Annotated in this window: 50 protein-coding genes (1 of these 50 running past the window's edge); 13 read left to right on the top strand and 37 right to left on the bottom strand. The window is 53.7% G+C overall.

Annotated elements, in window-relative coordinates; translation table 11 throughout:
* Positions 1 to 45: 45 nt before the first annotated feature.
* Positions 46 to 2,136: a 4-alpha-glucanotransferase gene (gene malQ / locus FDX19_RS05620; protein ID WP_137381946.1), complete on the bottom strand. Its 2,091-nt coding sequence runs from the start codon at positions 2,134 to 2,136 to the stop codon at positions 46 to 48.
* Positions 2,137 to 2,145: 9 nt separating this feature from the next.
* Positions 2,146 to 4,539, bottom strand: coding sequence for a maltodextrin phosphorylase (gene malP / locus FDX19_RS05625; RefSeq protein ID WP_137381947.1), 2,394 nt, complete (start codon positions 4,537 to 4,539; stop codon positions 2,146 to 2,148).
* Between the two features lie 627 nt (positions 4,540 to 5,166).
* Here malP and malT point away from each other — a divergent pair.
* Positions 5,167 to 7,872, top strand: coding sequence for an HTH-type transcriptional regulator MalT (gene malT / locus FDX19_RS05630; protein ID WP_137381948.1), 2,706 nt, complete (start codon positions 5,167 to 5,169; stop codon positions 7,870 to 7,872).
* A 41-nt stretch (positions 7,873 to 7,913) separates the two neighbouring features.
* Here the strand turns inward: malT and FDX19_RS05635 are convergent, their stop codons facing one another.
* From FDX19_RS05635 to glpE, 3 genes are all read right to left on the bottom strand, one after another.
* On the bottom strand, positions 7,914 to 8,672 hold the full coding sequence (locus tag FDX19_RS05635; RefSeq protein ID WP_003023499.1) for a DeoR/GlpR family transcriptional regulator: 759 nt from the start codon (positions 8,670 to 8,672) through the stop codon (positions 7,914 to 7,916).
* A gap of 15 nt (positions 8,673 to 8,687) precedes the next feature.
* Positions 8,688 to 9,518, bottom strand: coding sequence for a rhomboid family intramembrane serine protease GlpG (glpG, locus tag FDX19_RS05640; RefSeq protein ID WP_137381949.1), 831 nt, complete (start codon positions 9,516 to 9,518; stop codon positions 8,688 to 8,690).
* Positions 9,519 to 9,621: 103 nt separating this feature from the next.
* Positions 9,622 to 9,948: a thiosulfate sulfurtransferase GlpE gene (gene glpE / locus FDX19_RS05645; RefSeq protein ID WP_005121614.1), complete on the bottom strand. Its 327-nt coding sequence runs from the start codon at positions 9,946 to 9,948 to the stop codon at positions 9,622 to 9,624.
* Positions 9,949 to 10,150: 202 nt separating this feature from the next.
* On the opposite strand from glpE, the gene glpD reads away from it, so the two are divergent.
* The gene (gene glpD / locus FDX19_RS05650) at positions 10,151 to 11,659 is read left to right on the top strand and encodes a glycerol-3-phosphate dehydrogenase (protein ID WP_137381950.1); all 1,509 of its coding nucleotides are present in this window, start codon (positions 10,151 to 10,153) and stop codon (positions 11,657 to 11,659) included.
* 91 nt (positions 11,660 to 11,750) lie between these two features.
* Here the strand turns inward: glpD and glgP are convergent, their stop codons facing one another.
* The 6 genes from glgP to asd all read right to left on the bottom strand — a co-directional run bounded on the left by glgP (position 11,751) and on the right by asd (position 22,498).
* A complete protein-coding gene (glgP, locus tag FDX19_RS05655) occupies positions 11,751 to 14,198 on the bottom strand; it encodes a glycogen phosphorylase (protein ID WP_137381951.1) in 2,448 nt (815 codons plus the stop codon).
* 19 nt (positions 14,199 to 14,217) lie between these two features.
* A complete protein-coding gene (gene glgA, locus FDX19_RS05660; protein ID WP_137381952.1) occupies positions 14,218 to 15,651 on the bottom strand; it encodes a glycogen synthase GlgA in 1,434 nt (477 codons plus the stop codon).
* A complete protein-coding gene (gene glgC, locus FDX19_RS05665; protein ID WP_057067161.1) occupies positions 15,651 to 16,946 on the bottom strand; it encodes a glucose-1-phosphate adenylyltransferase in 1,296 nt (431 codons plus the stop codon). The genes glgA and glgC overlap by 1 nt, the downstream gene beginning before the upstream one ends.
* Before the next feature lie 14 nt (positions 16,947 to 16,960).
* The gene (glgX, locus tag FDX19_RS05670; protein WP_137381953.1) at positions 16,961 to 18,937 is read right to left on the bottom strand and encodes a glycogen debranching protein GlgX; all 1,977 of its coding nucleotides are present in this window, start codon (positions 18,935 to 18,937) and stop codon (positions 16,961 to 16,963) included.
* Entirely contained in the window at positions 18,937 to 21,120 is a 2,184-nt protein-coding gene (gene glgB / locus FDX19_RS05675; RefSeq protein ID WP_137381954.1) for a 1,4-alpha-glucan branching enzyme, read from the bottom strand. Before glgB ends, glgX begins: the two co-directional genes overlap by 1 nt.
* 271 nt (positions 21,121 to 21,391) lie before the next feature.
* Complete coding sequence (gene asd / locus FDX19_RS05680) at positions 21,392 to 22,498, bottom strand: aspartate-semialdehyde dehydrogenase (protein WP_137381955.1); 1,107 nt, start codon at positions 22,496 to 22,498, stop codon at positions 21,392 to 21,394.
* Between the two features lie 191 nt (positions 22,499 to 22,689).
* Between asd and yhgN the strand changes: the two genes are divergently transcribed.
* Entirely contained in the window at positions 22,690 to 23,283 is a 594-nt protein-coding gene (gene yhgN, locus FDX19_RS05685) for an NAAT family transporter YhgN (protein ID WP_006687438.1), read from the top strand.
* A 58-nt stretch (positions 23,284 to 23,341) separates the two neighbouring features.
* Here the strand turns inward: yhgN and gntU are convergent, their stop codons facing one another.
* The 5 genes from gntU to FDX19_RS05710 form a co-directional block, all read right to left on the bottom strand.
* Positions 23,342 to 24,682, bottom strand: coding sequence for a gluconate transporter (gene gntU, locus FDX19_RS05690; RefSeq protein WP_137381956.1), 1,341 nt, complete (start codon positions 24,680 to 24,682; stop codon positions 23,342 to 23,344).
* Positions 24,682 to 25,212, bottom strand: a complete 531-nt coding sequence (gntK, locus tag FDX19_RS05695) for a gluconokinase (RefSeq protein WP_137381957.1) — start codon at positions 25,210 to 25,212, stop codon at positions 24,682 to 24,684. Before gntK ends, gntU begins: the two co-directional genes overlap by 1 nt.
* A gap of 141 nt (positions 25,213 to 25,353) precedes the next feature.
* The gene (gene gntR, locus FDX19_RS05700; RefSeq protein WP_137381958.1) at positions 25,354 to 26,349 is read right to left on the bottom strand and encodes a gluconate operon transcriptional repressor GntR; all 996 of its coding nucleotides are present in this window, start codon (positions 26,347 to 26,349) and stop codon (positions 25,354 to 25,356) included.
* Positions 26,350 to 26,514: 165 nt separating this feature from the next.
* Entirely contained in the window at positions 26,515 to 27,210 is a 696-nt protein-coding gene (yhhW, locus tag FDX19_RS05705; RefSeq protein ID WP_016151113.1) for a quercetin 2,3-dioxygenase, read from the bottom strand.
* Between the two features lie 123 nt (positions 27,211 to 27,333).
* Positions 27,334 to 28,371, bottom strand: coding sequence for an oxidoreductase (locus tag FDX19_RS05710; protein ID WP_137381959.1), 1,038 nt, complete (start codon positions 28,369 to 28,371; stop codon positions 27,334 to 27,336).
* 470 nt (positions 28,372 to 28,841) lie between these two features.
* Here FDX19_RS05710 and yhhY point away from each other — a divergent pair, with 470 nt between their 5' ends.
* Complete coding sequence (yhhY, locus tag FDX19_RS05715) at positions 28,842 to 29,330, top strand: N-acetyltransferase (protein WP_137381960.1); 489 nt, start codon at positions 28,842 to 28,844, stop codon at positions 29,328 to 29,330.
* A 63-nt stretch (positions 29,331 to 29,393) separates the two neighbouring features.
* Here the strand turns inward: yhhY and ggt are convergent, their stop codons facing one another.
* Positions 29,394 to 31,139, bottom strand: coding sequence for a gamma-glutamyltransferase (ggt, locus tag FDX19_RS05720; RefSeq protein ID WP_170974353.1), 1,746 nt, complete (start codon positions 31,137 to 31,139; stop codon positions 29,394 to 29,396).
* A gap of 117 nt (positions 31,140 to 31,256) precedes the next feature.
* Between ggt and FDX19_RS05725 the strand changes: the two genes are divergently transcribed.
* A complete protein-coding gene (locus FDX19_RS05725; protein ID WP_137381961.1) occupies positions 31,257 to 31,700 on the top strand; it encodes a DUF2756 family protein in 444 nt (147 codons plus the stop codon).
* Here FDX19_RS05725 and ugpQ read toward each other — a convergent pair.
* From ugpQ to livK, 12 genes are all read right to left on the bottom strand, one after another.
* Positions 31,697 to 32,440: a glycerophosphodiester phosphodiesterase gene (gene ugpQ, locus FDX19_RS05730; protein WP_137381962.1), complete on the bottom strand. Its 744-nt coding sequence runs from the start codon at positions 32,438 to 32,440 to the stop codon at positions 31,697 to 31,699. The two genes, FDX19_RS05725 and ugpQ, sit on opposite strands and share 4 nt — an antisense overlap.
* On the bottom strand, positions 32,437 to 33,507 hold the full coding sequence (locus tag FDX19_RS05735) for a sn-glycerol-3-phosphate import ATP-binding protein UgpC (RefSeq protein WP_137381963.1): 1,071 nt from the start codon (positions 33,505 to 33,507) through the stop codon (positions 32,437 to 32,439). Before FDX19_RS05735 ends, ugpQ begins: the two co-directional genes overlap by 4 nt.
* A 1-nt stretch (position 33,508) precedes the next feature.
* The gene (gene ugpE, locus FDX19_RS05740) at positions 33,509 to 34,354 is read right to left on the bottom strand and encodes a sn-glycerol-3-phosphate ABC transporter permease UgpE (RefSeq protein ID WP_137381964.1); all 846 of its coding nucleotides are present in this window, start codon (positions 34,352 to 34,354) and stop codon (positions 33,509 to 33,511) included.
* Positions 34,351 to 35,238: a sn-glycerol-3-phosphate ABC transporter permease UgpA gene (ugpA, locus tag FDX19_RS05745; RefSeq protein WP_137365820.1), complete on the bottom strand. Its 888-nt coding sequence runs from the start codon at positions 35,236 to 35,238 to the stop codon at positions 34,351 to 34,353. Before ugpA ends, ugpE begins: the two co-directional genes overlap by 4 nt.
* A 114-nt stretch (positions 35,239 to 35,352) precedes the next feature.
* Positions 35,353 to 36,669, bottom strand: a complete 1,317-nt coding sequence (ugpB, locus tag FDX19_RS05750) for a sn-glycerol-3-phosphate ABC transporter substrate-binding protein UgpB (RefSeq protein WP_137381965.1) — start codon at positions 36,667 to 36,669, stop codon at positions 35,353 to 35,355.
* Positions 36,670 to 36,906: 237 nt separating this feature from the next.
* Positions 36,907 to 37,314, bottom strand: a complete 408-nt coding sequence (locus tag FDX19_RS05755) for a dTDP-glucose pyrophosphorylase (RefSeq protein ID WP_137381966.1) — start codon at positions 37,312 to 37,314, stop codon at positions 36,907 to 36,909.
* Between the two features lie 115 nt (positions 37,315 to 37,429).
* The gene (locus tag FDX19_RS05760) at positions 37,430 to 37,711 is read right to left on the bottom strand and encodes a hypothetical protein (protein ID WP_137381967.1); all 282 of its coding nucleotides are present in this window, start codon (positions 37,709 to 37,711) and stop codon (positions 37,430 to 37,432) included.
* Positions 37,712 to 37,812: 101 nt separating this feature from the next.
* A complete protein-coding gene (gene livF / locus FDX19_RS05765) occupies positions 37,813 to 38,526 on the bottom strand; it encodes a high-affinity branched-chain amino acid ABC transporter ATP-binding protein LivF (protein WP_137381968.1) in 714 nt (237 codons plus the stop codon).
* Between the two features lie 17 nt (positions 38,527 to 38,543).
* On the bottom strand, positions 38,544 to 39,311 hold the full coding sequence (gene livG, locus FDX19_RS05770) for a high-affinity branched-chain amino acid ABC transporter ATP-binding protein LivG (RefSeq protein ID WP_048213581.1): 768 nt from the start codon (positions 39,309 to 39,311) through the stop codon (positions 38,544 to 38,546).
* On the bottom strand, positions 39,308 to 40,585 hold the full coding sequence (livM, locus tag FDX19_RS05775; RefSeq protein WP_137381969.1) for a branched chain amino acid ABC transporter permease LivM: 1,278 nt from the start codon (positions 40,583 to 40,585) through the stop codon (positions 39,308 to 39,310). The genes livG and livM overlap by 4 nt, the downstream gene beginning before the upstream one ends.
* The gene (livH, locus tag FDX19_RS05780; protein WP_003023435.1) at positions 40,582 to 41,508 is read right to left on the bottom strand and encodes a high-affinity branched-chain amino acid ABC transporter permease LivH; all 927 of its coding nucleotides are present in this window, start codon (positions 41,506 to 41,508) and stop codon (positions 40,582 to 40,584) included. The genes livM and livH overlap by 4 nt, the downstream gene beginning before the upstream one ends.
* Before the next feature lie 61 nt (positions 41,509 to 41,569).
* Complete coding sequence (livK, locus tag FDX19_RS05785) at positions 41,570 to 42,679, bottom strand: high-affinity branched-chain amino acid ABC transporter substrate-binding protein LivK (RefSeq protein WP_137381970.1); 1,110 nt, start codon at positions 42,677 to 42,679, stop codon at positions 41,570 to 41,572.
* A gap of 423 nt (positions 42,680 to 43,102) precedes the next feature.
* On the opposite strand from livK, the gene panM reads away from it, so the two are divergent.
* Positions 43,103 to 43,486: an aspartate 1-decarboxylase autocleavage activator PanM gene (gene panM / locus FDX19_RS05790; protein ID WP_137382196.1), complete on the top strand. Its 384-nt coding sequence runs from the start codon at positions 43,103 to 43,105 to the stop codon at positions 43,484 to 43,486.
* 195 nt (positions 43,487 to 43,681) lie between these two features.
* On the opposite strand, the gene livJ is transcribed toward panM, so the two are convergent.
* The 5 genes from livJ to ftsY form a co-directional block, all read right to left on the bottom strand.
* Positions 43,682 to 44,785: a branched chain amino acid ABC transporter substrate-binding protein LivJ gene (gene livJ / locus FDX19_RS05795; protein WP_170974354.1), complete on the bottom strand. Its 1,104-nt coding sequence runs from the start codon at positions 44,783 to 44,785 to the stop codon at positions 43,682 to 43,684.
* Between the two features lie 269 nt (positions 44,786 to 45,054).
* Positions 45,055 to 45,909: an RNA polymerase sigma factor RpoH gene (gene rpoH, locus FDX19_RS05800; protein WP_003023425.1), complete on the bottom strand. Its 855-nt coding sequence runs from the start codon at positions 45,907 to 45,909 to the stop codon at positions 45,055 to 45,057.
* A gap of 255 nt (positions 45,910 to 46,164) precedes the next feature.
* A complete protein-coding gene (gene ftsX, locus FDX19_RS05805) occupies positions 46,165 to 47,223 on the bottom strand; it encodes a permease-like cell division protein FtsX (protein WP_137381972.1) in 1,059 nt (352 codons plus the stop codon).
* On the bottom strand, positions 47,216 to 47,884 hold the full coding sequence (gene ftsE, locus FDX19_RS05810; RefSeq protein WP_137381973.1) for a cell division ATP-binding protein FtsE: 669 nt from the start codon (positions 47,882 to 47,884) through the stop codon (positions 47,216 to 47,218). Before ftsE ends, ftsX begins: the two co-directional genes overlap by 8 nt.
* A gap of 2 nt (positions 47,885 to 47,886) precedes the next feature.
* A complete protein-coding gene (gene ftsY, locus FDX19_RS05815) occupies positions 47,887 to 49,419 on the bottom strand; it encodes a signal recognition particle-docking protein FtsY (RefSeq protein ID WP_137381974.1) in 1,533 nt (510 codons plus the stop codon).
* Between the two features lie 151 nt (positions 49,420 to 49,570).
* On the opposite strand from ftsY, the gene rsmD reads away from it, so the two are divergent.
* Together rsmD and FDX19_RS05825 are read left to right on the top strand one after the other, a co-directional pair.
* Positions 49,571 to 50,167 carry a 16S rRNA (guanine(966)-N(2))-methyltransferase gene (gene rsmD / locus FDX19_RS05820; RefSeq protein WP_137381975.1) on the top strand — a complete coding sequence of 199 codons (597 nt, stop codon included), beginning with the start codon at positions 49,571 to 49,573 and terminating at the stop codon, positions 50,165 to 50,167.
* Positions 50,157 to 50,432: a DUF1145 family protein gene (locus FDX19_RS05825; RefSeq protein WP_137381976.1), complete on the top strand. Its 276-nt coding sequence runs from the start codon at positions 50,157 to 50,159 to the stop codon at positions 50,430 to 50,432. The genes rsmD and FDX19_RS05825 overlap by 11 nt, the downstream gene beginning before the upstream one ends.
* A gap of 100 nt (positions 50,433 to 50,532) precedes the next feature.
* Here the strand turns inward: FDX19_RS05825 and FDX19_RS05830 are convergent, their stop codons facing one another.
* Positions 50,533 to 50,892 carry a DUF2500 domain-containing protein gene (locus FDX19_RS05830; RefSeq protein ID WP_137381977.1) on the bottom strand — a complete coding sequence of 120 codons (360 nt, stop codon included), beginning with the start codon at positions 50,890 to 50,892 and terminating at the stop codon, positions 50,533 to 50,535.
* A 141-nt stretch (positions 50,893 to 51,033) separates the two neighbouring features.
* Here FDX19_RS05830 and FDX19_RS05835 point away from each other — a divergent pair, with 141 nt between their 5' ends.
* On the top strand, positions 51,034 to 51,660 hold the full coding sequence (locus tag FDX19_RS05835) for a lysoplasmalogenase (protein WP_137381978.1): 627 nt from the start codon (positions 51,034 to 51,036) through the stop codon (positions 51,658 to 51,660).
* Positions 51,661 to 51,735: 75 nt separating this feature from the next.
* Positions 51,736 to 53,934, top strand: coding sequence for a Zn(II)/Cd(II)/Pb(II) translocating P-type ATPase ZntA (gene zntA, locus FDX19_RS05840; RefSeq protein ID WP_137381979.1), 2,199 nt, complete (start codon positions 51,736 to 51,738; stop codon positions 53,932 to 53,934).
* 79 nt (positions 53,935 to 54,013) lie between these two features.
* Here the strand turns inward: zntA and tusA are convergent, their stop codons facing one another.
* Positions 54,014 to 54,259, bottom strand: coding sequence for a sulfurtransferase TusA (gene tusA / locus FDX19_RS05845; protein ID WP_005121576.1), 246 nt, complete (start codon positions 54,257 to 54,259; stop codon positions 54,014 to 54,016).
* Positions 54,260 to 54,427: 168 nt separating this feature from the next.
* Between tusA and FDX19_RS05850 the strand changes: the two genes are divergently transcribed.
* Together FDX19_RS05850 and FDX19_RS05855 are read left to right on the top strand one after the other, a co-directional pair.
* Positions 54,428 to 55,093: a 7-cyano-7-deazaguanine/7-aminomethyl-7-deazaguanine transporter gene (locus FDX19_RS05850; protein ID WP_137381980.1), complete on the top strand. Its 666-nt coding sequence runs from the start codon at positions 54,428 to 54,430 to the stop codon at positions 55,091 to 55,093.
* Positions 55,094 to 55,165: 72 nt separating this feature from the next.
* Entirely contained in the window at positions 55,166 to 55,723 is a 558-nt protein-coding gene (locus tag FDX19_RS05855) for a DcrB family lipoprotein (protein WP_005121574.1), read from the top strand.
* A gap of 3 nt (positions 55,724 to 55,726) precedes the next feature.
* Here FDX19_RS05855 and FDX19_RS05860 read toward each other — a convergent pair whose 3' ends face one another.
* Positions 55,727 to 56,944: an MFS transporter gene (locus FDX19_RS05860; protein ID WP_137381981.1), complete on the bottom strand. Its 1,218-nt coding sequence runs from the start codon at positions 56,942 to 56,944 to the stop codon at positions 55,727 to 55,729.
* A gap of 133 nt (positions 56,945 to 57,077) precedes the next feature.
* Here FDX19_RS05860 and FDX19_RS05865 point away from each other — a divergent pair, with 133 nt between their 5' ends.
* A protein-coding gene (locus tag FDX19_RS05865; RefSeq protein ID WP_137381982.1) for an AI-2E family transporter crosses the window boundary here: on the top strand, positions 57,078 to 57,671 show its 5' portion. It continues 453 nt past the right edge of the window; only the first 594 of its 1,047 coding nucleotides appear in the window; it begins with the start codon at positions 57,078 to 57,080; its stop codon lies beyond the right edge, outside the window.

The following is a 57,671-nucleotide window of genomic DNA, read 5'->3' on the forward strand; positions in this document are numbered from 1 at the left end:
AAACTGTCCAACATTATGGGGTCAGTTCAGAAATCCCCGGCTTTTTTACTTCTTCTTCGCGGCGGCCGCTTTTCGGCGCTTGTCCAAATCCTTGATCAGTTTATTCACGCCCTCATCGGCAAACATCTGCTCCAGCGTGGCGGTAAGCTTACGTCGCCAGTTTTTGTACTGGTCGCTGGTCCCCGGAATGTTGACCGGTTCCGCCATATCCAGCCAGTCTTCCGGCTGCAGGCCCAGCAGTGCACTGTTGCTGTCGGCGATATAACGCTGCATCCCGCGATTGAGGATCGGCGTCATCGACATCAGCGATGCCTTATGCCCGGCACGTTTTGGCAGACAGCCGTACTTGTGCAACGCATCCAGCAGCCCCTGCTTGGCCAGTTCCCGGTCCTGATACAACCCTCGCAGCACAACCTCATCCGGGTACAGCCCCAGCGCTTTACCCAACGTCAGATCGCCGCTGTCCCAATAGCCTTTAAGCGTAGGAAGGTCATGCGTCGCCGCGACTGCCATTGATTGTTCCGGGTACGCTTTTGGCGCGCGGAAATTCTTCTCATGGTCGTTCTCAAAATAGAGCACCTTGTAGGAATAGACGCCGCTATCACGCAGCATGCTGACGATCTCTACCGGCACAGTCCCCAAATCTTCCCCAATCACCATACAGTGATGGCGTTGACTTTCCAGCGCCAGAATGGAGAGCAGGTCATCAACCGGATAATGGACGTAGGCGCCGTGATCGGCTGTTTCTCCGTAGGGGATCCACCACAGGCGCAGCATCGACATCACATGATCGATGCGTAACGCGCCGCAGTTCTGCATATTGGCACGCAGCAGTTCGATAAACGGTTCGTAGGCCCGTGCCGCGATGATGTGCGGATCCATCGGCGGCAGCCCCCAGTTTTGCCCAAGCGGCCCAAGAATATCCGGCGGTGCGCCAACGGAGGCTTTCAGACAATACAGTTCACGGTCACACCAGGTCTCTGACCCACCTTCGGCCACACCAACCGCCAGATCACGATACAACCCAATCGGCATGGCAAAGCCCTGGCTGGTTTCCCAGCAATCCGCAAATTGGGTATACGCCAGCCACTGCAGCCACAGGTAGAAATCCACCTCATCACGATGCTCTGCACAGAACTGTTTGACCTCCGGCGAATCTACCGACTGGAAAGCTTCCGGCCATACCGGCCATCCCCAGCGCAACGCATCCTCTTTCACCTGATGCGCATGCAGCGCATCAAAGGCTGCCTGCCAGTACAGGCTGTCGCCTTCCTGAGTCACAAACTGGCGAAATGCCGCCATCTGCTCATCATCACGAGCGGAGAAGCCTTTCCACGCCATGCGCAGCGCGGTCATCTTCAGTGCGGTAACGGCAGAATAATCAACCCATTCGGCATCCCGCGCACGTTGCAGGGCTTGCTGCGTTGTGGGCTTCAGCCACCAGCTTTGCGCCTCTTTGCTTAGATGAAAATCCTCCACTGCGTTGACGTCGATATAAATGACGTTTAACCAGCGGCGCGAAGACGGACTGTACGGACTGGCGCTCTCCGGGTTCGCCGGATACAACGCATGAATCGGATTAAGACCGATAAACGCCCCACCGCGTTTCGCCACGTCCACCAGCATGGTACGGAGATCGCCAAAGTCGCCAATCCCCCAGTTTTTCTCTGAACGCAGGGTGTAGAGCTGAACGCACGCGCCCCACAGTTTTTGCCCCTCCAGCAGCGCCTGCGGTTCATAACAGCGTTTTGGCGCCACAATGACGCGACAGTGGGTGCGCAGCTCGCCCTGCGTCAATGTTAGCGTGTGATAGCCCTCCGGCAGTTTCGCCGGAAGGTGAAAAGATTTGCCGCCGGTGGCATGCCCTTTGTGCTGTACGCCATCTTCAGTGGTCAGCAGCCAGCTAAACTCCCCGCTACCTTCAACCGCCAGCGGCATTTTCTTACCCGCGGTATACACCATGACATTGGGCACTGGCGTCACCGCCACCTGCGTGGCGGCGGTGGTGCGATGCATGGCGTCAAGCAAACGCCGCTTGGTTTCGGCGCCAATAGACTGCGGTTTACCGTGAGCGTTAATGTAATTGGGGCTGATCCCCGCCGCCAGCGCGGCATTATCCAGACGTTTGCTTTCCATCGCGATTCCTTAGCGTTTCGCCTGCCAGATACGAGCCTGATAATCGCGGATTGAGCGGTCTGAACTGAACATGCCGCAGCGCGCAGTATTCAGGATCGCCGCCCGCGTCCAGGCATCCTGGTCACGGTACAACACATCAACTTGCTTCTGGGCTTCAACGTAGGCCGCGAAGTCCGCCATCACCAGATACGGGTCACCACCCTGCTTGCCAATACTGTGCAGCATCTGGTCAAAAGCATGCTTGTCGCCATCGCTGTATTTACCGCTTTCAAGCTCCTTCAGAATCGCATCCAGCACTTTGTCTTTCTTACGCCATTTCACCGGGTCATAGCCTTTGGCTTTGAGCGCCTTCACCTCTTCCACGGTATGTCCAAAGATAAAGATATTCTCGTCACCCACCTTCTCGGCGATTTCGACGTTAGCGCCATCCAGCGTACCCACCGTTAACGCGCCGTTCAGCGCCAGTTTCATGTTACCGGTGCCAGAGGCCTCTTTGCCCGCGGTCGAGATCTGCTCGGAGATATCCGCCGCCGGGATCAGCATTTCCGCCGCCGAGACGCAGTAATCCGGCAGGAACACGACCTTTAACTTATCGCCAACTTTTGGGTCGTTATTGATGGCTTCCGCTACCTTGTTAATGGCGAAAATGATGTTCTTCGCCAGGTAGTAACCCGGTGCCGCTTTTGCGCCAAACAGGAATACGCGCGGTACGCGATCCGCCTGCGGGTTTTCACGGATTTCTTTGTACAATGCCAGAATATGCAACAGGTTCAGGTGCTGGCGTTTGTACTCATGCAGGCGCTTGATCTGAATATCAAAAATCGCGTTAGTCGTTATCTCAATACCGGTACGCGCTTTAATAAACTTCACCAGCCGCGCTTTGTTCGCCAGCTTGATATCGCGGTACTGCTGACGGAACTTCGCATCGTCGGCGTATTTTTCCAGGTTAATCAGTTGGTCTAAATCGTTGGCCCACTCTTTTTTCAGCGACTTATCCAGCAGCGCGGCCAGCGCTGGGTTGCACTGCTTAATCCAACGACGCGGGGTAATCCCGTTAGTCACATTATGGAATTTGTTCGGCCACAGCTGGTGGTATTCCGGGAACAGATCTTTCACCACCAGATCAGAGTGCAGCGCCGCCACGCCGTTAACCGCAAAGCCGCTGACCACGCACATGTTGGCCATACGTACCTGTTTGTTGTGCACCACCGCCAGTTTCGCCCAGACTTCAGCATCACCCGGCCAGGTTTTATCGACCAGTTTCTTGAAGCGGTCATTAATTTCTTTGATGATTTGCATATGGCGCGGCAGCAGCGTTTTTACCAACTTCTCATCCCAGCACTCAAGCGCTTCGGGCATCAGAGTATGGTTGGTGTAAGCAAACGTCTTGCTGGTGATCGCCCACGCATCGTCCCAGCTCATCTGGTGCTCATCAATCAGCACGCGCAGCAGTTCAGGGATCGCGATGGTCGGGTGAGTATCGTTAAGCTGAATCACTTCGTAATCAGCCAGCTCATGCAGTTTACGTCCCGCCAGATGATGACGGCGCAGAATGTCAGCTACGGAGCAGGCGCACTGGAAGTACTGCTGCATCAGGCGCAGCTTTTTACCCGCGGTGTGGTTATCGTTCGGGTACAGCACTTTCGTCAGTTTTTCAGCGTCGATGCCCTGCTGCTCTGCACGCAGGAAATCGCCGTCATTAAATTTGGTCAGGTTAAACGGGTGCGCGTGGCTGGCCTGCCACAGACGAAGCGGTTGGGCTACGCCGTTACGGTAACCGAGAACCGGCAGATCCCAGGCTTGCCCGGTGATAGTAAACCCTGGCACCCAGTGCCCTTCTTTGGTGACCTTGCCGCCAATCCCAACCTGCACATCCAGCGCCTCGTTGTGACGGAACCACGGATAGCTGCCGCGATGCCAGTCGTCCGGCGCTTCCATCTGTTGCCCATCGGCAAACGACTGACGGAATAAACCGTACTGATAGTTGAGACCGTAACCGGTCGCCGACTGGCCGACTGTCGCCATCGAATCAAGGAAGCAGGCCGCCAGGCGCCCCAATCCACCGTTACCCAACGCCGGATCGATCTCTTCTTCCAGCAGATCGGTCAGGTTGACGTCATGCGCTTTCAGCTCATCGCTCACCGCCTGATACCAGCCGAGATTGAGTAAGTTGTTGCCGGTCAGACGGCCAATCAAAAACTCCATCGAGATGTAGTTAACGTGACGCTGATTTTTTGCCGGTTTTGCCGCAGGCTGGGCGCTGAGTAACTCAGCCAACGCCCCACTCACGGCCTGCCACCACTGGCGCGACGTCATTTCGCGAGCCGACGATAAACCGAAGCGCTGCCACTGACGTGTCAGGGCAGCCTGAAATTGATCTTTGTTGAAGGTTGGCTGTGACATAGGGATTCCAGGTCCTTAGGTAATAAACAACGTTATCGCTAGTTTGCCAGGCTCGTTGTTGACCTTCCTCATCCTGGCAGGGATTAGGCAGGGAGGAGGAGCGGGGATGAGCGTTAAAATGTGATCGCCGCCACTTTAAGAGGGGAGTTATGGCCGATAAATACGCAGGCTCTCCGCATCCCCCCGAAATGCATCGCGGTTTTCGCATTAATCAAAAGAGATTATCCAGACAATATCAAACAGGAAGATGACATTTAGAAAAAATATGTAAACGAAGAAATAGTTTCTAACCTGAAATACATATTTTGCTTGAGATATTTCACATGAAAGTTTTAAGTCGAGCACAAAATTCATCGACTTTTATTCATCGTCACAGTAACCACATAAAAAAAGAGGAATTATTCCACCCCGTAAAAATAACGCTGGATCCAGTCACCATGCCTGTTGCGACTCTTTAAAACAATTATTGCAATAGATGTATAGATTTGTGACATAGTGCAAAATCAGACACACAAAAAGTCCGCTTAGCTTGCAATAAATCCCGTTCTGGCCGACCTTATATCTATTAATTACGAAGCGCAAAAAAAATCGTTTTCCCCCATTTTCACACAGTGAAGTGACTAACTTATGTTGATTCCGTCTAAATTAAGTCGTCCGGTTCGACTCGACCATACGGTGGTTCGTGAGCGCCTGCTGGCTAAACTTTCCGGCGCGAACAATTTCAGGCTTGCCCTGATAACAAGTCCTGCTGGTTATGGAAAAACAACGCTTGTTTCACAATGGGCGGCGGGGAAGAACGAATTAGGCTGGTACTCCCTGGATGAAGGCGATAACCAGCAAGAGCGCTTCGCCAGCTATTTGATTGCGGCAATCCAACAGGCGACTGGTGGGCACTGCACCACCAGCGAAGCCATGGTGCAAAAACGCCAGTATGCCAGCCTGACTTCACTGTTTGCCCAGCTGTTCATTGAACTGGCGGAGTGGCATCGTCCACTCTATCTGGTCGTGGATGATTATCACCTGATCTCCAATCCAGCCATCCACGAAGCAATGCGTTTTTTCCTGCGCCATCAGCCGGAGAATCTGACGTTAGTCGTGCTGTCGCGTAACCTACCGCAACTGGGCATTGCCAACCTGCGCGTACGCGATCAACTGCTGGAAATCGGCAGCCAGCAGCTGGCCTTTAACCACCAGGAAGCCAAACAATTTTTTGACCGCCGCCTGTCCTCCCCGATTGAGGCTGCGGAAAGTAGCCGCATGTGCGATGACGTTGCAGGCTGGGCCACGGCGTTACAGCTGATCGCCCTATCTGCCCGTCAGAACAACCATTCCGCCCACCAGTCGGCACGACGTCTGGCCGGTATCAACGCCAGCCATCTATCCGATTATCTGGTCGATGAAGTCCTGGACAGCGTCGATATCGGAACTCGCCATTTCCTGCTAAAAAGCGCCATCCTGCGCTCGATGAACGATGCGCTGATTGTTCGGGTCACGGGTGAAGAAAACGGCCAAATGCGGCTGGAGGAAATTGAGCGTCAGGGATTATTCCTGCAGCGGATGGATGATGTTGGCGAATGGTTTAGCTATCACCCGCTATTTGGCAGCTTTTTACGCCAGCGTTGCCAGTGGGAGTTAGCTACCGAACTTCCCGAAATACACCGCGCCGCCGCTGAAAGCTGGATGGCGCAAGGTTTTCCGACCGAAGCCATCCACCACGCGCTGGCGGCAGGTGACGCCCATATGCTGCGCGACATTCTGCTGAACCATGCGTGGGGACTGTTTAACCACAGCGAACTGGCATTACTTGAAGAGTCATTGAAAGCTCTGCCGTGGGAAAGCCTGCTGGAAAATCCACGTCTGGTGCTGCTACAGGCCTGGCTGATGCAAAGCCAACACCGCTACAGCGAAGTTAACACCCTGCTGGCTCGCGCAGAGCAGGAAATGAAAGGCGATATGGAACAGACGCTACATGCCGAATTTAACGCTTTGCGTGCGCAGGTAGCGATTAACGACGGCAACCCGGACGAGGCAGAGCGTCTGGCAAAACTGGCGCTGGATGAATTACCGATTGCCTGGTTTTATAGTCGTATCGTTGCCACGTCAGTGCACGGTGAAGTCCTGCACTGTAAAGGCGATCTCACGCGTTCTCTGGCGTTGATGCAGCAAACAGAGCAAATGGCGCGCCATCATGACGTCTGGCATTACGCGCTGTGGAGTCTGATCCAACAAAGCGAAATTTTATTTGCCCAGGGCTTTTTACAGGCCGCCTGGGAGACACAGGAAAAAGCGTTCCAGCTGATTAAAGAGCAGCATCTGGAACAGCTGCCGATGCACGAATTTCTGGTGCGCATCCGCGCGCAACTCCTGTGGGCATGGTCGCGTCTGGATGAATCAGAGGCCTCTGCCCGTAGCGGCATTGAACTGCTTGCAACCTTCCAGCCGCAGCAACAGCTTCAGTGCCTGGCGCTGCTGGTTCAGTGTTCACTGGCGCGGGGCGATCTTGATAACGCTCGCAGCCTGCTTAACCGTCTGGAAAACCTGCTGGGCAACGGCCACTATCACAGCGACTGGATCTCCAACGCCGATAAAGTACGCGTCATTTACTGGCAAATGGTCGGTGACAAAAACTCCGCCGCCAACTGGCTGCGCCACACGCCGAAACCAGAATTCGCTAACAACCACTTCCTGCAAAGCCAGTGGCGTAACATCGCCCGCGCGCAGATCCTGCTGGGTGAGTTTGAACCGGCAGAGATTGTGCTGGAAGAACTCAACGAAAATGCGCGCAACCTGCGCCTGATGAGCGATCTTAACCGTAACCTGCTGCTGCTTAACCAGTTGTACTGGCAGGCGGGGCGTAAAAATGACGCACAGCGGGTGTTGCTCGACGCCCTGCAACTGGCGAACCGCACCGGGTTCATCAGCCACTTTGTGATCGAAGGCGAGGCCATGGCGCAGCAGTTACGCCAGCTGATTCAGCTCAACACATTACCGGAACTTGAGCAGCATCGTGCGCAGCGTATTTTGCGCGAGATTAACCAGCATCACCGCCACAAATTCGCCCACTTTGATGAAGGGTTCGTTGAACGCCTGCTCACCCACCCGGACGTCCCGGAGCTGATCCGTACCAGCCCGCTGACCCAGCGTGAATGGCAGGTTCTCGGTCTGATTTACTCTGGCTACAGCAACGAGCAGATTGCCGGTGAGCTGGCTGTTGCCGCGACGACCATTAAGACGCATATCCGCAACTTGTACCAAAAGCTTGGCGTGGCGCACCGCCAGGATGCGGTGCAACATGCGCAGAAGCTGCTGAAAATGATGGGGTATGGCGTTTAGTTAACGCCTGATACGCTACGCGTATCAGGCCAGGAATTCGCTTAGCACAGCTCTAACTGGATATGATGGTCAGCAATGACCTGCATCACGCCAGCTGGCGGCAGCGTGTCGGTATATACCGCATCCACCATGCTGATACTGCCCATGTTCACCATCGCATTACGACCAAACTTCGAATGATCCACCACCAGCATCACATGACGTGAATTCTCAATAATGGCGCGTTTGGTGCGAACTTCGTGATAATCAAATTCCAGCAGCGAACCATCGCTGTCGATACCGCTTATCCCTAAGATGCCAAAGTCCAGACGGAACTGTGAAATAAAGTCGAGGGTCGCTTCGCCCATAATCCCACCATCGCGGCTTCGCAGTTCGCCACCGGCCAGAATAATGCGGAAGTCCTCTTTGGCCATCAGCGTATTAGCCACATTGAGGTTGTTGGTCACAATGCGCAGGTTGCTGTGATTAAGCAGCGCGTGAGCGACCGCTTCCGGCGTGGTGCCAATGTCGATAAACAGCGTGGAGCCGTTCGGGATCTGCGTGGCAACTTTACGGGCAATACGCTCTTTTTCCGCCGTCTGTGTCGCCTTACGGTCATGCCACGGGGTATTCACAGAGCTGGACGGCAACGCTGCGCCGCCGTGATGGCGCAGAATCATGTTCTGATCGGCCAGATCGTTGAGATCCCGGCGAATCGTTTGTGGGCTGACGGAGAAATGCTCCACCAGCTCTTCGGTGCTGACATATCCCTGTTTTTTTACCAGCTCGATGATCGCGTCATGTCGTTGTGTTTGCTTCATTATTGTTCCCTGAAATTACGTTCGTTTTCGCACATGAATAGTATCGGCAAATGCCATTGCCAGACCGACGGCCAGCCCGGCGATATGCGCGCCGTTCGCCATCGACATGCCGAACAAATCAAACCAGCCGGCAACAATCCACATCAACGCAAAGATAATCAAACCACGCTGCAGGAAAATGCCGCTTTGCGGATCGCGCTCGCCGCGCAACCACACGTAGCCCATCAGGGCGTACACTACGCCAGAAAGTCCACCGAACCATGGGCCGCTAAATTTCTGCTGCACATAGCCGCTCAACAGCGCGCTAATTACGGTAATGACGATCAGTTTTCCGCTGCCGAGTCGTTTTTCAACCGCGCCGCCGAGATACCACCACCACAGCAGGTTGAAGAGAATGTGCATCAGTGAGAAGTGCATAAACGCGTGGGTGAAATAACGCCAGAATTCAAATTTCAGCGTAGAATCAAACGGCCATGCCAGCCAGAGCATCACCGCCTGGTCGCCCAGCACATTCATCGCGATAAACACCAGCACACACGCGGCCATCACCGCCCAGGTCACCGGACCCGCACGTTCGCGCAACGTGGCAAGAAACGGATAGCGTTGATAGCGCAAACCGCTGTCGGTCTGGCCCGACTGCCAGCTTGCCGCCAGATAGCGCGGATCGCCCGGATTCTCCAGAAAACGCGCCAGTTCAGCCCTTACGCGCTCGGCCTGGGACTCATCCGCCAGCCAGACATCCGTTTGCTGATGTTGTTGAATCGTCAGGATAACGCCCTGTGTCGCCATGTAATCAACAAACGCCTGCGCCACGCGGGGGTTAGCAAAAGAGGTAATCATCAACATTGTTGCTGTCGCTTATTCCACACAAAAGAGGACAGTATATAGACCCTGCCTGTTTCAGGCTGCATCTTTGTTATACCCGCCATACTTCAATGAAGGGTATAGCTTACGAACCAAACGTCACTTCTGCCGGAAAATGTCGATGCCAGGCGTCAAAGCCGCCGTCGACGCTGTAAACCGCATCATAACCTTGCTGAAGCAGATACTGCGCCGCACCTTTACTGCTGTTGCCGTGGTAGCACATCACCATCACGGCGGTATCGAAATCATGGTCACGCATAAACGTCCCCAACGTATCGTTCGTCAGATGAAACGCCTGGGGCGCGTGACCCATCGCATAACTTTGCGGATCGCGAATATCCACCAGCACCGCCATTCCGTGCAGTAGTTTCTGATGGGCTTCTTCGACATTGATACATTCAAACTGATCCATGGTGTTCTCTTTTCAAGTTCTACTTATGTTCTGGCAGGTAACCAATATTACCCTCCAGTGTACGTTGCCTGAGCAGGTAAACGCCATAATGTTATATGTATCACTGTAAATTGTTTATCCGATGTTACCAATGGCGCGATTCTTTGCTATTATGCTCGATAACGAACATTAATGAGCTATAACGAAAGTGCGAGAGGCCAGCATGGAAACCAAAGATCTGATTGTGATAGGTGGAGGCATCAACGGTGCCGGTATCGCGGCAGATGCCGCTGGACGCGGTTTATCCGTGCTGATGCTGGAAGCGCAGGATTTAGCCTGTGCGACCTCTTCCGCCAGTTCCAAACTCATCCACGGTGGCCTGCGCTACCTGGAACACTACGAATTCCGTCTGGTTAGCGAAGCGCTGGCCGAACGTGAAGTGCTGTTGAAAATGGCACCGCATATCGCTTTCCCAATGCGCTTTCGCCTGCCTCATCGCCCGCACCTGCGTCCGGCATGGATGATCCGTATTGGTCTGTTTATGTACGATCATCTGGGCAAACGCACCAGTTTGCCGGGTTCGACCGGTTTGCGTTTTGGCGCGGATTCTGTAATGAAACCCGAGATTGTGCGCGGTTTCGAATATTCTGACTGCTGGGTAGACGATGCACGTCTGGTTTTGGCAAACGCCCAAATGGTCGTACGCAAAGGCGGAGAAGTATTAACCCGTACCCGCGCCACCTCCGCTCGTCGCGAAAACGGTCTGTGGGTTGTTGAAGCTGAAGATATCGATACCGGCAAAAAACACACCTGGCAGGCGCGTGGCCTGGTCAACGCCACCGGTCCGTGGGTGAAAGAGTTCTTCGACGACGGTATGCACCTGCCATCGCCGTACGGTATTCGCCTGATCAAAGGCAGCCACATCGTAGTGCCGCGCGTACATACCCAGAAGCAAGCTTATATTCTGCAAAACGAAGATAAACGCATTGTGTTTGTTATCCCATGGATGGACGAATTCTCGATCATCGGGACGACAGACGTTGAATACAAAGGCGATCCGAAAGCGGTGAAAATTGATGAAAGCGAAATCAATTACCTGCTGAAAGTCTACAACGCGCACTTTAAGAAACAGCTGGGCCGTGATGACATCGTCTGGACCTATTCAGGCGTGCGTCCGCTGTGCGATGACGAGTCCGACTCGCCGCAGGCTATCACCCGTGATTACACGCTGGATATCCACGACGAAAATGGCAAAGCGCCGCTGCTGTCGGTCTTTGGCGGTAAGCTGACGACCTACCGTAAGCTGGCTGAACACGCGATGGAAAAACTGTCGTCTTACTATCAGGGCATTGGGCCAGCATGGACCAAAGAGTGCATCCTGCCAGGCGGCGATATTGGTGGCGACCGTGAGGATTACGCGGCAAAACTGCGCCGTCGCTATCCGTTCCTGACCGAGTCACTGGCGCGCCATTATTCACGTACCTATGGCAGCAACACGGAATGGATCATCGGCGAAGCGACTTCGGTTGCCGAGTTGGGCGAAGATTTTGGCCATGAATTCTATGAAGCCGAGCTGAAATACCTGGTCGAGCACGAGTGGGTTCGCCGTGCAGAAGATGCACTGTGGCGTCGTACGAAAGAAGGGATGTGGCTGAATGCCGAACAGCAGTCGCGTATGACCCAGTGGCTGACAGAGTACGTTGAGAAACACCAGCTGTCTCTGGCCTCCTGATAAAAATGCCGGATGGCGGCTAACAACTTCTCCGGCCTACGAGAGTAGATAAACGTAGGCCGGGCAAGCGAAGCGCCCCCGGCATCGAGTGTTACAACCGCACCGAATCAATATGCCAGATGTTCTCGGCGTATTCTTTGATCGTCCTGTCCGATGAGAAGTAGCCCATATTGGCGATATTTATCATCGACTTGGTGGTCCACTCTTCCGGGTGGCGATACAGTTCGTCAACTTTGTCCTGGCAATCAACATAGCTGCGATAGTCCGCCAGCACCTGATAGTGGTCACCAAAGTTGATCAGTGAGTCCACCAGGTCACGGTAGCGTCCCGGCTCCTCGGGGCTGAATACGCCACTGCCAATTTGCGTCAGCACCTGGTGCAGCTCTTCATCTTTCTCGTAATACTCACGCGGCTTGTAGCCCTGACTACGCAGCGCCTCGACCTCTTCCGCCGTATTACCGAAGATAAAGATATTTTCTGCACCCACATGCTCCAGCATCTCAACGTTAGCGCCGTCCAGCGTCCCGATGGTCAGCGCACCGTTGAGAGCAAATTTCATATTACTGGTCCCGGAGGCTTCGGTCCCGGCCAGTGAGATTTGCTCAGACAGGTCGGCGGCAGGAATAATCACCTGCGCCAGGCTGACGCTGTAGTTAGGAATAAACACCACCTTCAGCTTATCGCCAATTTGCGGATCGTTGTTGATCACCTTCGCGACGTCGTTGATCAGGTGAATGATGTGCTTCGCCATGTAATAAGCCGAAGCCGCCTTACCGGCAAAAATATTCACACGCGGCACCCACTCAGCATCAGGATCGGCCTTAATGCGGTTGTAGCGGGTAATCACATGCAGCACGTTCATCAACTGACGCTTGTACTCGTGAATACGCTTGATCTGCACATCAAACAGCGATTTCGGATTCACCACCACATTCAACTGCTGCGCGATGAGCGTCGCCAGGCGTTTTTTGTTCTCCAGCTTCGCATGACGCACCGCCTGGTTCACCAGCGGGTAATCGCAGTGCTGCTCAAGCTCGCTGAGCTGACTGAGATCGGTGCGCCAGGTACGGCCAATGTTCTCATCCAGCACATTGGAAAGCGCCGGGTTCGCCAGCGCCAGCCAACGACGCGGCGTCACGCCGTTGGTAACGTTGCAGAAGCGAGTCGGGAAAATCTTCGCAAAATCAGCAAACAGCGACTGTACCATCAGGTTCGAGTGCAACTCCGACACGCCGTTAACCTTGTGGCTCACCACGACGGCCAGCCACGCCATACGCACACGACGGCCATTCGACTCATCAATGATCGAAGTGCGCCCCAACAGACCCGTATCGTTCGGATACTGCTCCTGCAGGGTTTTCAGGAAGTAATCGTTAATCTCAAAGATGATTTGCAGGTGGCGCGGCAGAATTTTACCCAGCATATCCACCGGCCAGGTTTCCAGCGCCTCGCTCATTAGCGTGTGGTTGGTATACGAGAAGACCTGGCAGCACACCTCAAAGGCATCGTCCCAGCTAAACTTGTGCTCATCAATCAGCAGGCGCATCAGCTCAGGAATCGACAGCACCGGATGGGTGTCATTGAGGTGAATAGCAATTTTATCTGCCAGATTATCGTAGGTTTTGTGCAGTTGATAATGACGACTCAGAATGTCCTGCACCGTGGCGGAGACCAGGAAATACTCCTGACGCAAGCGCAGCTCGCGTCCTGAATAGGTGGAGTCATCCGGATACAGCACGCGGGAAACGTTCTCGGAATGGTTTTTATCTTCCACCGCCGCAAAGTAGTCGCCCTGATTGAATTTACCGAGGTTGATCTCGCTACTGGCCTGGGCATTCCACAGGCGCAGCGTGTTGGTGGCGTCGGTGTCGTAACCGGGGATAATCTGGTCGTAGGCAACCGCGAGGATCTCTTCGGTCTCAATCCAGCGCGTTTTCTTGCCTTCCTGCTGAATACGCCCACCAAAACGCACTTTGTAACGCGTGTTGTGGCGTTTAAATTCCCACGGGTTACCGTATTCCAGCCAGTAGTCCGGCGACTCTTTCTGTCGGCCATCGACAATGTTCTGTTTGAACATCCCATAGTCATAGCGAATACCGTAACCGCGCCCCGGCAGGCCCAGAGTGGCCAGCGAGTCAAGGAAGCAGGCCGCCAGACGACCCAGGCCGCCGTTACCAAGACCCGGGTCGTTTTCTTCGTCGATCAGATCTTCAAGATCCAGCCCCATGCCTTCCAGCGCATTTTTGACATCATCATAAATACCCAATGATAACAGTGCATTGGAAAGCGTGCGACCAATCAGGAACTCCATAGACAGGTAATAGACCTGGCGGGTTTCCTGGGATAATTGCGCACGATTAGAACGCAGCCAGCGCTCCACGAGACGATCGCGCACCGCGAACAATGTGGCGTTCAGCCACTCATGTTTATTGGCAATGACCGGGTCTTTACCAATCGTGAACATCAGCTTGTAGGCAATAGAATGCTTAAGTGCCTCTACGCTGAGTGTGGGCGATGCATAAGTAAATGGAGCATTCATATAGGTGATTCCTGGATATCTATTTCAAGCGATAGTAAAGCTCACGGTAAGACTTCGCCGCGACTTGCCAGCTAAAATCCATGGTCATGGCCTGACGTTGTACGAACCGCCAAAGCGAAGGCCGGGACCACAATACGAAAGCACGCCGGATCGCCCGTAGCAGCGACCAGGCATTACTATCTTCAAATACAAACCCACTGGCGATACCGTCCGCCAGGTTCTCCAGCGAACTATCAGACACCGTATCAGCCAGCCCACCGGTACGCCGCACCAGCGGCAACGTGCCGTACTTCAGTCCATACAATTGCGTTAAGCCGCACGGCTCAAAACGGCTGGGCACCAATATCACATCGGCCCCGCCCATGATGCGGTGCGAGAAGGCCTCGTGATAACCAATCTGCACGCCAACCTGGCCTGGATGTTCCGCGGCCGCCGCTAAGAACCCTTCCTGCAATACCGGATCGCCCGCGCCGAGCAACGCCAGTTGTCCGCCCTGCTCTAACAACCCAGGCAGCGCTTCCAGCACCAGATCCAGCCCTTTTTGACTGGTCAAACGGCTCACAACAGCAAATAGCGGCACTTTATCGTTAACCTTAAGTCCCATCGCAATCTGTAGCTGCCGTTTGTTCTCGGCCTTCTCTTCCAGCGAGTCACGGGTATACCGCGATGCCAATAACAGATCGGTTTCCGGACTCCAGATTTTTTCATCAACACCGTTCAGCACGCCGGAAAGACGCCCCTCACGATGACGCTGCTGCAACAACCCTTCCATGCCGTAGGCAAACTGCGGCTCGGTAATTTCCCGCGCGTAGGTCGGACTCACCGCCGTAATATGGTCGGCGTAGTACAGACCGGCCTTCAGGAACGAAATCTGCCCGTTAAACTCCAGTCCGTGCACATTAAAGAACGACCATGGCAATTGGATGTCATCCATATGCTTTGCATAAAACATGCCTTGATACGCCAGGTTGTGTACGGTGAACACCGATTTCGCCGGATGGCCGCGCGCCGCCAGATACGCCGGCACCAGGCCAGCATGCCAGTCATGCGCATGCACCACATCCGGGCGCCAGAATGGATCAAGGCCGCAGGCCATTTCACAGCCAACCCAGCCCAGCAGCGCAAAACGTTGTACGTTATCGGAGTAAGCAAACAGGTTCGTATCGTGATACGGGCTCCCGGGACGGTCATAGAGATGCGGCGCATCAATCAGGTAAATACCGACGCCGTTGTAATGGCCGAACAACAGCGTTATCCGTCCGGCGAAGGTATCCCGACGCGTCACCACCTGCGCATCGGGAATGCCACGACGAATATCAGGAAACGCCGGAAGCAACACGCGGGCATCCACGCCGTCCGCAATTTGTGCCGCAGGTAACGCCCCAATAACATCCGCCAGTCCCCCGGTTTTTAACAGGGGGAACATCTCTGAACAAACGTGTAAAACCTGCATTATCGCTCCTGTTTGATTTGCAGTTTGCGTAGCATTTCACGCGTGACCAGCACAATGCCTTCCTCTGAGCGGTAGAAGCGACGCGCATCTTCTTCCGCATTTTCGCCAATCACCATGCCCTCAGGAATGATGCAGGCGCGATCGATAATGCAACGACGTAAGCGGCACGAACGTCCAACCCAGACTTCAGGTAACAACACTGCCGAATCAATGTTACAGAAAGAATTCACCCGCACTCGCGGGAACAGTACGGACTGCACCACCACTGAACCAGAAATAATACAGCCGCCGGAAACCAGCGAGTTCAGCGTCATACCGTGGCTACCGGAACGGTCCTGCACGAATTTCGCCGGCGGCAGTGATTCCATATGCGTACGGATTGGCCAGTCCTGGTCGTACATGTCCAGTTCAGGCGTCACCGAAGCCAGATCGAGGTTCGCCTTCCAATAGGCTTCCAGCGTTCCCACGTCACGCCAGTACGGCTCGGATTCCGGGTCAGACTGCACGCAGGACAACGGGAAGGGATGTGCATACGCCATGCCAGCTTCGGTGATTTTCGGGATAATGTCTTTACCGAAATCGTGACTGGAGTTTTCATCAAGATCATCTTCCGCCAGCAATTCATACAGGTAATCGGCGTTGAAAACGTAGATCCCCATACTGGCAAGAGATTTGGTCGGGTCGCCTGGCATGGCTGGCGGGTTGGCGGGTTTTTCAACGAACTCGATAATTTTATCGGTATCGTCCACGTCCATCACGCCAAACGCGCTGGCTTCTTCAATCGGCACTGGCATACAGGCGACGGTGCAACGTGCGCCTTTCTCAACGTGGTCGATCAGCATGCGCGAGTAGTCTTGCTTATAAATATGATCGCCTGCGAGGATCACCACATATTCCGCTTTGTAGCGTCGAATGATGTCCAGGTTTTGGGTCACCGCATCCGCCGTACCGCGATACCAGTTTTCACCCTGCATCCTTTGCTGGGCAGGCAGCAGATCGACAAACTCGTTCATCTCTTCGCTAAAGAATGACCAGCCGCGCTGAATATGCTGCACCAGGGTATGTGACTGGTACTGCGTGATCACGCCAATACGACGGATCCCGGAGTTAATGCAGTTGGATAAGGCAAAATCAATAATGCGGAATTTACCGCCAAAGTGCACGGCAGGTTTAGCACGTTTGTTGGTTAAATCTTTCAGGCGGGTACCGCGGCCACCGGCCAGGATCAGGGCAACAGATTTTAATGGCAGCTGGCGCGCCAACATTACACGATCGTTTTTCTCTAAACTCACCATGACTAACTCCTTTTTTATCTTCTCTGGAACACACACAGTCCGTGCGCAGGTCCCTGCCAGACAGCCGTAAGCACCGGATTGTCCTCTCCGGCAAATGGGGGAATGGCATGCCATTCCCCTTCAGGTAAAACGATATCTGTCACCTCAAGCGTGGCGTTTATTGCAATCAGGAAACGGTCCGAAAGCAGGATTTGCATCTGTTTCGGGCCGTTTTGCCACTCATCCGCACTTAAGGGTTGTGCGTACTTATTCAGCCAGCGGACATTGCCGTCGTCTTCTTCCCACCAGCAATCTCCGGTGAGGGCCGGGATTTGCTGGCGGAGATGAATCAGGGCTGCGGTAAATGTCGTTAGCCCATTGTTTGCCTGCTGCCAGTCCAGCCAGGTTAACGCGTTATCCTGGCAGTAAGCGTTATTGTTACCGTGCTGGCTATGACCATGCTCATCGCCTGCCAGCAACATCGGCGTCCCCTGGGAGAGCAACAGCGTGGTTAACAGCGCGTGAATGCTGTCGCGCCGCCGTTCAATCAGGTCCAGCGAGCCGCCTAATCCTTCTTTACCATGATTGTCGCTGTAGTTATTGCTAGTGCCGTCCCGATTTTCCTCACCATTCGCTTCATTGTGCTTATTTGTGAAGCACACACAGTCGCGCAGCGTAAAACCGTCATGCGCGGTCACCAGATTGACGGTAGCGCTGGGTTTGCGGCCATTACGTTTAAACACATCGCTGGATGCGGCGAAACGTCCGGCAAACTCGCCCAAAGACAGATTACGCTGGAGCCAGAAGCGTCGGGTCGCATCGCGGAAATGGTCATTCCACTCGGCAAACGGCGGGGGGAAATTCCCCACCTGGTACCCGCCTTCACCAATATCCCACGGTTCCGCAATCAGCTTAACGCGTGAGAGCAGCGGACAGTTTTGGATCGCGGTAAACAGGGGGGCATCCTGACGAAACGCAGGCGTACGCCCCATGACGACAGCTAAATCAAAACGAAAACCATCGACGTGGCAGGTTTCAACCCAGTAACGCAGGCATTCACAGGCATACTCCACGACACCAGGATGGCTCAGATTGAGGGTGTTCCCACAACCGGTCCAGTTGTAGTAATCACCATCGTCCCTGATCCAATAATAGCTACGGTTATCAATTCCGCGCAGCGAGAAGACCGGTCCCTCAAGATCCAGTTCGGCGCTGTGGTTCAACACAATATCGAGAATGACCTCAATACCTGCTTTATGTAGCGCTTTTACCGCATCACGAAACTCATCCAGCGCGCTCTCTGGCGAGCATGCATAAGCCGGATGCAATGCAAACATCGCCACCGGGTTGTACCCCCAGTAGTTCGACAACCCCAACCGCTGAAGGCGCGGTTCGTTGGCGAAATGCGCGACGGGCAACAGCTCCAGCGCGGTAATGCCAAGACGCTTGAAATAGTCGAGCATCACCGGATGACCGAGCGCTTTGTAGGTACCGCGCATCTCTTCGGGGATATCAGGATGCAGATATGTCAGCCCTTTGACATGCGCTTCGTAAATCACGGTATTGCCCCACGGCGTACGTGGCGGGGTATCGTCTTCCCAGTCATACCGATCTGACACCACCACGCTTTTCAGGGCGATGGCGGCATTATCGTGATGATCCGGTTCATCAATCCCGCCATGCAGCAGAGGGTTATCTTTTAATTCACCTTCAACCCGACGCGCGCAAGGGTCGAGAAGCAGCTTCGCCGGATTGAAGCGGTGACCCTGCCCGGGCTGCCACGGTCCATGCACGCGATAACCGTAGCGCAGACCTGGTCTGGCATCGGCCAAATAGCCGTGCCAGATATCCCCGCTACGCCCCGGCAGGTCATAGCGGTGTTCGCAGCCTTGCTCATCGAATACGCATAACTCAACGCGTTCGGCATGGGCCGAGAAAAGGGTGAAATTGACGCCATGGCCGTCATACGTTGCACCATGGGGTGTGGCGTTGCCGGTTGCCAGTTGCGTCATTACCCCTCCCGAACCAGCCAAATCGTTGCCAGTGGAGGCAACGTGAGGCTCAGTGAGTGTTGACGCCCATGGCTGGCGATTTCATCACTGTGAACTGCCCCACCATTACCGGTATTGCTGCCGTGGTAATGCATCGAGTCGGTATTGAGGATTTCACGCCATTTGCCCGGTTGATTGATGCCGAAACGGTAGCCATGACGCGGCACTGGCGTGAAGTTACTGGCGACGATAATTTCATTACCGACCTTGTCACGGCGGACAAAAATCAGCACCGAACGTTCGTTGTCATCCACCACCAGCCACTCAAAGCCATAGGCATCAAAATCAAGCTCATGCAATGCTTTATGATGACGATAGGTGTGGTTCAGGTCGCGGACCAGTCGCTGTACACCGTGGTGCCAGTTGTCGCCCCCTTCCAGCAAATGCCAGTCGAGGCTGGCGTCGTGGTTCCACTCGCGTCCCTGAGCAAATTCGTTGCCCATAAACAGCAGTTTCTTACCGGGGAAGGCCCACATCCAGCCGTAATAGGCACGCAGGTTGGCAAATTTCTGCCATGCGTCTCCCGGCATGCGGTCGAGAATCGATTTCTTACCGTGCACGACTTCATCATGTGACAGTGGCAGAACAAAGTTTTCGGTGTAGTTGTACAGCATGCCGAAGGTCAGCTTATCGTGGTGATACTGACGATGAACCGGGTCCAGCTTCATGTAATCCAGCGTGTCGTGCATCCAGCCCAGGTTCCACTTGTACCAGAAACCTAAACCGCCCATATCCTGCGGTCTGGAGACACCGGCAAAATCGGTAGACTCTTCCGCCATGCTCACGGCACCGGGAACCTGTTCGCCAAGAATACGGTTGGTATTGCGTAAGAACTCAATGGCTTCGAGGTTTTCGCGACCACCAAATTCATTCGGGATCCATTCCCCTTCTTTACGGCTGTAGTCGCGATAAATCATTGATGCCACGGCATCCACGCGCAGCGCATCGATACCAAAGCGCTCAATCCAGTACAGGGCGTTGCCCACCAGATAGTTGCTGACTTCACGGCGGCCATAGTTGTAGATCAGCGTATTCCAGTCCTGGTGATAGCCTTCACGTGGGTCACTGTGTTCATACAAACTGGTGCCATCAAACTGGGCCAGACCAAAGTCGTCCGACGGGAAATGACCCGGAACCCAGTCGAGGATCACGTTCAGCCCCGCCTGATGGGCGGCATTGATAAAATAGCGGAAGTCATCGCGCGTGCCGAAACGGCGGGTCGGCGCATACATGCCAGTAGGCTGATAACCCCAACTGCCGTCAAACGGGTGTTCGTTAATCGGCAGCAGTTCGAGATGGGTAAAGCCCATCCACTTTGCGTAGGGAACCAATTGATCCGCCAGCTCACGATAGCTCAGCCAGAAGTTGTTATCGGTATGACGACGCCATGACCCCAGATGCACTTCATAGATAGAGATTGGCGCATCAAACTGGTTAGCTCTTTTGCGCTCCTCAGTTTGCACCACTTTTTCCGGCAAACCGCAGATAAGCGATGCGGTTTCCGGGCGCATTTGCGCTTCAAACGCGTAGGGGTCGGCTTTAATACGCAGCTTACCGTTCGCATCGATCATCTCGTATTTATACAGCTGACCCTGCTGGGCTCCGGGGATAAACAGCTCCCAAATACCACTCTCTTTACGCAGGCGCATGGGGTGGCGGCGACCATCCCAGTAGTTGAACTGCCCAACCACTGACACGCGTTGAGCGTTAGGTGCCCAGACTGAGAAGCGCGTACCGGTTACGCCATCCATGGTATCCGCATGCGCACCCAGCGTTTCGTAAGGTCGCAGGTGCGTACCTTCAGATAACAGCCAGGCATCCATATCCTGGATCAGCGGGCCAAAACGATAAGGGTCATCAATCAGATTCTGCTGTCCATGCCAGACAACGGCCAACTGATAGCGAAAGAAATTTTTACGGCGGGGAAGTACAGCACAAAAAAAACCGCGAGAGTCGAGGCAATCCAGCTTGCCGACTTTGCGTCCGGTTTTGGGTTCGATCACCCACACTTCGGTGGCATCGGGTAATAGGGCGCGGACTTCAAGTCCGGCTTCAGTTTGGTGCATACCCAGTACGGAAAAAGGATCCGCAAAATGGCCTGCAATTAGCGCATTAATCACGTCTCTATCGATACGAACGGACATGGTTGTCTTCCTGTTTTATGGTGTCACCCCTTCCAACTGATTTTCGACATCAGGTGCGACACTTCTTTGACCTGAACGGCGCAGCACAATTGTGCATCCTCTCTGCGTCGTCCCACCTTCAGGCAACAACTTAATACCTCCGGTACTAAGTCACCCTTAAAGAATAGCCAATGCTTTATCTTACTCCTGGTAAAAAATGAAACATCTGCGCTTACTCCTGTATTACGCAAAAAAAGGGGTGATTCCTCACCCCTTGATCGTTAACAAACTATTACGCCAATTGGCGCAGCATACGGCGCAATGGCTCCGCAGCCCCCCACAGCAACTGGTCGCCGACGGTAAAGGCTGACAGGAACTCCGGTCCCATGTTCAGCTTACGCAGACGGCCTACTGGCGTGGTCAACGTACCGGTAACGGCCGCTGGGGTTAACTCACGCATAGTGATATCCCGATCGTTTGGCACTACTTTTGCCCACGGATTGTGCGCAGCCAGCAGTTCTTCAACTGTCGGAATAGACACATCTTTTTTCAGTTTAATGGTGAACGCCTGGCTGTGGCAGCGCAGCGCGCCGACGCGCACGCACAAACCATCAACCGGGATCACCGAAGACGTGTTGAGAATTTTGTTGGTTTCCGCCTGCCCCTTCCACTCTTCACGGCTCTGGCCGTTATCGAGCTGTTTGTCGATCCACGGAATCAGGCTACCGGCCAGCGGTACGCCAAAGTTATCAACCGGCAGTTCACCGCTACGGGACAGGGTCGTGACTTTGCGTTCGATGTCGAGGATAGCAGAGGAAGGCGTCGCCAGTTCATCGGCCACATGGCTATACAGATGCCCCATCTGCGACAGCAGTTCACGCATATGACGTGCGCCGCCGCCGGAGGCCGCCTGGTAAGTTGCCACGGAGACCCAGTCAACCAAATCATTGGCAAACAGGCCGCCGAGCGACATCAGCATCAGGCTAACGGTGCAGTTACCGCCGACAAAAGTCTTAATGCCTTTGTTCAGACCGTCGGTAATGACATCCTGGTTAACCGGATCGAGAATGATGATGGCATCGTCTTTCATGCGCAATGAAGAAGCCGCGTCAATCCAGTAACCCTGCCAACCGCTTTCACGAAGCTTTGGATAGATTTCGTTGGTATAATCGCCGCCCTGACAGGTCACGATAATGTCCAGCGCCTTCAGCGCGTCCAGATCAAAAGCGTCCTGAAGTGTGCCGGTCGCGGTTCCACCGAAGGTCGGTGCCGCCTGCCCGAGCTGGGAAGTAGAAAAGAAAACAGGGCGAATGGCGTCAAAGTCGCGCTCTTCAACCATGCGTTGCATGAGAACAGAGCCGACCATACCGCGCCAGCCGATAAAACCAACATTTTTCATAGCGTTTTTTTCCTGCAGAGATGTGTGCTGTGTATGCTAACCAGTATCCTACTGGCCTATCCTTCACCATACAAAAAGCAGCCAAAGTCGCAAGTGAAATTAATCAATGATAGCGAAGCCATCAGTAATGCGACTTATCCCGCTGCGCAAGCAAGCAGAAAGTCCGTGGTAATTATCAGGGAATTTGAGTTATGAATGAAATCATTTCAGCGGCAGTTTTATTGATCCTGATTATGGATCCGCTCGGAAATCTGCCCATTTTCATGTCCGTATTGAAACATACCGAACCAAAACGCCGTCGTGCGATTATGATTCGCGAGCTGTTCATTGCGCTGTTGGTGATGTTCATTTTCTTGTTTGCGGGCGAGAAAATTCTGGCATTTCTTAACCTGCGAGCGGAAACCGTCTCCATCTCCGGAGGCATCATTTTGTTCCTGATTGCCATCAAGATGATTTTCCCCAGCGCCACCGGGAATAGCACCGGGCTTCCGGCAGGCGAAGAACCGTTTATCGTACCGCTGGCGATTCCACTGGTTGCTGGTCCAACAATCCTGGCATCGTTGATGCTGCTATCGCACCAGTACCCGAATCAGATGGGGCATCTGGTGATTGCGCTGCTGATTGCCTGGGGCGGTACCTTTGTGATTTTGTTGCAGTCTTCGCTGTTTTTACGCCTGCTGGGTGAGAAAGGGGTTAACGCGCTGGAGCGCCTGATGGGGCTGATTCTGGTGATGATGGCCACCCAGATGTTCCTCGACGGCGTGCGGATGTGGATGAAGGGGTAACAGAATTTTCTTTGATTTTGTAGGCCCGGTAAGCGCAAGCACCACCGGGCAACAGGACTCAGCTCAGCAGCTGGAAAGCAATCATACCGACAATCGCGCCGACCGTACCGAGGATGGTTTCCATCATCGTCCAGGTCTTCAGCGTTTGTGCTTCAGTTGCACCGGTAAATTTACCGAACAGCCAGAAACCGGCATCGTTCACGTGGCTGACCACGATAGAGCCGCCCGCGATACAGATAGACAGCGCTGCCATCTGGGCGCCGGAGAAGTTCAGTTGCTCAATCACTGGCATCACCAGACCCACCGCCGTTAAGCAGGCTACGGTCGCGGAACCCTGAATAATACGCACCGCCGCAGCCAGCACAAAGCAGGTAATGGCAATCGGCAAGCCCATACCGGTTAACGCTTCGCCCAGCGCCGGACCGACGCCGGAATCCACCAGCACCTGTTTGAACACGCCACCGGCACCAATCACCAGCAGAATAATCCCGGCTGGTTGCAGCGCATGGCCGCAGATTTCCATCACCCGGTCTTTCGCCATACCCTGGCGAATGGCCAGACCATAAATAGCAACCAGACAGGCGACCAGAATCGCGGTGAACGGATGACCGATAAATTCGAACCATTCATACGCAGTAGAACCGACCGGCACAAAGCGTGCGGCGATGGTTTTCAGACCAACCAGCACCAGCGGCAGCAGGATCAGCGACAGGCTGAAGCCAAAGGACGGCATTTTGCCTTCGCCCAGATGCGGCTCGGTAATGTCTTCCGGTACATGCAGTTCAACGTAACGGCTGATAAAGTTGCCCCACAGCGGCCCGGCGATAATCATGCCCGGAATCGCGGCGCACAGGCCAATCAGGATCATCCAGCCAAAGTCGGCGTGCATCTGAGAAGCCAGCAGCATTGGCGCCGGCCCCGGCAGCAGAAACGCGGCAGCAGCCGCCACGCCCGCAAACAGCGGAATGACCAGCTTAACCAGGTTAGTACCCGTATGGCGCGCCATCGAGAACGCCACGCTTATCAGCAGCACAATCGCCACTTCAAAGAACAGCGGTAGTGCGCAAATCAGACCGGCCAGGCCAATCGCATAATGCGCACGGCTGTGACCGAAAGATTTCAGCATCTTGACGGCAATCTGATCGACCGCGCCGGTTTCATGCAAAATCTTGCCGAACATTGCCCCCAGCGCCACCACAATCGCCAGAAAGCCGAGCGTGCCTCCCATCCCTTTTTCCATGGTCGCCGCGATTTTATCGAGCGGCATACCGGAAAAGAGACCTGCACCAATGGATACCACCATCAAAGCAACGAAGGCGTGCATACGCGCCTTCATTACTAAAAACAGCAGTAATAAAACGGACCCTACTGCTGTTAAAACAAGCGTTAATGTAGTCACTACTTACTGCCCTGGTTAATAACCTCAATGGTGCTAGCTACCACACCGTCCAGCGGCTGATCGATATCCACCACCAGAACATCGTTTTCATTCGCACCCGGTTCTTCCAGCGCTTCAAACTGAGTTACCAGCATCTGCGTTTTGAAGAAATGACCTTTACGCGCCTTTAGACGACTTTCGATAACGTCAAAATCCCCTTTCAGGTAGATGAAAGAGAGGTTCGGGTTACCGTCACGCAGCTGGTCACGATAGTCTTTTTTCAAGGCAGAGCAGACGATCAGCGAAACCTTGTTGGTACGCTGCATCGCGAAGGCGGCGTCATTCAGCGCCTGTAACCACGGTTTACGGTCGTCATCGTTTAACGGCTCACCGGAAGCCATTTTCATGATGTTGCTGCGCGGATGGAGAAAATCGCCATCAAGAAACGCGGCCTGCAGTTGATGCGCCACAAGGCTTGCGACAGCAGATTTACCGCTGCCCGATACGCCCATCAGAACGTAAACGTGGTGATCATGATTAGTCGTGCTCAAAGCGTTGCCCCCACTGGTACAAGAATCAGGAAATTGTTACGGGTAACTGTTATCGGTAACATTGTCCAGCCGGATAAATAGAGAAGCAATATCCATTCGTGCCCGAAGTGTATAAGTGTGAGCTACTTCAAACTTGTTGGGTTAAATAGATCCGCCCGGTGACAAGGTGAAACCTAAATCTAACATTTTAGGTGTAACTACCTCACCACGGATGCGCGCCAGCAGACGTTCTGCGCCAATGCTGCCCATCCGTTCACGCGGCGTGAGTACGCTCGCCAGACGCGGTTCCATCACCTGGCCGATATCGTGACCGTGAAAACCGGCAATCGCCATATCATCGGGTATTCTTAATCCCAAACGCTGACATTCAAACGCTGCGCCTACCGCTAAGTCATCGTTGGTACAGAAAACACCGTCCAGCTGCGGGTATTCACGTCGCGCCTGACGAATGAGTTCAATACCGGAGGAGTAAGAAGAAGACTGTTCTACCATCACGCTATAGGGCACCAGATTGGCGTCGCGCATGGCCTGCTCGTAGCCCCGCTGTTTGATGATAGTACGTTCATCAAGACGCGCGCCAAGATAGGCAACATGACGGTGCCCGCGGGCGATGATAGCGGCGGTCATCTGACGCGCAGCTTCGAAGTTGTCGAAGCCGACGGCAATATCCAGACACGGTGACTGGCTGTCCATCAGTTCAACCACCGGGATACCCGCAACCTCAATCATTTTCAGCGTCCGGGGCGTATGGCTACGTTCGGTGAGGATCAGGCCATCGATATTCCACGACAGCATCGATTCCAGGCGCTCTTGTTCCATCTCCGGTTTATAGCCGTAGTGCGCCAGCATCGTTTGATAGCCATGGGCGTCGGTAACGGCTTCAATGCCGCGTAGCACTTCAGCAAAAACCTGGTTAGTGAGAGACGGTAACAGCACGCCAATTGCACGGCTGGTGGCATTAGAAAGGATATCAGGAGCACGATTGGGAATATAACCCAGCTCATCAAGTGCAGCGGCAATTTTGCCCCGCAGCGCTACGGAGACCTGCTCCGGGTTACGCAAAAAGCGACTGACCGTCATTTTGGTCACGCCCACGCGGTCGGCTACATCCTGAAGTACGGGTCTTTTCTTTTTCATCGTCCTGAAGCGTTAAAAAGGGATAGATTCCCCCAGTTTACCACGGACGTGCGGAATAAATGACAAAGGATGAAGAGCCGGATGGCGACGCTTTCGCGTCTTATCCGGCCTACATCAGCACGTAGGCCCGATAAGCTACGCGCCATCGGGCAAGATTACGCAGATTTAGACTGGCGGCAGGTCAAACAGTAACACTTCGCTGTCGCTGTCGGCATGAATCGAAATTGCCTGTTCATCCCAGATTGCCAGACCGTCGCTGGTGGTCGCTTTGGTTCCGTTAATAGTGACGTTACCTTTTACCACCTGGATCCAGACGCGGCGTTCAGCGGCGATTTGATGCACCGACTGTTCATCTTTAAGCAGCGCCCAACGGTACAGCTCCATATCCTGGTAAACTTTCAGCGAACCATCTCGCGCATCCGGTGACAGCACCAGTTGTTTACCCTGAGCGGCATCGAAACGGCGCTGTTCATAGCGCGGCGTAATACCGTTTTCCTGCGGCATGATCCAGATCTGATACAGATGCAGCTTCTCAGTATTGCTCGGATTGTACTCCGAGTGACGGATCCCCGTCCCGGCGCTCATGATCTGGAACTCACCAGCCGGAACCTGCTCTTTGTTGCCCATGCTGTCCTGATGCTCCACCGCACCTTCCAGCACGTAGGTCAGGATTTCCATATCTTTATGGGGGTGAGTACCAAATCCCTGGCCTGCGTCGATCACGTCATCGTTGATCACGCGCAGTGCTGAGAACCCCATAAAGTTCGGGTCATAGTAGTTAGCAAAAGAGAAGGTATGCCAGGAATCGAGCCAGCCATGATTAGCATGACCACGGTCGTTCGCTTTGCGTAAATAGATCATTGTGTTCACCCCCAGATGTTTTCGATGGAGTCAGTGTGGACTCAATCCGGTCAGGATCATAGAGGGTGAAAATTGACTCCTCTGTTCAAAAAATATGAACAATCCCAGAGGAGTCCATCAACGCTATTTAGCGAGGGTTATCGTGGCAGGCGTTGCCTGTTCAAAGGCGCGTTCGAGGATTTCCAGGTTGGTGAGAACTTCAGATTCCTTGACGTAATTAGGCGTACCCACTGTCAGCGTCTGATACAGCGCGTCATAGACGCGGCCATAATCGCCGACTTCCGGTTTCACCTCTTCTTTCACTGAGACGCCTTCATCATTGATGTACTCCAGCAGCCCAATGGAATCGTCAGCGGCAAAACCGGGTTCTCCCGGCATGATATTGGCCTTCAGGCTGGTTTCCTGCTGGTCGATGCCGTACTTCACAAACGAGCCTTTGGTGCCATGCACGATAAACTTCGGATAATCGATTTTCACCAGATGACTGGTTTTGACAATGGCTTTCAGGTCACCGTAAAACAGCTGCGCTTCAAAAGTATCGTCCGGGTTCGCTTTATTACGCAGGCTACGGATATCGTAGGCCACATGATCGGGGCGGCCGAACAGGGAGATAATTTGATCCAGGGTGTGTACACCCAGACCATAAAATGCGCCGTCCTGCGGCAGACCAGGTTTGGTTTCAGCGACCGGGCGGTAGTAGTCAAAATGGCTCTCCACTTCAACAATTTCGCCCAACTTGCCGCTCTCAATCGCCTTTTTCGCGGTGAGGAAGCAGGAGTCAAAACGACGATTCTGATAGGGCGTAACGGTCAATCCCTTGCTTTGCGCCAGCTCAAACAACTCTTTTGCTTGCGCAAGCGTCGGGGTGAAGGGTTTCTCAACCAGCACATTTTTACCCGCTTCCAGCGCGCGTTTGGCGTATTCAAAATGGCTGTCAGCATGGGTACAGACGATCACCAGCTTCACCTGCGGATCGTTTAAGATCTCGTCGAGGTCACTGGTGAAGTGAATATGTGAATACTGCGGCGCCTGCTCTTCCGGCTTGGCATTGCGGCGAAAAATATGTGCGACATGCCAGCTGTCTTTGCGGTTCAGGACATAAGGCAAATGGTAGCGAGTGGTGCTTTTACCAAAACCAATAAATGCGCAGTGTAAGGTCATGAGACGATCCTTTTGAAAGTGATTGTCTACACCATAGCGCAAAGCGGCTGGATACTGAATCCATCCTGTCATCGTGCCGGATGGCGGCGAAGCCTTATCCGGCCTACAAAAGCAGATGCCTCAAGATCGGCCGTCGGCGTCGCGGTCAGTTTGTTCACGGCAAGCGCGTAGGGCCCGGAGCGTACTAAATGTACGTGAGGAGCACGAGCACTTCCCGGGGACAAAATGACAAGTAAGCCAGGCAGAAACAAAACCCAAAAAAAAGCCAGCAAAAGCTGGCTAAAGTAATACTGGAAGCAATGTGAGCAATGTCGTGCTTTCAGGTTCTCCGTAGGGGTTCCCCTGAACGCAGAGCAATAATAATCATTCTCATTCGCACTTGTCTACTTCTTTTTGCAAAAAAATGCAGTTGACGGAATTTTCTTTCTCAGCGAGTGTAAATACACAATTACCCCTGTAGGAGATAAGGAATGAGTGAGATAGTGATACGCCACGCTGAACCAAAAGATTACGACGCCATTCGTCAGATCCATGCGCAGCCGGAGGTGTACCACAACACGCTACAGGTTCCTCATCCTTCCATGGAGATGTGGCAAGTGCGACTCGCCGAGCAGCCCGGCGTCAAACAGCTGGTTGCCTGCATCGATGATATCGTCGTGGGACATCTTTCCATTGCCGTCGCCCAACGCCCGCGCCGCAGCCACGTCGCTGATTTCGGTATTTGCGTTGACGCTCGTTGGCAGAACCGCGGCGTTGCCAGCGCCCTGATTCGCACAATGATCGACATGTGCGACAACTGGCTGCGCGTCGATCGTATTGAGCTAACGGTGTTTGTTGATAATGAGCCTGCGGTCGCAGTCTATAAGAAGTACGGCTTTGAAATCGAAGGCACCGGCAAGAAATATGGCCTGCGCAACGGTGAGTACGTTGATGCTTACTTTATGGCGCGCGTGAAATAACGGGTAAGAAACCACCAGGAAGCACTCGCCGGGCCTGCATCAACGGCAGACCCGGCAATACCATCAATATCCCGCCGTTAAATCATCCACAGAACGCGGGTCAGAAGCGCCATACAGTGCACCATCCGGTCCAACCATAATACTCTGCGTGCTGCCCATTGCTTCTTTCAGCACCACTTTCTGCCCTTTCTGCTCCAGCAGCTTGACGGTGTCCGGGCTAAAACCTTTTTCAACGCGCAGTTCATCCGGCAACCACTGATGGTGGAAGCGCGGCGCGTTGGTCGCTTCAGCGACGTTCATCCCAAAATCAATGCTGTTAACCACCATTTGCAGTACGGTAGTGATAATTCGGCTTCCACCTGGGCTACCGGTCACCAGCCAGGTTTTCCCGTCTTTAACCACAATCGTCGGCGACATCGACGACAACGGACGCTTCTTCGGCCCAACCGCGTTGGCATCGCCGCCCACCAGCCCATAAACGTTCGGCACGCCCGGCTTGGCGGAGAAATCATCCATCTCATTATTGAGCAGAATACCGGTGTTACCCGCCACGATGCCGGTTCCGAAGGTGGTATTCAGGGTATAGGTCACCGCCACGGCATTGCCGTCTTTATCCACCACCGAGAAGTGAGTGGTCTGGTTGCTTTCATAGGGAGCAAGTTTGCCAGGCTTGATTTGGCTGGAAGGCTTCGCTTTGTTGATATCAATCTGATCGGCAAGCGATTTAGCATAAGCTTTGTTGGTCAGCGCCTGCCACGGCACTTTCACAAAATCCGGGTCGCCAAGATATTCGGAACGGTCGGCATAGGCATATTTTTCTGCTTCAGCCATGACCTGCATGGCATCGGCGCTGCCAAAGCCGTACTTTTTCATATCGAAGTTTTCGAGAATGTTGAGGATCTGCACGATATGAATCCCCCCGGAAGATGGCGGCGGCATCGAGAAGACCTGATAACCACGGTAGTCACCGCTGATTGGCGCACGCTCTACGGCTTTGTAGTCAGCTAAGTCCGCTTTGGTGATCAGCCCGCCGTTATTTTTCATCTCCTCGGCTATCTGATCGGCAATCGCCCCTTTATAAAACGCATCAGGGCCATTCTCGGCAATCATCTCCAGGCTTTTTGCCAGGTTCTTCTGTACCAGCTTATCGCCCTTTTTCAGCGGCTCGCCATCTTTCCAGAAAATGGCTTTGCTATTTTCGTGGTTGGGGAGCACTTCGCTGCCGTAGGTTTTCAAATCGTCGGCCAGCGCGTCGTTAACCACAAAGCCTTCTTCCGCCAGCTTCATTGCCGGGCGCACCACTTTGTTCAGCGGCAGCGTGCCGTATTTCTCCAGCGCCAGCGAGAAACCCGCCACGGTACCCGGCGTACCGGAAGCCAGATGCGACGTCAGTGACTTTTTCGCATCGGCGTTACCCTGTTCATCAAGGAACATATCGCGAGTCGCGCCAGCTGGCGCCATTTCACGGAAATCAATTGCTGTCGTCTTCCCATCTTTGGTGCGCAGCATCATAAAGCCGCCCCCCCCCAGGTTACCCGCCTGTGGATGCGTCACCGCCAGCGCATAACCAACGGCGACGGCAGCATCGACGGCATTACCGCCCTGTCTGAGAATATCGACCCCAACCTGCGTGGCCAGCGCATCCACGGACGCCACCATCCCCTGCTGCGCACGCACAGGATGGAACACATCTTCTTCAACACCGTAGGATACCGGTGGCGGCGCAGCCGGTGCTGCCGCAACGCTAAAACAACTTCCTGAGAGCAGAGCAGCAATGGCTACCCGGCGTAAAAACGTCGGTTTTATCATCGTTATTCTCCAGATTTATGGGGTCGGCCCCCACTAAGCCTGGTGCATAACTCTGAAATAATCATCGTAACGGCGAGAAAGGAGTAAACTTAAACGATCCCCGAGAGGAGAAAAGCGATGAAACGACTCTTACTTTTAGCCATGCTATTGCCGTTTGCAGGCTTTGCACAGCCAATCAACACCATGAATAACCCGAATCAACCCGGTTATCAGATCCCGAGTCAACAGCGTATGCAAACACAAATGCAAACGCAGCAAATTCAACAGAAAGGAATGCTCAACCAGCAGTTGCAAACGCAGACACGCATGCAGCAACAGCATATGGAAAACCAGATCAACACCAACTCCCAGCGAGTACGTCAGTCTCAGCCAGGTGAGTTGAATTCCGGTCAGCAGCAAATGCTGCCCAACAACAATGGCGGGATGTTAAACGGAACGCATAACCCGGACAACTCGCTGAATAAACAGCAACAGATGCTCCCGGAAAAAAAGAATGGCGACATGCTAAAACCGTCCAGCACGCCGCAACCTAACGTTCCGTTAAAAACGCTTGGACCTTAACAGGGCTGGAAATCCGGCCCGATGACATCAATCGCATCGGTACAAATGCAGTCTACTCCCCAGCGTAGCAGTTCTGCCGCGCGCTGGGGTCGGTTGACGGTATACACCAGAATCCGCAGCCCCGCATCGCGCAACGCATCCACCCGCGCCTCATCCAGCAGCTTATGATTAAGATGAATAGAGACGCAACCCAACCGGGTGGTGAGCTCTCGCCAGTCTTCGCGCCACTCATCAAGCAGCAAACCACGCGGCAGCTCAGGCACCACCTGCTGCGCTGCTTCAAGCGCATCAATTTCAAAAGATGACAGCAGCGGCGGCGTCATTCCCGACCACAGTTCACGCGCAGTCAGTGCCACGGCTTTGCCGGTCAGCGTCCCGGTTCCGGTGGTCGGTTTGATTTCAATATTCGCCATCATGCCATGCAGGCGGCAGCGCTCGGCCACCTGGGAGAGCAGCGGCAATGGCTCGCCTTTAAACTCACCGCTAAACCAGCCGCCGGCATCAACACGCAGAAGATCCTGCCAGTTCAGTTCACCCGCCACGCCCCAGCCGTTGCTGGTACGTTCCAGATTGTCGTCATGCAGCAGAAAGATCTCACCGTCTTTCGACAATTTGGCATCGAATTCAATCATGGTGTGACCGTATCGCGCCCCCACGTCAATCGCCGCCAGGGTATTTTCCGGTGCCAGCTTACCGCCGCCACGATGGGCGACAATATGGGGATAAGGCCAGTTACTCATACGCGTTGTCCTGTTTCGCCATCAAAGAGATGCAAATGATTTTCTGGCAGATGCAGCCATAGCGTGCTGCCTGCCGTCGGGCGATGCTGATGCGCCAGTCGCACCACCAGCTTTTGCTCACCCCAACGTCCGTGCGCCAGGTTATCTGCGCCCAGCATTTCCAGCGTATCTAACACCAGCGGCACGCCGCCTTCGGCCTGCGAGCTTAGCGCAATATGCTCCGGGCGGATACCCAGCGTCATGTTACGCCCACCAGATTCCCTGGCGCTTCTGCCGATCGGCAATGTCATACCGCCCTCCAGCTCAAAATGGGTGCCAGAAGCGCTAACGTACCCATCCAGCAGGTTCATCGCCGGGCTACCGATAAAGCTTGCCACAAAGCGACTGGCGGGTTTTTCGTAGACTTCCACTGGCGTGCCAATCTGTTCAGCAATGCCCTTGTTCATCACCAGCACACGCTGGGCCAGCGTCATCGCCTCAACCTGATCGTGTGTGACGTACAACGAGGTGGTTTTCAGTCGGCGATGCAGATGTTGTAACTCAAGACGCATCTGCACACGCAGCTTGGCATCGAGGTTAGAAAGCGGTTCATCAAACAGGAATACCGCCGGATCACGAACAATCGCCCGCCCCATCGCCACACGCTGACGCTGGCCGCCAGAAAGCTCGCGCGGACGGCGTTTGAGCAGTTCGCCCAGTTCAAGAATACGCGCCGCCTCTTTCACCCGTTCGGCAATATGCTCCTTGCCCATTCCCCGAATCTTCAATCCCCAGGCCATGTTTTCTTCCACGCTCATATGCGGGTAGAGTGCATAGTTCTGGAACACCATCGCAATGCCACGATCTTTCGGTTCCATTTCGGTGACGCGCTTATTATCAATCCAGATGTCGCCGCCGCTCACCCGCTCCAGGCCGGCGACCATCCGCAGTAGCGTAGACTTTCCGCAACCGGATGGGCCTACCATCACAATGAATTCCCCGTCCGCGACGTCCAGCGTCAGCGGTTTAATCACCTGGGTTTTGCCGTCCCAGCTTTTGGTTACTGCCTGTAGTTTTAAACCAGCCATTTTATTTCTCACTGTCCACTAAACCACGCACAAACGCGCGCTGCATGGCTAACACGATGATTACCGGAGGGATGAGCGTCAGCAGCATGGCTGCCATTACCTGATTCCACTGTGTGGTGCCTTCACCGGTGGCAATCATGCCTTTGATGCCTGCTACGGCGGTGCCCAGGTTAACGTCGGTAATAATTAGCAACGGCCACAGATACTGGTTCCAGCCGTAGATGAAGGTGATGACGAACAGCGCCGCCAGATTGGTTTTCGACAGCGGCAGCACGATATCGCGGAAAAAACGCATCGGCGACGCACCGTCAATTCGCGCCGCTTCAACCAGTTCATCTGGTAGCGTCATAAAGAACTGACGGAACAGGAAGGTGGCGGTAGCCGATGCCATCAGCGGCAACGTCAAACCCGCATAACTGTCGAGCATCTTCAGATTGGCGATCACCTCCACCGTCGGGAAGATACGCACCTCCACCGGCAGCATCAGGGTGATAAAAATCATCCAGAAGAACAGGTTACGCAGAGGAAAGCGAAACCAGACAATGGCGAATGCGGAGAGCATCGAGACGGTGATTTTTCCCACCGTAATACTGAATGCCATGATGAAACTGTTGAGCATCATCAGCCAGAACGGTGCGCTATTCACCCCCACACCATTGACCCAGATGTATTTCATGTTTTCCAGCAGTTGTGTGCCGGGCACCAGCGTCATCGGCGTTTCAAACACCGCTTTGTTATCCAGCGTCGCCGCAACAAACGCGACGTACAGCGGAAACAGGATCACCATGATCCCCAGAATCAACATGGTATGGCTGAATATTGTCAGCCCGCGACGATTCTCTATCATTGGTAACGCACCTTACTTTCCACATAGCGGAACTGCACCACCGTCAAAATAATGACGAGGAACATCAGCACCACCGACTGCGCGGCTGATGCGGAGAGATCCAGTCCGACAAAACCTTCACGATAGATTTTATAAATTAGCGTGGTGGTAGCCTGCACCGGCCCACCCGCTGTCGCAGCATCGATCACCGGGAAGGTGTCAAAGAAGGCGTAAACCAGGTTCACCACCAGCAGAAAAAAGCTAACCGGCGCAATCAGCGGCAGCGCCAGCTTAAAGAAGCGGCGAATCGGCCCTGCGCCATCAATTGCAGCCGCTTCGATCAGTGAACGCGGGATCGACTGCAGTGCGGCAAAGAAAAACAGGAAGTTGTAACTAATCTGCTTCCAGACCGATGCAAACACCACCAGAAACATCGCCTGACCGCTGTTTTGCGCATGGTTCCAGTCATAGCCAAATTCACCGAGAAAATGGGTAATCAGTCCGCGTCCTGGGTTAAACAGGAAGATCCACAATACGGCTGCGACGGCAGGCGCAACGGCGTAGGGCAACAGCATCAGCGTTTGATAAAAACGGCTGCCGCGTACCACATAATTCACCAACGCGGCAAAAAATAACGACACCAACAGGCCGCTTACCGTAACCAACGAGCTGAACTTGATAGTGGTCCAGAACGAATCAAGGTAGTACGGGTCATGGAACAGTGCGACAAAGTTTTCCAGTCCGACAAACTGGCTGGAAAGACCAAAGGGATCAACGCTTTGCAGTGAGTACCACAGCGCTTCACCGGCAGGCCAGATAAAGAAAATAACGGTGATAACCAACTGCGGGGCAACCAGTAGATAGGGAAGCCAACGCGAACGGAACACCGGACGGGATGAGGACATGTAGGTTTTTTTCCTGGAAGGTGCCGGATGGCGGTGCAAGCACCTTATCCGGCCTACAAACTACGCGTATTTGTAGGCCGGGTAAGGCAGAGCCGCCATCAGGCACTTATACACTTAAGACTTGGTCGATTGCTCAAAGCGGCGCAGTAACTGGTTGCCACGTTCAACGGCGGCATCCAGCGCCTGCTGCGGGGTTTTCTTCCCGGTCCAGACGCTTTCCAGCTCTTCATCCACGATGGTGCGGATCTGTGGCATGTTGCCCAGACGCAGCCCTTTGGTGAACGGCAACGGCGGCTTGTTCAGCATCTGGCGGGTGGCGATATCAGCCCCAGGGTTCTTTTCATAGAAGCCCTGCTCGCGGGTCAGATCGTAGGCGGCAGTGGTGATGGGCAGATAACCGGTTTTCTGGTGCCATTCGGCAGCAATTTCAGGTTTCGCCAGGAAGTTGAGGAACTCCGCGACGCCCTGGTAGGTTGCTTTGTCTTTACCCTGCATTACCCACAGGCTGGCCCCGCCGATAATGGCGTTCTGCGGCGCGCCCTTCACGTCGGCATCGTACGGCATCATCCCGACACCATAGTTGAATTTAGCGTAGTGGCGGATGTCAGCCAGAGAGCCGGACGATGCTGTGGTAATCGCACAATCACCGTTGTAGAACTTCTCGGTGGATTCATCTTTACGCCCGAAATAGCTGAAATCGCCCTTTTTATTCAGCTCTTCCAGTAGCGCGATATGTTTCACCTGCTCCGGCTTGTTGAACTCCAGTACAGCATCGGTACCGTCAAAACCGTTATTTTTAGTCGCGACCGGTAATCCGTTCCAGGCGCTGAAGTTTTCAATCTGGATCCAGCCCTGCCAGCCGCTGGCATAGCCGCACTTCATGCCTGCGGCTTTCAGCTTCGCGGTGTATTCCGCCAGATCCTGCCAGGTTTTCGGCGGTTGCTCAGGATCTAAACCGGCTTTTTTGAAGGCATCTTTGTTGTAGTACAGCACCGGGGTGGAACTGTTAAACGGCTGAGAGAGCAAGTGTCCGGTTTTAGAGTCGGTGTAATAACCTGAAACCGTCGGCACGAACTGAGACTCATCGAAGTTAATCCCGGCCTCTTTAAACACTTCGTAGACGGGTTTAATGGCTTTGGAGGCCATCATCGTGGCGGTACCGACTTCATAGACCTGCAGCAGCGCAGGTGCATTTCCGGTACGGAAGGCGGCAATGCCTGCACTCAGGCTCTGCTCATAGTTGCCTTTGTACTGCGGAACAATTTTGTAGTCCGGATGAGCCTCATTAAAACGTTGCGCCAGTGAATCAACTTCTTTACCCAGTTCGCCTTCCATTGAATGCCAGAACGGGATGGTGGTAACGGCCAGTGCCTGACCTGCAAATGCCAGGCTAAGTGCCAGTCCTAAAGCTGTATGTCGTAACGATATCATCGGTTATCTCTCTTGTTGTGCCGTATGCGCGATATCACGCGTTTTATGCTCGCGGGGGTAACATGACATGCTCGAATGACAGAAAAATAACTTTTTTATTACAAAAAAAAGATAGTAAGGCGACAAACAGATGGCAAGGCGGTGAAAGCGGAGTGACAGGAAAATGCGGGGTGGAGCACAACAAAGCCGGGGAGGTGCCTTACCCGGCCCATAAAAAGATTTGCCGTACAGATGAGATCACTCAGGTTGTGCGAACGTAAACTCCAGCGCCAGGCCCAGGATCTGCATACCATGAATGTTATCTTCCGGAGATATCGCCACCAGGCTTTCCAGAAACTTGAGTCGCCGTGACTGGGCGTTGATGATGAGTTTTCCCCGTAATGCAGGAAGCTTCAGTGAAGAGATGGGATAAACCACGCGCCCACAGACTTCCACCGGCAGCTTGCGCAAATCGACTTGCTGAAGCACGCCCACAGAGGAATACAGCAGCGCTACAGGCGTTACGGCGAGCAACGGTGAGGGACTAATACTGACGAAATCCAGCAGAAGTTCTGGACGCAGATAGTTCAGCCCATTAAACGAAACCGTGACGCCATCAATTGCGGGCATGGGCTGCACATTAGTTTGATGCAGTGAATCATTCATGCAATTACCATTGATATAAAATATAAATCAAGCTATTGATTATGCAGAATATAGCGTACAAATGCTGGGACAGAACTCGCAATCCCTGAAGGTATGAATGATTGCGTTGCCAGTCTTACTCTCTTCGCCAGCGGCGTTCATATTCGTTCTGTAAACGCTGCTGCTCCCGCCGCTCACGGTCACGCTGGATATCCGATTTTTCATCTTCCCAGCCCGGACACACTGAACTGCTGAATACCTCGCAGGGTGAGTTGGATTGTGCTGACGGGTTGACCGGCTTTTCTTGCCATATTGCAGGATCGCGCGGATCGAAAGTTTGCTCTTTCACTGCCTGCGCACTGAATGAGCAGGCCACTAGTAGACTTCCAATCGCCATACCGGCACCTGAACGTGTCATCCTTTCTCCGTGTTCATTTTTATTATTGATAATCATTATCAATAATAACATAGCGCAATAAAAAAGGGGCCTGCTGAGCCCCTTGTCTATTTAGATAACGGTTAACCGCCCAGATAAGCGCTACGCACCGCTTCGTTCGCCAGCAATGCATCACCGGTATCTTCCAGCACCACGTGACCGTTTTCCAGCACGTACCCACGGTCAGCGAGTTTCAGTGCCTGGTTGGCGTTTTGTTCGACGAGGAAAATCGTCATCCCCTGCTCGCGCAATTGCTCAATGGTGTTAAAGATCTGCTGGATGATGATCGGTGCCAGCCCCAGCGACGGCTCATCAAGCAGCAACAAACGCGGCTGGCTCATCAAAGCCCGGCCAATCGCCAGCATCTGCTGCTCACCACCAGACATGGTTCCCGCACGCTGGATACGACGCTCATGCAGGCGTGGAAACAGGTCGTACACCCATTTGATGCGTTCCTGAAACTGGTCGCGCTCGGCAAAAAAGCCCCCCATCGCCAGGTTCTCTTCTACCGTCATACGGGAAAACACACGACGCCCTTCCGGGACAATCGCCACCGCTTCACGCATGATTTTTGCCGTCTGCCAGTCGGTAATATCTTTACCATCAAAGACAATACGCCCACTTGTTGCCCGCGGATCACCGCACAGCGTCCCGAGCAGCGTGGTTTTCCCCGCGCCGTTGGCACCGATAAGCGTCACGATTTCACCCTGATTGATGTACAGGCTGACATCGTGCAATGCCTGGATCTTGCCGTAGTGGGCGTTGACGTTGTCAAAAGACAACATGACTTTTTCCATCTTATGCCTCACCACCATTATGCTTCACCTAAATAGGCGCGGATCACGTCCGGGTTGTTACGAATCTGCTCCGGTGTCCCGTTCGCCAGCGGCGTCCCCTGGTTCACCACGTAAATACGGTCAGAAATGCCCATCACCAACTTCATATCGTGCTCAATCAGCAAAATGGTGGTGTCGTGATGATCGCGCAGTTCAGCAATCAGCTCGTCCAGCTCTTTGGTTTCTTTCGGGTTGAGGCCCGCAGCAGGTTCATCGAGCATCAGAATTTCCGGCTGAGTGACCATACAACGGATAATCTCAAGGCGGCGCTGGTCGCCATAGGCCAGGTTGCTCGCCTGCCGGTTAGCATGCTGCAGCAGGCCGATACGATCAAGCCAGGTGGCGGCGCGGTCCAGCGCTTCATCCTGCGCGCGGCGAAAAGCCGGAGTTTTTAACAGCCCGGAGAAAACCCCAGCTTTCAGTTGCTGATGTTGCGCCACCAGTAGGTTTTCAATCACCGTCATTTCGCGAAACAGACGCACATGCTGGAAGGTACGCACCACGCCCATACGCGCAATTTGCTGGCCCGGCAGCCCTTCAAGGTGCTGGTCGCGCAGCTTAATTGTCCCGCCGGTCGGCTTATAGAACCCGGTCAGGCAGTTGAAGACCGTGGTTTTCCCCGCGCCGTTCGGGCCAATCAGAGAGACAATCTCTTTTTTATGCAAATCCAAAGACACATTGTTGACCGCCAGCAGGCCGCCAAAACGCATCATCAGGCCGCTAACCGATAATAATGGCTGACTCATGCCTGCTCTCCTTTGGCTTCCCCGTTTTTCAGCTTCAACTGTGGACGGGTCATCGGCAGCAAGCCCTGCGGACGCCAGATCATCATCAGTACCATCAAACCACCCAGCATTAACATGCTGTATTCATTGAAATCACGCATCAGCTCACGTGAGACCACCAGCAGGATGGCCGCCAGGATCACCGCAAACTGCGATCCCATCCCCCCCAGCACGACAATCGCCAGCACAAAGGCCGACTCGGCAAAGGTGAACGATTCCGGGCTGACAAAACCCTGGCGCGCGGCAAACAGCGTTCCGGCAAAACCGGCAAACGCAGCGCTGATGGTAAAGGCGGTCAGCTTGATGCGCGTAGGGTTTAAGCCCAGTGAACGGCAGGCAATTTCATCTTCACGCAGCGCTTCCCATGCACGGCCCAGCGGCATACGCAGCAGGCGGTTGATGACAAACAGCGAGAAGACCACCAGCAGCAGCGCCACCAGGTAGAGGAAAATCACACGATCAGAGGGATCGTATTTCACGCCAAAGAAGTTGCTGAAGGTATCCCAGCCGCCTTCACGGGCACTACGGCTGAATTCCAGACCGAAAAAGGTGGGTTTAGGGATCTGGCTGATACCGTTCGGGCCACCGGTGACTTCAGTATTATTGAGCAACAGAATACGCACGATTTCGCCAAAGCCTAAGGTCACTATCGCCAGGTAGTCGCCGCGCAGACGCAGAACCGGGAAGCCAAGCAGGAACCCTGCCGCCGCCGATACCAGTCCCGCCAACGGCAAACAGGTCCAGAAACCAAGACCATAATAGTGGTTCAGCAGCGCAAAGGTATACGCACCAATGGCATAGAAGCCGCCGTAGCCCAGCACCAGCAGGCCGGAAAGGCCGACCACCACGTTTAAGCCGAGGCCGAGGATGATATATATCATCGTCAGCGTAGCGATATCCACCGTGCCGCGCGACACCATAAAGGGCCATGCGACAGCAATGACCAGCAGCGCCACCAGGAACAGCTTCTGTTTGACGGTTGAGCCATCAATCGCCGGCAGAATGAACTTCGGTCCGGAGACGCTCTTCAGGCTCTTCTGGAAAACGGGACGCAGCAGTTGGAAAAGAAAGACCACGCCGGTACCGATAAACACCCACTGCCAGCGGATATCCGCAGCGGTATCCACCACCAGCTTCGTGCCATCCAGTTCAAGTTGAACGCCCATGAAGACGCCCGCCAGGATGAAAAACATGACCGCTGAAAGCAGCGCCATTGCAAAATGCATCGGTTTCATACTTTCTCTACCTCCGGGCGACCCAGAATACCGGTCGGCATTACCAGCAGCACCAGAATCAGCAGTGCGAATGACACCACATCTTTGTATTCCGTACTCAGATAAGCAGAGGAGAGCGCTTCCGCCACGCCCAGAATCAGGCCGCCGATCATCGCCCCTGGAATGCTACCGATACCGCCAAGAACCGCCGCGGTAAAGGCTTTCATCCCGGCCATAAAGCCAATATAGGGGTTAATTACACCGTAGAACTGTCCAAGCAATACACCTGCTACCGCCGCCATTGCTGCGCCAATCACAAAAGTCAGCGCGATCACGCGGTCAGTGTTAATGCCGAGCAGGCTAGCCATTTTCAGGTCTTCCGCGCAGGCACGACAGGCGCGTCCCATACGCGAATAGCGGATAAACAGCGTCAGCGCCAGCATCGCAAGGAAGGTCACAATCCAAATAACCAGCTGCATGGTGGTGATGGACGCAGAGAAGTTTTCACTGCTACCGACAGTCCACTGACCGTTAAACAGGCTAGGCAGTGCCACGTCGCGTGAGCCTTCCGTCAGACTGACGTAGTTTTGCAGGAAAATAGACATCCCGATGGCGGAAATCAGCGCAATCAGGCGCTTGGAGCTGCGTACGGGCCGATACGCCACGCGTTCAATGCTCCAGCCGTAGGCGCTGGCAATCACGATGGCACCGACGAAGCCCGCGGCAACCAGCAGCCAGCTGGAATCAATACCCATCATCATTAGCGCAGCGATGATCATAAAGGAGACATAACTGCCGATCATATACACCTCGCCGTGGGCGAAGTTGATCATGCCGATAATGCCGTACACCATCGTGTAGCCAATGGCGATCAGCGCGTAGGTGCTTCCCAGCGTGACGCCGTTAAACATCTGCTGCAAGAAATAGAGGAACTGCTCGGACATAAGGTAACCTTTTTAAACCCGCCCGTTTTGCACGGGCGGTGGGATAACGCGTCTTCAGGTATTACTTCGCGACAGTCGATGAACCATCCGCGTGCCACTGGAAGACACCAAACTCAAATCCCTTCAAATCGCCTTTTTCGTCCCATTTCAGCGGCCCAATCACGGTATCAGCCCCGTGTGCTTTCAGATCTTTCACCAGGTCCAGCGGCTCTTTGCTACCGCTGCGATCCATTGCTGTCGCCAATGACTGGACAGCTGCATAAGTGATCCACACGTATGGTCCGGTTGGATCTTTCTTCTCAGCGTTGAGCGCATCAACGATAGCTTTGTTCGCCGGATCCTGGTCATAGCGTTTTGGCATGGTAACCAACATGCCTTCAGCGGCATCACCAGCAATGTTAGACAGTGAGGCATTTCCCACGCCCTCTGGCCCCATAAACTGCGTCTTCAGGCCAACTGAACGCGCCTGACGCAGCATTTGCCCCATTTCCGGGTAGTAGCCACCGTAATAAACGAAGTCGATATTTTCTTTTTTCAGGCGAGCGATCAGCGCAGAAAAATCTTTCTCCCCGGCGGTGATCCCATCAAAGAAGACGATGTTGGCTTTACCTGCTTTCAGGCTGTCTTGCACCGAACGCGCCAGGCCTTCACCGTACTGCTGTTTGTCATGAATGATGGCGATACGCTGTGGCTTCACCTTCTCCAGGATGTATTTCGCAGCAGTCGGCCCCTGAGAGGAGTCCAGACCCGCGGTGCGCATGATGTGCGCGTAACCACGCTGCGTCAGTTCCGGGTTAGTCGCTCCCGGAGAAATCATCAGAATGCCTTCATCTTCGTAAATATCTGATGCCGGTTGAGTCGATGAAGAACACAGGTGACCAATTACGTACTGAATGCCGTCATTGACGATTTTGTTCGCGACGGCAACGGCCTGTTTCGGATCGCAGGCATCGTCATATTCCACGGCAACCAGTTTGTCGCCTTTGATCCCGCCTTTGGCATTGATATCTTTAATGGCCTGACGTGCGCCATTAAATTCCATATCACCCCACTGCGCGACCGGACCTGACATCGCGCCGACAACAGCGACCTTGATATCTTCCGCCATGACCGCGTGTGACATTGCCAGTGCTATCACCCCTGCGATGATTGTTTTCGCATTCCGTTTCATTACCTGAATCCCCATTCGTGACGTAATTAATATTTTGTATTTATATGGTTAAAAAGCAGACTGTGCTTTTTTTGAACTGCACTATTTTTACCAGTCTCATTAATGGTTTAGCACAGTTTTTTAAGCAAAATCAGGCTAAAATCTCTATATTTCAGTCGATTAAGAAAAGATAATATTCTGCTTTTCACTATAGATAAACAAAAAAAAGTGCGTTTGTCAGCATAAAATAACGGTACAAAGAGCCGAATAAAATGCTGCATTCCAGGGTATTATTCTGCCTGTTTTTCAATCTTTACTGTTTCAAACTGCCATTGCCGTTGTCACAAAACGATTAACCTGGTTAATCGCATAAAAAAGAGAAAGCATCCGAGTAAATTATTTCGGTACACTGATTCCATCTTTTGTGATTTGGACATGCTGTTAATGAAGCTGACCATCGTTCGTTTAGAAAATTTCAGTGCTCAGGATCTCATCGATCTTGGCAAAATCTGGCCGGAATATTCCGCCTCATCATTAAGCGTAGATGAAACGCACCGGATCTATGCCGCACGCTTTAACGAGCGCCTGCTTGGCGCAGTACGCGTCACCCTGAGCGGTACGCAAGGCGCGCTGGATTCCTTACGCATACGCGATATCACCCGTCGTCGTGGCGTTGGGCAGTATTTGGTTGAAGAAATTCTCCGCGAAAACCCTGACGTGAGTTCATGGTGGATGGCCGACGTCGGCGTTGAAGACCGCAGCGTGATGGCCGCGTTTATGCAGGCGTTAGGGTTTACAGCCCAGGAGAATGGCTGGGAAAAAAGATAAAAAAGCCGGATGGCGCTGACGCTTATCCGGCCTACATGCTGGGAGCAAAAAATAAAAAACCATCTCGCAATTTTCCAAGAATTTCACGTTGCAGGAAGGCGGCAAGTTATGAAGTCCCCGGGAGCTTACATAAGTAAGTGACCGGGGTTGAATAACGTAGCCAACGCATCTGCAGCGCGAAAGGCGCCGGGAAAATTATTTGGCGTCTGTCGCCGTACCATTAGCATGCCAGTCAAACACGCCGAATTCGAAGCCTTTCAGATCGCCCTTCGCATCCCATGACAGCGGCCCCATTACGGTTTCCACTGAGTTTGCTTTCAGGTATTTGGCGATTTCAGCCGGATCGTCAGACTGGTTCAGACCGGCCTGCAAGGATTGCAGCGCGGCGTAGGTGGTCCATACGAATGCGCCGCTCGGATCCTGTTTCTTGGCTTTAATAGCATCCACAATCGGTTTGTTCGCCGGTACCTGGTCGTAGTTCTTCGGCTTAGTCACCAGCAAACCTTCTGCCGATTCACCCGCGATGTTAGACAGCGACACGTTCGCGACCCCTTCTGGTCCCATAAACTGGGTTTTCAGACCCGCAGCGCGTGCCTGGCGCAGGATCTGGCCCATTTCCGGGTGATAACCGCCGTAGTAAACGAAATCGATGTTCTCTTTCTTCAGACGAGCCACCAGCGTAGAGAAGTCTTTCTCACCGGCGGTGATCCCGTCGAAGAACACCACGTCAGCGTTGGCTTTCTTGAGGTTGTCCTGCACGGAGCGCGCCAGACCTTCGCCGTACTGCTGTTTGTCGTGAACGATAGCAATGCGCTTCGGTTTCACTTTTTCAACAATATATTTGGCGGCCGTTGGGCCCTGATCGGAATCCAGACCAGTGGTACGCATCACCAGTTTATAGCCGCGCGCGGTCAGTTCCGGTGCCGTTGCCGCAGGGGTGATCATCAGAATACCTTCGTCTTCATAAATATCTGATGCAGGTTGAGTGGACGATGAGCACAGGTGGCCGATAACGTATTTAATCCCGTCGTTGACCACTTTGTTAGCAACCGCTACCGCTTGTTTCGGGTCACAGGCATCGTCATATTTCACCATGACCAGTTTGTCGCCTTTCACACCGCCCTTGGCGTTGATATCTGCAATAGCCTGTTCTGCGCCGGTAAATTCCTGATCGCCATACTGCGCCACCGGGCCGGACATCGCGCCGACGACGGCAACTTTAATATCCTTAGCAAAGGCCATATTGCTCAAAGACAGGGCGATACATCCTGCCAATAACGCTTTACCCTTCATATTCATCCTGACAATCCCCATTATTGTGGTTATTACGTGTGTTGTGATGTTGTTGTTCAGCACTTTATATCGATTATTGGATAGCCACCCGTGCTTTAGCAGCATACTCTGCTAAAACATACCCGATTTTTATTATTTTGGAATAGCTAAATTTGACATGCAGATAACAACTTGATGACAAAAAGCATAAACGTCAGGAGGGAGGGGAGAGATAAAAACAAAAAACCCCGGATTTTCATCCAGGGTTTATCAGCATTTCCAGGTCGGCTGGAAGGTTACGCTTCGATTGCGGCGCGCAGTTTTTTCATGGCGTTCTTTTCAAGCTGACGAACACGTTCAGCGGAAACGCCGTAGCGATCGGCCAGTTCCTGCAACGTAGACTTGTTGTCTTCGTCCAGCCAGCGGGCGCGGATAATATCCTGACTACGCTCGTCCAGACCTTCCATTGCATGAGTCAGCTTGTTCGCGGCCTGATCTTCCCAGTTATCCTCTTCAATGCCATCAGCAAAGTTGGAGGATTTATCCTGCAGATACAGCACCGGAGCCATCGGCTGGCTATCGGACTCGTCGTCCGAAGACATGTCAAATGTCATGTCCTGCGCCGCCATACGGGATTCCATTTCGCGCACGTCTTTGCTGGAAACACCCAGTTCGCGGGCAACCATTTCCACTTCATCCTGATTAAACCAGCCCAGACGCTGCTTGGTTTTACGCAGGTTAAAGAACAGCTTGCGCTGTGCTTTGGTGGTCGCGACTTTCACGATACGCCAGTTACGCAGGACATATTCGTGGATCTCAGCTTTGATCCAGTGCACGGCGAAGGAAACCAGGCGTACACCCACTTCCGGGTTGAATCGACGCACGGCTTTCATCAGGCCGATATTACCTTCCTGAATCAGATCCGCCTGCGGCAGGCCATAGCCCGCGTAGTTACGAGCAACATGAACAACAAAGCGCAGGTGAGACAGGATCAGCGTTTTAGCTGCTTCCAGATCGCCCTGGTAATGCAGCTTTTCAGCCAGTGCCCGCTCCTCGTCAGCCGACAACATCGGCCACGCGTTCGCAGCCCGGATGTAAGACTCCAGGTTACCAACAGGGGCTAAAGCTAAATTTTGCATTTCTTTGGTCATTCAAATCCTCTCAATCTTTGTCATCTGGCGCGTTGGTAAAAACCAATAGCAACAACCATGCCAGAGCTTATGAGCAACGAGAATATCATTCAATCTTTTATCAGACAGTGATTTTATCCACAAGTTCCATGTCGTAATGTGTATAAATTACGCACAAAATGTGACATCACGATGAATGCGCCGGGAAGAGAAAACAGGGCTCTTTCCCTGCAGAGCGAACTACTCAGTGCAGGGAAAGATTATACCAGAGATTTTTTAATCGGGGGTAAAGTGGCGTAAATGTTGAACCGTGGCAAGCCAGGCTGCCACCCAGCCAATCATCGAGCACACCAGCAGCAATAACAGGCATTCGTCGAATGATAAACCGTTGATATCAAACTTCGTTCCGAAAATTTGCGCCACTTCCGTGACCGCTGATGACAGTCGCATCACCAAAATTTCTGACAAAATCAGTGAAAGAAATGCGCCAGAAAAACCGAGCAGCGCGCCGCCGTAGAGGAACGGACGCAGGATAAATCCATCCGTTGCACCAATCAGTTTCTGCACGTTAATGGTATCGCGACGCGCAAAAATGCTCAGACGCACGCTGTTACCGATGACCAGGAAGACCGCCGCGACCATCAGCACGCCAATCATCGCTGACACACGACCGACCAGGCCCGTTAACGCAGCCAGTCGCGCAAACCAGCTGTCATCCATGCGTACTTCATCGATACCGTTGATTTGTGCAATGCGATCACGCAGCGTGTTCAGTGATTCCGTGCCCTGGAAATCCAGTTTCGGAATCACCACCGCCACGGCCGGCAGCGGGTTCTCTTCCAGCATATCCAGCGCGCCGCCAAAACCAGACCAGTTACGGAATTCGCCCAGCGCATCGTCGCGGGAAAGATAATTCACTTTCTCCACACCCTGCTCGGCCTGCAACTGCCCCACCACACGTGCCGCCGCATCATCATCCAGCGTTTTTTGCAGATATACGGTGATCTGCGGGGACGGGTAATACTGGCTTGCCGCCTGGTTCACGTTCTTGTAGACCATGTAACAAACACTTGGCAACGTCAGTGAGATCGCGATAACCATCACCGTCAGAAACGTCGCCAGCGGCTTGCTTTTCAGGTCCTGTAACGCGCCCTGGAACGCATAACGTACCTGCTCGTTAAAAACATTGGTTTTACGCGAGTTCGGCTTTGGCGCGGCTTTCGCCCGCTTTGGCGCGTTGCGACCACCGTCACCCGGCGCACCGCCCGATTTACGGAAACGATCCAGTCGTCCACCGAACTGTTTGATTTGATTGATAGCGTCGCGTCTATTCATTCACCAGGCCTCCGTGCAAGTGTCCGTCACTCAGGACTAGCTGGCGATAAGAACGACGGGAGATCAGCCCAATATCGTGCGTCGCCATTAATACCGTTACCCCGACGCGATTAAACTCTTCAAACAAGCGAAGGATCCCTTCAGACAGCGCGTCATCCAGGTTCCCCGTTGGTTCATCCGCCAGCAGTACCGCAGGTTTATTCACCACCGCACGGGCAATGCCCACGCGCTGTTGTTCACCGCCGGAGAGCTGAATCGGGAAGTTTTTCGCTTTGTCCAATAGCCCGACTTTATCCAGCGCCGCCGACACGCGACGACGAATATCGTCCCCGCTGGCACCCGCAATGATCAGTGGGATTGCCACGTTGTCGAAGACGGTTCTGTCCATCAACAGGTGGTGATCCTGAAAAATCATGCCGATCTGACGGCGCAGAAACGGCACTTCACGGTTTTTCAAACGGCTGATGTCGTGCCCGCTGAAGTAGATTTTCCCGGCGCTGGGCCGTTCAATTCCACAGATCAGCTTCAGCAGGGTACTTTTACCCGCGCCGGAGTGGCCGGTCAGAAACGCCATCTCGCCAGGCTGCATATGGAATGTGACTCCCTGCAGCGCTTGTCTCCCACCGAGATAGGCCTTGCTGACATGTTCAAAGCGAATCATTGTTAATCCTCTCGGGCAAAAAGTGCCTCTATAAAATCGCCCGCTTTAAACGGACGTAAATCCTCGATACGTTCGCCCACACCGATATAGCGGATAGGGATGCCAAACTGATCGGCAACCGAGAAAATGACCCCGCCTTTCGCCGTTCCGTCCAGCTTGGTCAGGGTGATACCGGTTAAACCCACCGCTTCATGGAACAGTTTGGCCTGGCTTATCGCATTCTGCCCGGTGCTGGCATCGATAGTCAGCATAACTTCATGCGGCGCATCTTCGTCCAGCTTCTTCATCACACGAACGATTTTTTTCAATTCTTCCATCAGGTGCGATTTGTTCTGCAAACGCCCTGCGGTATCAGCGATCAGCACATCTACGTTTCGCGCCTTCGCCGCCTGAATAGCGTCAAAGATAACGGAGGCAGAATCCGCACCGGTATGCTGAGCAATCACCGGAATATTGTTACGCTGACCCCAGACCTGCAACTGCTCTACCGCCGCGGCACGGAAAGTATCGCCCGCCGCCAACATCACTGATTTACCCTGCTGCTCAAACTGACGCGCCAGCTTGCCAATGGTGGTGGTTTTACCCACGCCGTTAACACCAACCATTAAGATAACAAATGGCGTTTTACCCTCAACATTCAGCGGTTCATCAACTTTAGCCAGAATCTCGCCCATCTCATCTTTCAGCAGGCCGTACAACGCTTCCGCATCTTTAAGCTGCTTGCGGCTGGCGCCTTCCGTCAGATTCGCAATGATCTTGCGGGTCGTTTCTACGCCCACATCGGCGATCAGCAGTTGCTCTTCCAACTCTTCAAACAGATCATCGTCGATCTTTTTACCACGGAACAGACTGATAAATCCGGAACCGAGGTTTTCTTTTGTTTTCAGAAGGCTACGCTTCAGGCGCGCAAAGAAACCTTCTTTCGTCGGTTTTTCCTGCTCCTGCACAGCGTCTTCTACCACCGCCTCTTCTGCTGCTGGCGTGTCTTCAACAGGCTCCACAATCGCGGCATCTTCAGCAATTTCTTCCACCGCTTCAGCTGCCAGCGCCTGTGCTTCCAGCTCTTCATCAGTTAGCTGTGGCTCGTTTTCAGCTTCTTCTTCAACGGCCTCAACAATTTCAACGGTTTCCGCTTCAGCCTGCCACTCTTCTGCTGAAACGTCTTCGGCTTTAACCTCTTCCGGCAGCGGTAATTCTTCGTGTTCGGTCACTGCCGCGGGTGCCGGTGTTTCCACTATTGATTCAACGACCGGTTCAACGTCCGGTTGCTGTTGTTGAGCAACAGATTCTTCTTCCGGCTGCAGTTTTTCAATTTCCGCAACCTGTTCAGTGACGTCAACAACTTCAGCGGCAAAGGCTTCTGTTTCTGCCTCGCTATGCGTTTCCTGCGCGCGTGACGGCTCATCAACGACGGTTGCTTCTTCAGTAACCGGTTGTTGTTCTTCGTTTTTTAGTTCTGTCTCGTTTTCCGGTGCCTGCTCTTTTTGACCAAAGCCCAGCCAGGAAAAAAAGCCACGTTTTTTCTCTTTCGCCATTTGCGACTACACTCCCCCGCTGTTGCTTCATGGCACAGCGTCAACGCTATGTACATAGCAGCTAAAAAAATGATGAAATAGTCTATCACTTAACTTAACTCACATCACCGCCTGGAATGACATGCTATAGGCGGATTGAGCAATAATAGAAATGAAAAAACCGAATCACTCAGGCAGCGGTCAGATCCGCATTATTGGCGGGCAATGGCGAGGCCGTAAACTCCCGGTTCCGGACAGTCCGGGTCTACGCCCAACGACCGACCGTGTACGCGAAACGCTGTTTAACTGGCTGGCCCCGGTGATGGTCGATGCTCGTTGCCTTGATTGCTTTGCTGGCAGCGGCGCATTGGCTCTGGAAGCACTCTCCCGCTATGCGGCAGATGCCACGCTTCTGGAGATGGATCGCGCGGTTTCGCAGCAGTTACAAAAAAATCTCGCCACGCTGAAGGCAACACATGCCCGCGTCATCAACGCCAACACCCTGACGTTTTTAGCCCAGACGGGTACGCCGCATAACGTAGTGTTTGTTGATCCACCGTTTCGCAAAGGATTACTGGAAGAAACATTAACACTTCTGGAAACGCGCGGCTGGCTGGCAAACGAAGCGTATATTTACGTTGAAAGCGAAGTCGAAAACGGCCTGCCTGTTGTTCCGGTTAACTGGTCGTTGTACCGCGAAAAAGTGGCTGGGCAGGTTGCTTATCGCCTGTATCAACGTGAAGCACAAGGAGAGCAACATGCTGATTAATCTGGGACGTCTGTTAATGCTGTGCGTCTGGGCATTCCTGCTCCTGAATATTTTTCAACCGTTCCCACGTCCGCTCAATATCTTCGTGAATGTGGCGCTGGTGTTTATGGTGCTGATGCACGGCATGCAGTTGGCGCTGCTGAAATCCACCATGCCGAAAGATGGCCCACAAATGACCCGCGGCGAGAAAATCCGTATTTTTCTGTTTGGCGTATTTGAACTGCTGGTCTGGCAGAAGAAGATTAAAGATCAGTTGAAGAAGTAACTGCAATCTTTTCGCCCGGCGGCGCGTCGCGGGCCGGGACGACTAAACCTGTAGGCCGGATAAAGCGTAAGCCGTCATCCGGCATCAGCCAAATGAAACCTTAACGTTCAGCCGTAAAATCAACAAAACGCGAACCCTTGTAGCTCAGCATGCCTTTGTCGCCAACCGTTAACGCATGATACTGCTGGGCATCAAGACGAAAGGTCTGCTCCAGGCCGCCGCTTTGCGGTTTGAAGCTGGCTTCATAGCGCATGCTGGTGCCCGCTGGCGTCACTTCCTGTTGACGTGAACGCCGGTCATTTAGCGGCTTCTCTCGCTTATTACTCACCACCACCCTTTTTTGCACCAACGGTGCAGCATCATTTTCCGCTTTTTCCCGCCGCTGCTGAACAAAACGAAACGACGCGGCAATAACGATTAAGACAATGATCACAATAAAAAAAAGGGGTGGCTTACTCATATTATTAACCCATCAGAAAATGCGGAAATAAGCATACCTTGCCTGTTATGGTGTTGTCATCTGGCGGTATCGGACTCTACACTGGTCAATAGAGCCGTAAGCACCCCGCTTACGAAAAAATAACGAATTCAAGGAACTAAGATGCTTTGGTCGTTTATCGCTGTTTGTCTTTCCGCATGGTTGTTCGTGGATGCTTCCTATCGTGGACCCGCCTGGCAACGCTGGGTCTTTAAACCCCTGACGTTATTGCTCCTGCTGCTGCTGGCCTGGCAGGCGCCAATGTTTAACGCCATCAGCTACCTGGTACTGGCCGGCTTGCTTGCCTCGCTGCTGGGTGATGCGTTGACGCTATTGCCACGTCAACGTCTGTTGTACGCCATTGGCGCGTTTTTCCTGTCACACCTGCTGTATACCATTTACTTCGCCAGCCAAATGACGCTGTCGTTCTTCTGGCCTTTACCGCTGGTGCTGCTGGTGTTAGGTGCGTTGCTGATCGCTGTGATCTGGACTCGCCTGGAAGAACTGCGTATCGCCATATGTACCTTTGTCGGTATTACTCTGATGATGGTCTGGATGGCAGGCGAACTGTGGTTCTTCCGCCCGACCGCGCCGGCGCTGTCCGCATTTTTGGGGGCCTCTCTCCTGTTCATCGGCAACATTGTCTGGCTGGGGAGCCATTACCGTTACCGCTTCCGCGCGGACAACGCGATTGCGGCGGCTTGCTACTTCGCCGGGCATTTCCTGATTGTTCGTTCGCTGTATCTTTAAAAACCCTTGACTCTGGAGTCGACTCCAGAGTGTATCCTCCGGTTAATACGAAATGATTATCAATCGGAGGATGCCATGTCGACACCAGAGGCCAATGGCAAAAAAGCCCCACAGTTCTCTTCATTCAAGCTCGCGCCTGCACCGCAGAAAGCTGATGACTGCTGCTGTGAAGGCAGTTGCTCAACCCCACCACCCGTTTCTGCAACCGTATTAGGTACTCGCTATTCCTGGAAAGTCGCGGGCATGGATTGCGCGGCCTGTGCGCGTAAAGTTGAAAATGCGGTCCGCCAGGTCAGCGGTGTTAACCAGGTTCAGGTTCTGTTCGCTACCGAAAAGCTGGTGGTGGATGCCGGTTCCGATGTCCGCCAGCAAATTGAAAGCGCAGTGCAGAAAGCCGGCTACACCCTGCGCGATGAGCAGGCGCCAGAAGAAGCCCCAGAATCACGGTTTAAAGAAAATCTGCCGCTGATTTCATTGATTATCATGATGGCCATCAGTTGGGGACTGGAGCAGTTCAATCACCCCTTCGGCCAGATAGCCTTTATCGCCACCACACTGGTGGGTCTGTACCCCATTGCACGTCAGGCGCTACGCCTGATGAAGACCGGTAGCTACTTTGCCATTGAAACGCTGATGAGCGTCGCCGCCATCGGGGCATTGTTTATCGGTGCAACGGCGGAAGCGGCCATGGTACTGCTGCTGTTTTTAATCGGCGAGCGCCTGGAAGGATGGGCTGCCAGCCGCGCCCGTAAAGGGGTCAGCGCGCTAATGGCGCTGAAGCCGGAAACCGCCACACGCCTGCGTAACGGCGAGCGCGAAGAGGTGGCCATTAACACCCTCCAGCCAGGCGACATCATTGAAGTTGCCGCCGGAGGACGTTTACCCGCCGACGCTAAACTGGTTTCGGGTTTTGCCAGCTTTGATGAAAGTGCATTGACGGGTGAATCTATTCCGGTTGAGCGGGCATTGGGCGAAAAAGTCCCGGCAGGTGCCACCAGCGTAGACCGACTGGTCACTCTCGAGGTTCTCTCTGAACCCGGTGCCAGCGCAATTGACCGTATTTTGAAACTGATTGAAGAGGCCGAAGAGCGTCGCGCCCCTATTGAGCGTTTTATTGATCGCTTCAGCCGGATTTATACCCCGGCCATCATGGCGATTGCCTTGCTGGTCACGCTCGTACCGCCGCTGCTGTTTGCCGCTTCCTGGCAGGAATGGATTTATAAAGGGCTAACGCTGCTGCTGATCGGTTGCCCGTGCGCACTGGTGATTTCAACCCCTGCCGCAATCACTTCCGGATTAGCCGCAGCGGCGCGTCGCGGAGCGTTAATCAAAGGCGGTGCCGCCCTGGAACAGTTGGGTAGAGTCACGCAGGTGGCGTTTGATAAAACCGGCACCCTGACCGTCGGTAAACCGCGCGTCACGGCTATTCATCCGGCAAGTGGGGTAGACGAAGCCGAACTGCTGGCGTTGGCAGCGGCCGTTGAACAAGGCGCAACGCATCCGCTGGCCCAGGCCATTGTCCGTGAAGCACAGACGCGTGAACTGAGTATTCCGCTGTCGACAGAACAGCGTGCGCTGGTTGGCTCAGGGATTGAAGCACAGGTAAACGGCGAGCGCGTACTGATTTGCGCGGCAGGCAAACATCCTGCTGATGCCTTTGCCGGGCAGATAAGCGAACTGGAAAGCGCAGGCCAAACCGTCGTGCTGGTCGTGCGTAACGATGCCGTTCTCGGCGTACTGGCCTTGCAGGACACGCTGCGCGACGATGCCCGCACCGCCATCAGCGAGCTGAATCAACTCGGTGTGAAAGGGGTGATCCTGACCGGCGACAATCCTCGCGCAGCAGCCGCTATTGCCGCTGAACTGGGGCTTGAATTCAAAGCGGGGCTGTTACCGGAAGATAAAGTGCGGGCCGTTACCCAGCTCAACCAACTGTCACCACTGGCGATGGTCGGCGATGGGATCAACGACGCGCCGGCGATGAAAGCCGCCACCATCGGCATTGCCATGGGTAGCGGAACCGATGTTGCGCTGGAAACTGCCGATGCGGCCCTGACGCATAACCGTCTGCGTGGCCTGGTGCAAATGATCCAGCTGGCGCGCGCAACCCACGCCAATATTCGACAAAACATTACGATTGCGTTGGGTCTGAAAGGGATTTTCCTTGTTACCACGCTGCTGGGGATAACCGGATTGTGGCTGGCAGTACTGGCAGATACGGGGGCAACGGTGCTGGTGACCGCCAACGCGCTGCGCTTATTACGTAAAGGATAATGTATGTGTGTGCCGGATGCGGCGTTGCCTTATCCGGCCTACAGGTTACACAGCGTGAGCGCCATCCGGCATAACAAGATTACTGCCCTTTGCGCAGCAGATAGCGGTACGGCAGCGAGTCGGTCTCTTTTGCCACCAGCTCATGTTCCATAAAAGTACAGAAGCCGGGAATATCGCGGGTTGTCGCCGGATCGTCTGCAACAATCAGCAGCGTCTCACCGGCCTGCATGCCACGCACGGTTTTACGCACCATCATGACCGGTTCCGGGCAGCGCAGCCCCTGCGCATCAAGAGTATGGTCGGGAGAAGTAAACAGATCGCTCATCGTAGTCTCATTCATACAAAAACGGCGTTATTTTACGCTCTGTTGTGGCGTAAGCCAATCAGGTTAACGATTGCGTGAAAAACAACCATTGCAATGTGTTTTTAAAGCAGTATCATGCGACGGTTTTTTATTGGGTTCCCTCACCCCATCCAACAAAAAGGTCACAATATGACTCCGTTTACACAAAATCAGCGCGTAAAAGCGTTGTTCTGGCTATCGCTATTTCATCTGCTGGTGATCACCTCCAGCAACTATCTGGTGCAGCTTCCGATCTCCATCTTTGGTTTTCATACCACCTGGGGCGCGTTTAGCTTTCCGTTTATTTTCCTCGCGACCGATCTGACCGTGCGTATCTTTGGCGCGCCGCTGGCAAGACGTATCATCTTTGCCGTGATGGTTCCTGCGTTGCTGATCTCCTATGTCGTGTCTTCACTGTTCTATATGGGCTCCTGGCAAGGTTTTGATGCACTGCTGCACTTTAACCTGTTTGTCGCCCGTATCGCCGCCGCCAGTTTTATGGCTTACGCGCTGGGACAAATTCTGGATGTGCACGTCTTTAACCGCCTGCGTCAGAACCGTCGCTGGTGGCTCGCCCCTACGGCCTCAACGCTGTTTGGCAACATCAGCGATACGCTGGCGTTTTTCTTTATCGCCTTCTGGCGCAGCCCGGATGCCTTTATGGCCGAGCACTGGATGGAAATCGCGCTGGTCGATTACTGCTTCAAAGTGCTGATCAGCATTATTTTCTTCCTGCCGATGTATGGCGTGTTGCTGAATATGTTGCTGAAAAGGCTGGCAGATAAATCTGAAATCTCTGCATTGCAGACGAGTTAAAGGTTCATTTTCCGAGTTGTGATAAGATGGACGAATGAGCCGTTATGGCCGTTTATCGAAAGGAAGAAGTCAATGCGCAATCTGGTTAAATATGTCGGTATTGGCCTGCTGGTTATGGGGCTTGCGGCCTGTGATAATAGCGATACAAAAGCGCCAGCAGAGGGTGCTGCCGCACAAAGCAGCGCCGCCGGACAACCGGTTAACCTGCTCGACGGCAAACTCAGTTTTTCCCTGCCGGCAGACATGACCGATCAGAGCGGCAAGCTGGGCACCCAGGCCAACAACATGCACGTTTATTCTGACGCAACCGGCCAGAAAGCGGTGATTGTGATTGTCGGTGACGATACCAGTGAAGCACTGCCTGTACTGGCAAAACGTCTGGAAGATCAGCAGCGTAGCCGTGACCCGCAGCTGCAGGTGGTCACTAACAAGTCAATTGAGCTGAAAGGCCACACGCTGCAGCAGTTAGACAGCATCATTTCAGCGAAAGGCCAGACTGCCTACTCCTCCGTGGTGCTGGGTAAAGTGGACAACCAACTGCTGACCCTGCAAATCACGCTGCCTGCTGACGATCAGCAAAAAGCACAGACCACGGCAGAAAACATCATTAACACGCTGGTTATCCAGTAACGGTTAAGACGATGACGCGGCCTCCGGTGACACCACCTGAGGCCGTTTTTTTAGCCGCCATGTCAGCAACAACGCCACCGCTACCAGCCCGGCTGCCGCCAGATAGATAACCGGCACGCCCGCCCATGTCATCACCAGCCCGGCCAGCGGCCCGGTGACACCCAGCGACAAATCCATAAATACCGTATAGGTCGCCAGTGCCGCGCCCTGGTTCTGCTGCGGGACCGCTTTTACCGCGACCACACCCAGCGCCGGGAAGACTAACGAGAACCCTGCGCCGGCCAGTAGCACGCCCATTTTCGCCATCCACGGCATGGAAGCCATCCCGACCAGCAACAGCCCAACAATTTCGACGCTAAAGCAGATCATCGCGACATTCAGCCCGCCTAAGCGGTTGATGCCATTTGGGAATAGCAGACGAGTACCGACAAACGTGCAGCTAAATAGCGTCAGCGCGAATGCCGCGCCGTCCCAGCCTTTCGCGTCGTAAAACAGGGTAATAAACGTGGCGATCACCCCAAAGCCGGCAGAAGCCAACGCCAGTGCCATACCGTACGGCCAGACTCGCCCAAGCACCGCGCGAAACGGTAACGGCTTGCCCTTGCCGGCCTTCACTGCCGGACGCGGCAGCGCCAGCAATATTGCCAGCAGCGCCACGGCCATCACGGTCAGCGCCAGCCCCTGTAAGCCACCCCAGGCGTAGCACAGCACCCCCAACGGCGCACCGATCGCCATCGCCCCATAAGTGACGATACCGTTCCATGAAATCACCCGTCCAATGTGCATTGAGCCAACCACCCCAACGCCCCACAATGTAGAACCGGTCCCGGCAAAGCTTTGCCCGATACCCAGAATCACGCGCCCCAGGCACAGTAGCAATAAACTGGCCAGCGGCCAGCCATGCGCGCTCCCTGCCAGCAAATAGCCCAGACCACTTAAAAAACAGCCGCACAGCCCAAATACCACAATCTTTTTCGGCCCCAGCAAATCGGCATACCGACCGGCATGCGGGCGGCTCAACAACGTCGCGAAGTATTGCAGACTGATAACCAGCCCGGCCCAGAAGGCACTAAATCCCATCACATCATGGACATAACCCGGCAATACCGCAAGCGGCAGGCCGATGGTCAGATAGCTGGCGAAGTTAAACATCACCACGGAGACAATGCGCAGGTTAAGGCGTAAACCGCTCAGCGTCGGTTCAGCGACGGGTTCGGGCATGGAGGGTCACCACATATTCACAACAGTGTTTCATTTCTACCATGTTGCAGCCCAGAAATCAGTAACCAGATTAGGAATATCGGCAGCAAGCCAGCCGCTACACTTAATGCAAAAATGCACACAGGAAGAAGACATGACAACCATCCAGCCTGACAAAACAGGTTTGCACATTTTGCTTAAACTGGCCGCGCTGGTGGTGATCCTCGCGGGTATACACGCCGCAGCCGATATTCTTGTACAGCTACTGCTGGCCCTGTTTTTCGCCATTGTGTTGAATCCCCTGGTAACCTGGTTTATTCGTCGGGGGATCCGTCGCCCGGTTGCCATTACGCTGGTGGTCGTCGTGATGCTGATCGTCCTTACCGCGCTGGTTGGTGTCCTGGCATCGTCGATCACAGAATTCATGGCCATGCTGCCCAAGTACAATAAGGAGCTGACGCGCAAAGTCCTGTATCTGCAAGAGATGGTGCCGTTTCTGAATTTGCATATGTCGCCAGAGCGCATCCTGCAACGTATCGATTCCGACAAGCTCATGACCTTCACAACCACGCTGATGACCAGTCTTTCCGGTGCGATGGCCAGCGTCGTTCTGCTGGTGATGACGGTGGTCTTTATGTTGTTTGAGGTACGCCACGTCCCCTATAAGCTGCGCTTTGCGCTGAACAATCCACAGATCCATATTGCGGGGCTGCATCGGGCATTAAAGGGCGTATCTCACTATCTGGCG

Source organism: Citrobacter sp. wls619, assembly GCF_005281345.1.
Taxonomy (GTDB): Bacteria; Pseudomonadota; Gammaproteobacteria; order Enterobacterales; family Enterobacteriaceae; genus Citrobacter.

What these genes read in the sequence shown, in the direction of transcription:
- FDX19_RS05710 (WP_137381959.1), bottom strand. Translation starts at nt 28,371, where the DNA reads ATGACCTTACACTGCGCATTTATTGGTTTTGGTAAAAGCACCACTCGC.
- livH (WP_003023435.1), bottom strand. Translation starts at nt 41,508, where the DNA reads ATGTCCGAGCAGTTCCTCTATTTCTTGCAGCAGATGTTTAACGGCGTC.
- ugpB (WP_137381965.1), bottom strand. Translation starts at nt 36,669, where the DNA reads ATGATATCGTTACGACATACAGCTTTAGGACTGGCACTTAGCCTGGCA.
- rsmD (WP_137381975.1), top strand. Translation starts at nt 49,571, where the DNA reads ATGAAAAAACCGAATCACTCAGGCAGCGGTCAGATCCGCATTATTGGC.
- FDX19_RS05830 (WP_137381977.1), bottom strand. Translation starts at nt 50,892, where the DNA reads ATGAGTAAGCCACCCCTTTTTTTTATTGTGATCATTGTCTTAATCGTT.
- livG (WP_048213581.1), bottom strand. Translation starts at nt 39,311, where the DNA reads ATGAGTCAGCCATTATTATCGGTTAGCGGCCTGATGATGCGTTTTGGC.
- livK (WP_137381970.1), bottom strand. Translation starts at nt 42,679, where the DNA reads ATGAAACGGAATGCGAAAACAATCATCGCAGGGGTGATAGCACTGGCA.
- FDX19_RS05850 (WP_137381980.1), top strand. Translation starts at nt 54,428, where the DNA reads ATGACTCCGTTTACACAAAATCAGCGCGTAAAAGCGTTGTTCTGGCTA.
- yhhW (WP_016151113.1), bottom strand. Translation starts at nt 27,210, where the DNA reads ATGATCTATTTACGCAAAGCGAACGACCGTGGTCATGCTAATCATGGC.
- rpoH (WP_003023425.1), bottom strand. Translation starts at nt 45,909, where the DNA reads ATGACCAAAGAAATGCAAAATTTAGCTTTAGCCCCTGTTGGTAACCTG.
- FDX19_RS05860 (WP_137381981.1), bottom strand. Translation starts at nt 56,944, where the DNA reads ATGCCCGAACCCGTCGCTGAACCGACGCTGAGCGGTTTACGCCTTAAC.
- ugpA (WP_137365820.1), bottom strand. Translation starts at nt 35,238, where the DNA reads ATGTCCTCATCCCGTCCGGTGTTCCGTTCGCGTTGGCTTCCCTATCTA.
- FDX19_RS05735 (WP_137381963.1), bottom strand. Translation starts at nt 33,507, where the DNA reads ATGGCTGGTTTAAAACTACAGGCAGTAACCAAAAGCTGGGACGGCAAA.
- ftsX (WP_137381972.1), bottom strand. Translation starts at nt 47,223, where the DNA reads ATGAATAGACGCGACGCTATCAATCAAATCAAACAGTTCGGTGGACGA.
- glpG (WP_137381949.1), bottom strand. Translation starts at nt 9,518, where the DNA reads ATGTTGATGATTACCTCTTTTGCTAACCCCCGCGTGGCGCAGGCGTTT.
- glgX (WP_137381953.1), bottom strand. Translation starts at nt 18,937, where the DNA reads ATGACGCAACTGGCAACCGGCAACGCCACACCCCATGGTGCAACGTAT.
- FDX19_RS05835 (WP_137381978.1), top strand. Translation starts at nt 51,034, where the DNA reads ATGCTTTGGTCGTTTATCGCTGTTTGTCTTTCCGCATGGTTGTTCGTG.
- yhgN (WP_006687438.1), top strand. Translation starts at nt 22,690, where the DNA reads ATGAATGAAATCATTTCAGCGGCAGTTTTATTGATCCTGATTATGGAT.
- livF (WP_137381968.1), bottom strand. Translation starts at nt 38,526, where the DNA reads ATGGAAAAAGTCATGTTGTCTTTTGACAACGTCAACGCCCACTACGGC.
- glgP (WP_137381951.1), bottom strand. Translation starts at nt 14,198, where the DNA reads ATGAATGCTCCATTTACTTATGCATCGCCCACACTCAGCGTAGAGGCA.
- panM (WP_137382196.1), top strand. Translation starts at nt 43,103, where the DNA reads ATGAAGCTGACCATCGTTCGTTTAGAAAATTTCAGTGCTCAGGATCTC.
- gntR (WP_137381958.1), bottom strand. Translation starts at nt 26,349, where the DNA reads ATGAAAAAGAAAAGACCCGTACTTCAGGATGTAGCCGACCGCGTGGGC.
- ftsY (WP_137381974.1), bottom strand. Translation starts at nt 49,419, where the DNA reads ATGGCGAAAGAGAAAAAACGTGGCTTTTTTTCCTGGCTGGGCTTTGGT.
- malQ (WP_137381946.1), bottom strand. Translation starts at nt 2,136, where the DNA reads ATGGAAAGCAAACGTCTGGATAATGCCGCGCTGGCGGCGGGGATCAGC.
- malT (WP_137381948.1), top strand. Translation starts at nt 5,167, where the DNA reads ATGTTGATTCCGTCTAAATTAAGTCGTCCGGTTCGACTCGACCATACG.
- glpE (WP_005121614.1), bottom strand. Translation starts at nt 9,948, where the DNA reads ATGGATCAGTTTGAATGTATCAATGTCGAAGAAGCCCATCAGAAACTA.
- malP (WP_137381947.1), bottom strand. Translation starts at nt 4,539, where the DNA reads ATGTCACAGCCAACCTTCAACAAAGATCAATTTCAGGCTGCCCTGACA.
- FDX19_RS05755 (WP_137381966.1), bottom strand. Translation starts at nt 37,314, where the DNA reads ATGAATGATTCACTGCATCAAACTAATGTGCAGCCCATGCCCGCAATT.
- ftsE (WP_137381973.1), bottom strand. Translation starts at nt 47,884, where the DNA reads ATGATTCGCTTTGAACATGTCAGCAAGGCCTATCTCGGTGGGAGACAA.
- FDX19_RS05760 (WP_137381967.1), bottom strand. Translation starts at nt 37,711, where the DNA reads ATGACACGTTCAGGTGCCGGTATGGCGATTGGAAGTCTACTAGTGGCC.
- glgA (WP_137381952.1), bottom strand. Translation starts at nt 15,651, where the DNA reads ATGCAGGTTTTACACGTTTGTTCAGAGATGTTCCCCCTGTTAAAAACC.
- tusA (WP_005121576.1), bottom strand. Translation starts at nt 54,259, where the DNA reads ATGAGCGATCTGTTTACTTCTCCCGACCATACTCTTGATGCGCAGGGG.
- ugpE (WP_137381964.1), bottom strand. Translation starts at nt 34,354, where the DNA reads ATGATAGAGAATCGTCGCGGGCTGACAATATTCAGCCATACCATGTTG.
- ugpQ (WP_137381962.1), bottom strand. Translation starts at nt 32,440, where the DNA reads ATGAGTAACTGGCCTTATCCCCATATTGTCGCCCATCGTGGCGGCGGT.
- yhhY (WP_137381960.1), top strand. Translation starts at nt 28,842, where the DNA reads ATGAGTGAGATAGTGATACGCCACGCTGAACCAAAAGATTACGACGCC.
- glgB (WP_137381954.1), bottom strand. Translation starts at nt 21,120, where the DNA reads ATGTCCGTTCGTATCGATAGAGACGTGATTAATGCGCTAATTGCAGGC.
- glgC (WP_057067161.1), bottom strand. Translation starts at nt 16,946, where the DNA reads ATGGTGAGTTTAGAGAAAAACGATCGTGTAATGTTGGCGCGCCAGCTG.
- FDX19_RS05725 (WP_137381961.1), top strand. Translation starts at nt 31,257, where the DNA reads ATGAAACGACTCTTACTTTTAGCCATGCTATTGCCGTTTGCAGGCTTT.
- FDX19_RS05855 (WP_005121574.1), top strand. Translation starts at nt 55,166, where the DNA reads ATGCGCAATCTGGTTAAATATGTCGGTATTGGCCTGCTGGTTATGGGG.
- FDX19_RS05825 (WP_137381976.1), top strand. Translation starts at nt 50,157, where the DNA reads ATGCTGATTAATCTGGGACGTCTGTTAATGCTGTGCGTCTGGGCATTC.
- glpD (WP_137381950.1), top strand. Translation starts at nt 10,151, where the DNA reads ATGGAAACCAAAGATCTGATTGTGATAGGTGGAGGCATCAACGGTGCC.
- livM (WP_137381969.1), bottom strand. Translation starts at nt 40,585, where the DNA reads ATGAAACCGATGCATTTTGCAATGGCGCTGCTTTCAGCGGTCATGTTT.
- asd (WP_137381955.1), bottom strand. Translation starts at nt 22,498, where the DNA reads ATGAAAAATGTTGGTTTTATCGGCTGGCGCGGTATGGTCGGCTCTGTT.
- livJ (WP_170974354.1), bottom strand. Translation starts at nt 44,785, where the DNA reads ATGAATATGAAGGGTAAAGCGTTATTGGCAGGATGTATCGCCCTGTCT.
- zntA (WP_137381979.1), top strand. Translation starts at nt 51,736, where the DNA reads ATGTCGACACCAGAGGCCAATGGCAAAAAAGCCCCACAGTTCTCTTCA.
- FDX19_RS05635 (WP_003023499.1), bottom strand. Translation starts at nt 8,672, where the DNA reads ATGAAGCAAACACAACGACATGACGCGATCATCGAGCTGGTAAAAAAA.
- ggt (WP_170974353.1), bottom strand. Translation starts at nt 31,139, where the DNA reads ATGATAAAACCGACGTTTTTACGCCGGGTAGCCATTGCTGCTCTGCTC.